60 protein-coding genes and 1 tRNA gene (1 of these 61 cut by a window edge) are annotated in these 57,493 nt (G+C 52.0%); 16 read left to right on the top strand and 45 right to left on the bottom strand.

The window, feature by feature from the left end:
* From ACQ76X_RS29670 to hemE, 6 genes are all read right to left on the bottom strand, one after another.
* Nucleotides 1-290 carry the beginning of a fumarylacetoacetate hydrolase family protein gene (locus tag ACQ76X_RS29670; protein ID WP_438497363.1) on the bottom strand. The gene continues 334 nt to the left of window position 1, outside the view, so the window shows 290 of its 624 coding nt (coding positions 1-290); the start codon lies at nt 288-290; the stop codon falls past the left edge of the window.
* 37 nt (nt 291-327) lie between these two features.
* Nucleotides 328-1,059, bottom strand: coding sequence for a glycerophosphodiester phosphodiesterase (locus tag ACQ76X_RS29665; RefSeq protein ID WP_341097624.1), 732 nt, complete (start codon nt 1,057-1,059; stop codon nt 328-330).
* 102 nt (nt 1,060-1,161) lie between these two features.
* Complete coding sequence (locus tag ACQ76X_RS29660) at nt 1,162-2,556, bottom strand: CapA family protein (protein ID WP_438497362.1); 1,395 nt, start codon at nt 2,554-2,556, stop codon at nt 1,162-1,164.
* 136 nt (nt 2,557-2,692) lie between these two features.
* Nucleotides 2,693-4,153 carry a protoporphyrinogen oxidase gene (gene hemG / locus ACQ76X_RS29655; RefSeq protein WP_438497361.1) on the bottom strand — a complete coding sequence of 487 codons (1,461 nt, stop codon included), beginning with the start codon at nt 4,151-4,153 and terminating at the stop codon, nt 2,693-2,695.
* Nucleotides 4,150-5,106 (bottom strand): ferrochelatase, encoded by a 957-nt coding sequence (hemH, locus tag ACQ76X_RS29650; RefSeq protein ID WP_438497359.1) that lies wholly within the window; start codon nt 5,104-5,106, stop codon nt 4,150-4,152. The genes hemG and hemH overlap by 4 nt, the downstream gene beginning before the upstream one ends.
* Nucleotides 5,107-5,160: 54 nt before the next feature.
* Nucleotides 5,161-6,222, bottom strand: a complete 1,062-nt coding sequence (hemE, locus tag ACQ76X_RS29645) for a uroporphyrinogen decarboxylase (RefSeq protein ID WP_438497357.1) — start codon at nt 6,220-6,222, stop codon at nt 5,161-5,163.
* Nucleotides 6,223-6,449: 227 nt separating this feature from the next.
* On the opposite strand from hemE, the gene ACQ76X_RS29640 reads away from it, so the two are divergent.
* On the top strand, nt 6,450-7,670 hold the full coding sequence (locus tag ACQ76X_RS29640; RefSeq protein ID WP_038589591.1) for an MFS transporter: 1,221 nt from the start codon (nt 6,450-6,452) through the stop codon (nt 7,668-7,670).
* Between the two features lie 45 nt (nt 7,671-7,715).
* Here ACQ76X_RS29640 and ACQ76X_RS29635 read toward each other — a convergent pair whose 3' ends face one another.
* Nucleotides 7,716-8,345, bottom strand: coding sequence for an O-methyltransferase (locus tag ACQ76X_RS29635; RefSeq protein ID WP_438497355.1), 630 nt, complete (start codon nt 8,343-8,345; stop codon nt 7,716-7,718).
* Nucleotides 8,346-8,532: 187 nt separating this feature from the next.
* Here ACQ76X_RS29635 and ACQ76X_RS29630 point away from each other — a divergent pair, with 187 nt between their 5' ends.
* The gene (locus ACQ76X_RS29630) at nt 8,533-9,675 is read left to right on the top strand and encodes a THUMP domain-containing class I SAM-dependent RNA methyltransferase (RefSeq protein WP_076112288.1); all 1,143 of its coding nucleotides are present in this window, start codon (nt 8,533-8,535) and stop codon (nt 9,673-9,675) included.
* Nucleotides 9,676-9,846: 171 nt separating this feature from the next.
* Here ACQ76X_RS29630 and ACQ76X_RS29625 read toward each other — a convergent pair whose 3' ends face one another.
* The 10 genes from ACQ76X_RS29625 to ACQ76X_RS29580 all read right to left on the bottom strand — a co-directional run bounded on the left by ACQ76X_RS29625 (nt 9,847) and on the right by ACQ76X_RS29580 (nt 17,072).
* Nucleotides 9,847-10,671 (bottom strand): aldo/keto reductase, encoded by an 825-nt coding sequence (locus ACQ76X_RS29625; RefSeq protein ID WP_038589582.1) that lies wholly within the window; start codon nt 10,669-10,671, stop codon nt 9,847-9,849.
* Between the two features lie 259 nt (nt 10,672-10,930).
* Nucleotides 10,931-11,170: a DUF1450 domain-containing protein gene (locus tag ACQ76X_RS29620; RefSeq protein ID WP_038589579.1), complete on the bottom strand. Its 240-nt coding sequence runs from the start codon at nt 11,168-11,170 to the stop codon at nt 10,931-10,933.
* 41 nt (nt 11,171-11,211) lie between these two features.
* Nucleotides 11,212-11,514, bottom strand: coding sequence for a HesB/IscA family protein (locus ACQ76X_RS29615; protein WP_038589576.1), 303 nt, complete (start codon nt 11,512-11,514; stop codon nt 11,212-11,214).
* Nucleotides 11,515-11,640: 126 nt separating this feature from the next.
* Nucleotides 11,641-11,892 (bottom strand): hypothetical protein, encoded by a 252-nt coding sequence (locus ACQ76X_RS29610; RefSeq protein ID WP_038589573.1) that lies wholly within the window; start codon nt 11,890-11,892, stop codon nt 11,641-11,643.
* A gap of 179 nt (nt 11,893-12,071) precedes the next feature.
* Entirely contained in the window at nt 12,072-13,280 is a 1,209-nt protein-coding gene (locus tag ACQ76X_RS29605) for a M14 family zinc carboxypeptidase (protein WP_438497374.1), read from the bottom strand.
* Between the two features lie 496 nt (nt 13,281-13,776).
* On the bottom strand, nt 13,777-14,583 hold the full coding sequence (racE, locus tag ACQ76X_RS29600) for a glutamate racemase (protein ID WP_438497354.1): 807 nt from the start codon (nt 14,581-14,583) through the stop codon (nt 13,777-13,779).
* A 263-nt stretch (nt 14,584-14,846) separates the two neighbouring features.
* Nucleotides 14,847-15,293 carry a YtxH domain-containing protein gene (locus ACQ76X_RS29595; RefSeq protein WP_438497352.1) on the bottom strand — a complete coding sequence of 149 codons (447 nt, stop codon included), beginning with the start codon at nt 15,291-15,293 and terminating at the stop codon, nt 14,847-14,849.
* A gap of 99 nt (nt 15,294-15,392) precedes the next feature.
* Nucleotides 15,393-16,055 (bottom strand): helix-turn-helix transcriptional regulator, encoded by a 663-nt coding sequence (locus ACQ76X_RS29590; RefSeq protein WP_038589567.1) that lies wholly within the window; start codon nt 16,053-16,055, stop codon nt 15,393-15,395.
* A gap of 81 nt (nt 16,056-16,136) precedes the next feature.
* A complete protein-coding gene (locus tag ACQ76X_RS29585; protein WP_342439538.1) occupies nt 16,137-16,571 on the bottom strand; it encodes a DUF86 domain-containing protein in 435 nt (144 codons plus the stop codon).
* A gap of 213 nt (nt 16,572-16,784) precedes the next feature.
* Nucleotides 16,785-17,072, bottom strand: coding sequence for a Dabb family protein (locus tag ACQ76X_RS29580; protein WP_341118542.1), 288 nt, complete (start codon nt 17,070-17,072; stop codon nt 16,785-16,787).
* Nucleotides 17,073-17,236: 164 nt separating this feature from the next.
* Between ACQ76X_RS29580 and ACQ76X_RS29575 the strand changes: the two genes are divergently transcribed.
* Both ACQ76X_RS29575 and ACQ76X_RS29570 read left to right on the top strand, forming a co-directional pair.
* Nucleotides 17,237-17,821: a helix-turn-helix domain-containing protein gene (locus ACQ76X_RS29575; RefSeq protein WP_038589560.1), complete on the top strand. Its 585-nt coding sequence runs from the start codon at nt 17,237-17,239 to the stop codon at nt 17,819-17,821.
* A gap of 224 nt (nt 17,822-18,045) precedes the next feature.
* Nucleotides 18,046-18,852 carry an MBL fold metallo-hydrolase gene (locus ACQ76X_RS29570; RefSeq protein ID WP_438497349.1) on the top strand — a complete coding sequence of 269 codons (807 nt, stop codon included), beginning with the start codon at nt 18,046-18,048 and terminating at the stop codon, nt 18,850-18,852.
* A gap of 73 nt (nt 18,853-18,925) precedes the next feature.
* Here the strand turns inward: ACQ76X_RS29570 and ACQ76X_RS29565 are convergent, their stop codons facing one another.
* The 9 genes from ACQ76X_RS29565 to rpmG form a co-directional block, all read right to left on the bottom strand.
* A complete protein-coding gene (locus ACQ76X_RS29565) occupies nt 18,926-19,552 on the bottom strand; it encodes a class I SAM-dependent methyltransferase (RefSeq protein ID WP_438497347.1) in 627 nt (208 codons plus the stop codon).
* Between the two features lie 14 nt (nt 19,553-19,566).
* Nucleotides 19,567-20,325, bottom strand: a complete 759-nt coding sequence (locus tag ACQ76X_RS29560; protein WP_438497346.1) for a GNAT family N-acetyltransferase — start codon at nt 20,323-20,325, stop codon at nt 19,567-19,569.
* A gap of 16 nt (nt 20,326-20,341) precedes the next feature.
* On the bottom strand, nt 20,342-20,530 hold the full coding sequence (locus ACQ76X_RS29555) for a DUF6157 family protein (protein WP_438497345.1): 189 nt from the start codon (nt 20,528-20,530) through the stop codon (nt 20,342-20,344).
* 210 nt (nt 20,531-20,740) lie between these two features.
* Nucleotides 20,741-21,010, bottom strand: coding sequence for a 30S ribosomal protein S14 (gene rpsN / locus ACQ76X_RS29550; protein WP_076112279.1), 270 nt, complete (start codon nt 21,008-21,010; stop codon nt 20,741-20,743).
* Between the two features lie 53 nt (nt 21,011-21,063).
* Entirely contained in the window at nt 21,064-22,182 is a 1,119-nt protein-coding gene (locus ACQ76X_RS29545) for a metal ABC transporter substrate-binding protein (protein WP_438497343.1), read from the bottom strand.
* Between the two features lie 18 nt (nt 22,183-22,200).
* On the bottom strand, nt 22,201-23,055 hold the full coding sequence (locus ACQ76X_RS29540; RefSeq protein WP_438497373.1) for a metal ABC transporter permease: 855 nt from the start codon (nt 23,053-23,055) through the stop codon (nt 22,201-22,203).
* Entirely contained in the window at nt 23,001-23,708 is a 708-nt protein-coding gene (locus ACQ76X_RS29535; protein WP_340899203.1) for a metal ABC transporter ATP-binding protein, read from the bottom strand. The genes ACQ76X_RS29540 and ACQ76X_RS29535 overlap by 55 nt, the downstream gene beginning before the upstream one ends.
* A gap of 347 nt (nt 23,709-24,055) precedes the next feature.
* A complete protein-coding gene (locus ACQ76X_RS29530) occupies nt 24,056-25,264 on the bottom strand; it encodes a GTP-binding protein (protein ID WP_438497341.1) in 1,209 nt (402 codons plus the stop codon).
* Nucleotides 25,265-25,356: 92 nt separating this feature from the next.
* The gene (gene rpmG / locus ACQ76X_RS29525) at nt 25,357-25,506 is read right to left on the bottom strand and encodes a 50S ribosomal protein L33 (protein WP_438497340.1); all 150 of its coding nucleotides are present in this window, start codon (nt 25,504-25,506) and stop codon (nt 25,357-25,359) included.
* A 199-nt stretch (nt 25,507-25,705) separates the two neighbouring features.
* Between rpmG and ACQ76X_RS29520 the strand changes: the two genes are divergently transcribed.
* The 3 genes from ACQ76X_RS29520 to ACQ76X_RS29510 are packed head-to-tail and all read left to right on the top strand — an operon-like array spanning nt 25,706 to nt 28,666.
* Nucleotides 25,706-26,737, top strand: coding sequence for a CobW family GTP-binding protein (locus ACQ76X_RS29520; protein ID WP_438497338.1), 1,032 nt, complete (start codon nt 25,706-25,708; stop codon nt 26,735-26,737).
* A gap of 31 nt (nt 26,738-26,768) precedes the next feature.
* Entirely contained in the window at nt 26,769-27,758 is a 990-nt protein-coding gene (locus ACQ76X_RS29515) for a permease (RefSeq protein WP_438497337.1), read from the top strand.
* Nucleotides 27,759-27,793: 35 nt separating this feature from the next.
* Nucleotides 27,794-28,666 (top strand): TIGR03943 family putative permease subunit, encoded by an 873-nt coding sequence (locus ACQ76X_RS29510; protein ID WP_438497336.1) that lies wholly within the window; start codon nt 27,794-27,796, stop codon nt 28,664-28,666.
* On the opposite strand, the gene ACQ76X_RS29505 is transcribed toward ACQ76X_RS29510, so the two are convergent.
* From ACQ76X_RS29505 to ACQ76X_RS29440, 14 genes are all read right to left on the bottom strand, one after another.
* On the bottom strand, nt 28,659-29,054 hold the full coding sequence (locus tag ACQ76X_RS29505; protein WP_438497371.1) for a NusG domain II-containing protein: 396 nt from the start codon (nt 29,052-29,054) through the stop codon (nt 28,659-28,661). The two genes, ACQ76X_RS29510 and ACQ76X_RS29505, sit on opposite strands and share 8 nt — an antisense overlap.
* Nucleotides 29,055-29,141: 87 nt before the next feature.
* Nucleotides 29,142-29,330, bottom strand: coding sequence for a DUF6954 family protein (locus ACQ76X_RS29500; protein WP_438497335.1), 189 nt, complete (start codon nt 29,328-29,330; stop codon nt 29,142-29,144).
* 94 nt (nt 29,331-29,424) lie between these two features.
* Complete coding sequence (locus ACQ76X_RS29495) at nt 29,425-32,892, bottom strand: PAS domain S-box protein (protein ID WP_438497334.1); 3,468 nt, start codon at nt 32,890-32,892, stop codon at nt 29,425-29,427.
* Between the two features lie 496 nt (nt 32,893-33,388).
* A complete protein-coding gene (locus ACQ76X_RS29490) occupies nt 33,389-34,021 on the bottom strand; it encodes a hypothetical protein (protein WP_438497333.1) in 633 nt (210 codons plus the stop codon).
* Nucleotides 34,018-35,244 (bottom strand): ABC transporter permease, encoded by a 1,227-nt coding sequence (locus tag ACQ76X_RS29485; protein WP_438497332.1) that lies wholly within the window; start codon nt 35,242-35,244, stop codon nt 34,018-34,020. The genes ACQ76X_RS29490 and ACQ76X_RS29485 overlap by 4 nt, the downstream gene beginning before the upstream one ends.
* Nucleotides 35,241-36,116, bottom strand: a complete 876-nt coding sequence (locus ACQ76X_RS29480) for an ABC transporter ATP-binding protein (protein ID WP_438497331.1) — start codon at nt 36,114-36,116, stop codon at nt 35,241-35,243. Before ACQ76X_RS29480 ends, ACQ76X_RS29485 begins: the two co-directional genes overlap by 4 nt.
* A 38-nt stretch (nt 36,117-36,154) precedes the next feature.
* Entirely contained in the window at nt 36,155-36,445 is a 291-nt protein-coding gene (locus ACQ76X_RS29475; RefSeq protein WP_438497329.1) for a hypothetical protein, read from the bottom strand.
* Nucleotides 36,375-37,037 (bottom strand): RNA polymerase sigma factor, encoded by a 663-nt coding sequence (locus ACQ76X_RS29470; RefSeq protein ID WP_438497328.1) that lies wholly within the window; start codon nt 37,035-37,037, stop codon nt 36,375-36,377. The genes ACQ76X_RS29475 and ACQ76X_RS29470 overlap by 71 nt, the downstream gene beginning before the upstream one ends.
* A 261-nt stretch (nt 37,038-37,298) precedes the next feature.
* A complete protein-coding gene (locus ACQ76X_RS29465; RefSeq protein WP_438497327.1) occupies nt 37,299-38,537 on the bottom strand; it encodes a hypothetical protein in 1,239 nt (412 codons plus the stop codon).
* Nucleotides 38,538-38,549: 12 nt separating this feature from the next.
* Nucleotides 38,550-39,443, bottom strand: a complete 894-nt coding sequence (locus tag ACQ76X_RS29460) for an ABC transporter ATP-binding protein (RefSeq protein WP_438497326.1) — start codon at nt 39,441-39,443, stop codon at nt 38,550-38,552.
* Nucleotides 39,444-39,502: 59 nt separating this feature from the next.
* Nucleotides 39,503-40,285: a hypothetical protein gene (locus ACQ76X_RS29455; RefSeq protein ID WP_438497325.1), complete on the bottom strand. Its 783-nt coding sequence runs from the start codon at nt 40,283-40,285 to the stop codon at nt 39,503-39,505.
* On the bottom strand, nt 40,221-40,820 hold the full coding sequence (locus ACQ76X_RS29450) for an RNA polymerase sigma factor (protein ID WP_438497324.1): 600 nt from the start codon (nt 40,818-40,820) through the stop codon (nt 40,221-40,223). Before ACQ76X_RS29450 ends, ACQ76X_RS29455 begins: the two co-directional genes overlap by 65 nt.
* 483 nt (nt 40,821-41,303) lie before the next feature.
* Entirely contained in the window at nt 41,304-43,010 is a 1,707-nt protein-coding gene (locus ACQ76X_RS29445) for a CocE/NonD family hydrolase (protein ID WP_438497323.1), read from the bottom strand.
* A 36-nt stretch (nt 43,011-43,046) separates the two neighbouring features.
* Nucleotides 43,047-43,184: a hypothetical protein gene (locus ACQ76X_RS29440; RefSeq protein WP_438497322.1), complete on the bottom strand. Its 138-nt coding sequence runs from the start codon at nt 43,182-43,184 to the stop codon at nt 43,047-43,049.
* A 257-nt stretch (nt 43,185-43,441) separates the two neighbouring features.
* On the opposite strand from ACQ76X_RS29440, the gene ACQ76X_RS29435 reads away from it, so the two are divergent.
* Nucleotides 43,442-44,104 carry a TetR/AcrR family transcriptional regulator gene (locus ACQ76X_RS29435; RefSeq protein WP_438497321.1) on the top strand — a complete coding sequence of 221 codons (663 nt, stop codon included), beginning with the start codon at nt 43,442-43,444 and terminating at the stop codon, nt 44,102-44,104.
* 326 nt (nt 44,105-44,430) lie between these two features.
* Here the strand turns inward: ACQ76X_RS29435 and ACQ76X_RS29430 are convergent.
* Nucleotides 44,431-44,514: transfer RNA gene (locus tag ACQ76X_RS29430), tRNA-Leu, on the bottom strand.
* Between the two features lie 205 nt (nt 44,515-44,719).
* Here ACQ76X_RS29430 and ACQ76X_RS29425 point away from each other — a divergent pair.
* The 7 genes from ACQ76X_RS29425 (at nt 44,720) to ACQ76X_RS29395 (ending at nt 51,709) form a co-directional block, all read left to right on the top strand.
* The gene (locus ACQ76X_RS29425; protein WP_038589500.1) at nt 44,720-45,187 is read left to right on the top strand and encodes an Lrp/AsnC family transcriptional regulator; all 468 of its coding nucleotides are present in this window, start codon (nt 44,720-44,722) and stop codon (nt 45,185-45,187) included.
* Nucleotides 45,184-45,813: a LysE family translocator gene (locus tag ACQ76X_RS29420; RefSeq protein WP_438497320.1), complete on the top strand. Its 630-nt coding sequence runs from the start codon at nt 45,184-45,186 to the stop codon at nt 45,811-45,813. Before ACQ76X_RS29425 ends, ACQ76X_RS29420 begins: the two co-directional genes overlap by 4 nt.
* Nucleotides 45,810-47,099, top strand: a complete 1,290-nt coding sequence (locus ACQ76X_RS29415; RefSeq protein ID WP_438497319.1) for an MFS transporter — start codon at nt 45,810-45,812, stop codon at nt 47,097-47,099. Before ACQ76X_RS29420 ends, ACQ76X_RS29415 begins: the two co-directional genes overlap by 4 nt.
* Before the next feature lie 54 nt (nt 47,100-47,153).
* Nucleotides 47,154-47,912, top strand: a complete 759-nt coding sequence (locus tag ACQ76X_RS29410) for a class I SAM-dependent methyltransferase (protein ID WP_438497318.1) — start codon at nt 47,154-47,156, stop codon at nt 47,910-47,912.
* 198 nt (nt 47,913-48,110) lie between these two features.
* Nucleotides 48,111-48,806: a response regulator transcription factor gene (locus tag ACQ76X_RS29405; RefSeq protein WP_340899235.1), complete on the top strand. Its 696-nt coding sequence runs from the start codon at nt 48,111-48,113 to the stop codon at nt 48,804-48,806.
* A 32-nt stretch (nt 48,807-48,838) separates the two neighbouring features.
* On the top strand, nt 48,839-50,215 hold the full coding sequence (locus ACQ76X_RS29400) for a sensor histidine kinase (protein WP_438497317.1): 1,377 nt from the start codon (nt 48,839-48,841) through the stop codon (nt 50,213-50,215).
* Between the two features lie 150 nt (nt 50,216-50,365).
* Entirely contained in the window at nt 50,366-51,709 is a 1,344-nt protein-coding gene (locus tag ACQ76X_RS29395) for a glycosyl hydrolase family 8 (RefSeq protein WP_438497315.1), read from the top strand.
* Between the two features lie 41 nt (nt 51,710-51,750).
* On the opposite strand, the gene ACQ76X_RS29390 is transcribed toward ACQ76X_RS29395, so the two are convergent.
* Nucleotides 51,751-52,998, bottom strand: a complete 1,248-nt coding sequence (locus ACQ76X_RS29390; RefSeq protein WP_438497314.1) for a CynX/NimT family MFS transporter — start codon at nt 52,996-52,998, stop codon at nt 51,751-51,753.
* 218 nt (nt 52,999-53,216) lie between these two features.
* Nucleotides 53,217-53,321: a YjcZ family sporulation protein gene (locus ACQ76X_RS29385; protein WP_218642530.1), complete on the bottom strand. Its 105-nt coding sequence runs from the start codon at nt 53,319-53,321 to the stop codon at nt 53,217-53,219.
* A 216-nt stretch (nt 53,322-53,537) separates the two neighbouring features.
* On the opposite strand from ACQ76X_RS29385, the gene ACQ76X_RS29380 reads away from it, so the two are divergent.
* Nucleotides 53,538-55,253: an ABC transporter ATP-binding protein gene (locus ACQ76X_RS29380; RefSeq protein WP_438497313.1), complete on the top strand. Its 1,716-nt coding sequence runs from the start codon at nt 53,538-53,540 to the stop codon at nt 55,251-55,253.
* Nucleotides 55,254-55,428: 175 nt separating this feature from the next.
* Here ACQ76X_RS29380 and ACQ76X_RS29375 read toward each other — a convergent pair whose 3' ends face one another.
* The gene (locus tag ACQ76X_RS29375) at nt 55,429-56,310 is read right to left on the bottom strand and encodes a carbohydrate ABC transporter permease (protein ID WP_438497312.1); all 882 of its coding nucleotides are present in this window, start codon (nt 56,308-56,310) and stop codon (nt 55,429-55,431) included.
* A gap of 58 nt (nt 56,311-56,368) precedes the next feature.
* On the bottom strand, nt 56,369-57,250 hold the full coding sequence (locus ACQ76X_RS29370; protein ID WP_438497311.1) for a carbohydrate ABC transporter permease: 882 nt from the start codon (nt 57,248-57,250) through the stop codon (nt 56,369-56,371).
* Nucleotides 57,251-57,493 lie beyond the last annotated feature (243 nt).

The raw sequence follows: 57,493 nt of genomic DNA, 5'->3' as shown, positions 1-57,493 counted from the left end.
TTATGCACGTCACGCAGGGTGAAATCCAGGCCGAGCGCCATGACATCCACCAGTTCCTCCACGCTCATGCCCGGTACATAATCACGCGCGATGCGCAGTACCAGTTCACCTTCATAGTGAATAAGTCCGGCATCCTGCGGGAGATGAATAATGGCCTTATCGAGAGATACCGCTGCATGGGAGGGCTTCAGGAAGATCAGCGGCTCCACCGGAACCTGGTTTCCCAGCTCCTCGGCATGTAATTTATAATTGCGTCCAACGCAGTATATGTTATTAATATCTGCACACATTATAATCAGCTCCTTTTCCCGTCAATTGGTAATGTCTTTAAGCTTTCAGAAAAGTTTCGCCCCAGATATCCGGACGGTTCGTACAGATCATAATATCGGAATGCATTTCAGCCAGGCGGCGCATCTCCTTCGCCTTGTTCACCGTCCAGGCCATCGTTTTGACGCCGCGTTCGGCAAGCAGCTTCGCCAGCCCCGGATTCAGCCTTGCAAAGCTGATGGACAGAAAGGAGCAGTCCAGCTCCTTCAGCTTACGGGCCGGATCACCGGTTCTGGAATCATAAATCAGACCGGTGCGAAACCGCGGATCCAGCTCCTTGATCCGCTGCAATGCCCCGGCATCAAATGAGGTCAGCACAACATCATCCCGCATCCCTTTGGAAGAGACAAGGTCAATGACTGCCTTTTCCAGACCCGGATACATATCACCGCTGGTCTTCAGTTCAATATTCAGGCGCAGCCGTCCGGAAGCAAGCTCAAGCACCTCTTCCAGCGAAGGGACCCGTTCTCCCCGGAAGGCACGCCCTTTCCAGCTTCCCGCATCCAAGCGCCGGAGATGCTCATAATCCATGTTCTTAATCTTGCCGTGTCCGTTCGTCGTCCGGTCCAGCGTAAAATCATGGATGACAACTGGCACCCCGTCCCTGGTGAGCTGAACATCAATTTCCATCCAGCGTACATAAGGCAGAGCAAGCGCCATGCGAACGGCTGCGAGCGTATTCTCCGGTGCTTTTCCGGAGAATCCACGGTGGGCTACACACATGTTTTTCATCATAAGTACCTCCAGCAGAAGTATGGTCTGTCTCCGGATTCCCCCGTTGAATTCTGCAGGGTACCGGTGCGAGCTGCTTACGACTATCTTGTTGGTTTAGCCCTATTTGCCGGCTTGTACGACGGTTCCGTCGTTTCTGATTGTTACGAGTCCTGAAGATAAGGATTGAACTTTATTCAGCAAAAGTTGTCCATTCACATCATTCATAGGCACCGGCTGGCCTAATTCGGCGTCCATCGGGCTCAGTTTCAGCGAACACTCGCCTTTGACAGTGCATTGTGCCTGAAAAACAGCGGTCTCCCAGGTAGCGGGAACCTTGGACCGTGTGAAAATAAAATTGCCTGTGCTGTAAGCGATCCATTTGCCCTTGTACGGCTCTATCCCCTGCAGCACATGCGGGTGGCCACCCATCACCAGGTCCGCTCCGGCATCAATAAAGCTGCGTCCCAGCTCCTGCTGGGTAGCATCATATTGTTCAACCCGTTCCTTCCCCCAGTGGACAACTACAACTACCAAGTCAGCCTTCTTCTTCGCTGCGGCGATGGCCTTCAGCCCTTCTCTGCTGTCATAGACAGAAGCAACACCGGGCTTCTTCGCTCCGGCGATCCAGTCCGTATGAGGAATAACACGCGTGAAGCCAAGCAAGGCTACCCGGATTCCCTGGCGCTCAAAATATTGGGTCGTATAAGCTTCCTTGCTGTCAGCGCCTGCTCCTACATAAGGAATCCCCCGCTTGCTGAGGTTGCTCAGAGTATCCAGCAGACCTTGCTCCCCTTGATCCAGCGTATGGTTATTGGCAAGATTTACCGCATCCACACCGGCTGACTTCAGCGCATCCAAGGCCTCTGGCGCTCCCTTGAACACAAACTGCTTGTTCTCGGCGCTCACACCACCCGTAGTAATCGGTGTTTCCAGATTCACTACGGTGAGATCATCCTTCTTAAACATTCCATTCAGGGCAGAATAGGAATAATCATACCCTTTCTTCTGGAGCAGTTCCCCGACCTTGCCGGCAAAAATGACGTCCCCGGCAAAATTCAGCGTAACTGTGTCCCCGGCATTCTCCGGCAACCCGGAAACCGCATCGCCGGTATTCTTGCCGCCATCTCCGCCATCTCCATCGTCTCCGGAACCTATTGCAGTCTCTGGAGCTCTGCTAGCCTCGGGGGACGGCGTTGCCTCTGCTATATTCTCCTGTGTCGGTGAAGCCTCTGGAGAGGGTTCTGGAGTAGGTTCAGCACTAGCTGTGACCTCAGGAGTTACGGTCGCCGTAGCTTCAGGCTCAGGTGTCACTGCGTCCGGTGAGGGCGAAACTACCGCCTCTGACGGCGGTGGCGGGGCAGCATTCTCTTTGTCGTGATCTCCAATAAAATAATAGGTTAGCATAGCGGTCATCAACAAAAGCAAACTTACGTTGGTCCACGCCCAAACCCTTCTGCGCCGGCGTTTAGGGCTGCGCTTATTGTTCTGTCGTGTGCGTGATCTCGGCGGATACATGGGTACAAACAATCCCCTTTGCCTTTAAATTGGTTCTATTATAACATAACTCATGCTGCTCCCTCCAAAATAGCCGGGCGGGAATTCCATAAAAAAAAACGGTGAAGCGCCACCACCTCCGCTTCACCGTTTGGTTCTAACCTATGGATGCGCCCACAGGTGTGGGCTGCTTGTTCAAGCTTCCGGCTGCGGCTTCAGCCGTCTCCTTGGCCTGTTTGATGCAATCAGGCATCCCGATGCCATCATAGCCGGCGCCAAAAGCGTAGACGCCCGGGAGCTTCTGCGATAGCTCACTGCGCAGCCCTGCGATACGGCCGGGATGGCCGACCGGATACTGCGGCATGGAATGCTTCAGCCGGGTAATCTCCGTGAAGAGCGGCTGTGCGCCCACTCCCATAATTTCCCGCAGATCCTTGCGCACCAGCTCAGCAAGCGCCTCATCCGGCAGCTCAACATTCTGTTCATCGCCTGAACGGCCGACATAACAGCGCAGCAGCACCTTGTCCTCAGGGCTTGTATGCAGCCATTTGGTAGAAGTCCAGGTGCAGGCAGTAATATTGCGCCCTTCCTTACGGGGAACAAGGAACCCCGAGCCGTCATATTCCGTAACGATATCCTTCTTGGCAAAGGCCATTACCACATTGGCTACCGATACATAGTTGACGTTATCCAGTGCGGACACATCCACATGGGGGCGGAGCAGCTCAGCGGCAGCAAAATTCTGCACGGTGACGTATATATCGTCAGCCAGCAGCGTTTCGCCGTTATCCAACTCTACCGCGTAGCGCGGACCGGATTCAGCTGCAGAAGAGCAGACGGTAATACGGGCGGCGCCTGTTCCGGTACGCTGCTCCACATCATGCAGTTCATGAATCAGGGCATGAACCATACTTTGCAGTCCTTTGCGAAAGGTCAGGAAGGCGCTTTTTTTGGTGCCGGTATGCGTCTCGACAGGCTTGCGGCCCGTAGTCATCCCGCGGATAAGACTGCCGTATTGGCGTTCCACCTCACCAAACTGGGGGAAGGTTGCCTGTAGGCTGATCTTGCGCATATCTCCGGCATATATACCGGCAAGCAGAGGTTCGGTCATATTCTCCAGCACCTCAGTGCCAAGACGGCGCTCAATCAGCTGGCCGAGCGATTCATCTTCGCTGCTCCGGCGCGGCGGAAGAACGAAGTCCAGCATCGCCCGCATTTTGCCGCTGAACGACACAAGCCCGCTCTTCAGGAACGGCTTCAGCTCTGTAGGAATGCCTAGAACGAGCCCCGCCGGCATCGGGTGGAGTTTGCCGCGCTGCAGTATGTACGTCTTTTTGGCATTCGGATTGGTGGTGACCAGCTCATGATCAAGCTTCAGTTCCTTGGCCAGATCGCTCATGGCCGTTTTGCGGGCCAGAAAAGAATCCGGCCCTTTCTCAACGACGAAGCCGTCACGTTGCAATGTTTCGATCTTGCCTCCCAGCACCTTATCCTTCTCGATCAGCACAATATCCGGCTGTACGCCGGCTTCCCGGTAGTGTTTGCGAACGTAAAAAGCGGCGCTGAGGCCGCTGAGGCCTCCGCCGATGATGACTACCTTACGGGGTGAACCCGTCATGACTGGTTCACCTTCAGTTGACTGGCTTTTGTGCGCACCACATCGCTTAGGACCGACATATAGGCCGGGTCACTGTTCAGCGAATCGGTGCGCATCAGCCGCAGATCCAGTTCCGAAGCCAGTGCCTGCGCCTCAATGTCGAGGTCATACAGCACTTCCAAATGGTCGGAAACAAAACCGATCGGGGCCGACAGCACGTATTTCACCTGAGCTTCGCCAAGCTCACGCAGCGTATCCAGAATGTCCGGGCCCAGCCAAGGCTCAGACGTTCTGCCCGCGCTTTGCCAGGTAAACTGCCAGGAGGTTACACCGGCCTGCTCAGCGATGGCTTTTGACGTTTCCAGCAGCTGATCCCGGTACGGGTCGCCCATGGCCAGAATCCGTTCAGGCAAGCTATGGGCGCTGAACAATACACGAACTTCATCCCGGGCGGCGCCGGTCTCTTCAAAGAGGTCAAGCTTGGCTGACACTCTGCGGCTGAGCACATCAATCAGCTCGGGATGCAGATGATAGCTCTCCACAAATTCCATGTTGACTCCGCTGGCTTCAGCTTTTTCCTTGGCACGTTTAATGTAGGTTCCTACACTCATTACCGAATAATGGGGGGCAAGTACAATCCCGACCGCCTGGGTGATGCCATCCCGCGCCATAGCTTCAACACCGTCTTCGATAAACGGATGCGCATGCTTAAGCCCCTGATAACACATATATTGAACATCCTCACCGCCGTGGCCGCTGTTGAGCGCCTCCTGCAAAGCCTCCACCTGCCGGTCCGTGTTCTCTCTAAGCGGGAAGACCCCGCCGACAATGGCTTCATAGCGGTCCTTCAGTTCTTTCAGCTGCTCGGCTGAAGGTGCATTGCCGCGCCGGATGTGGGTGTAATAAGCCTCTACGCCCTCCAAACTTTCAGGCGTGCCGTATGACATCACGAGAACTCCGATTTTTGCTGTCACAGATTCCATCCCCTTTTACGAATAATGTCCATACTCTGCAATCTGCTGTTCATCCTAAGCTCTTGGCTGTGCAGCTTCCTTCAGCGCCTGCTCCGAGTACTCGTGCACATACTCAGTCAACTCCCTTAGCGTGTCCAGAGAAGCCTCGGGAAATAAGCCGTGACCCAGGTTGAAAATATACCCCGGCTCCCGGATGCCTTCATCAACCAGTTCCTTGGCCCGCTCCTTCAGTACCTCCATCGGTGCTGTAAGCAGATAAGGGTCCAGATTACCCTGAATGGCAAATCTTCCGCCTGTTCTTCGTCTGCCTTCACTCAGGCTCACACGCCAGTCGACTCCGATGACATCGGCCTTAAGATTCGTTAGGGTTGGCAGCAGTTCGCCGGAGCTTACGCCGGGAAAATAGATCTTAGGTACATCGAGATCCGAAAGTTCGGCAAAAATACGCGTAATGGTTGGCAGGACATATTGTTCAAAATCACGGGGAGCTAGAGCCCCTACCCAGCTGTCGAACAGCTGGAACGCTTTGCCGCCGCTGCGGACATGGGCACGCAGATAGGCGATCACCATATCTCCCAGCTTCTCCATCAGCTTCTCCCAGACCCGGGGCTGGCTGAACATCATCTCTTTCGTGCGGTGATAGCTCTTGGAAGGCTTGCCTTCGATCAGATAGCTGGCAATGGTAAACGGCGCGCCTGCAAAGGTAATCAGCGGCACCTCCAGCTCCTTGTCCAATATGGCAATGGTCTTGAGAATGTGGCTGAGATCCCCTTCTACATCAATCGGCTTCAGTCTGTCCACATCGGCTGCGGAGGCAATCGGATTCTCGATTACCGGTCCGATATTCTTGACGATGTCGAATTTCACGCCAAGCGATGCCACCGGATTCATAATGTCGGAATAGAGGATCGCCGCATCCACGCCCAGCTTGCGTACAGGCATCAGAGTTACTTCCGCTGCAAGCTCAGGCTGGCTGCAGATTTCCAGCAGCGAGTATTTCTCCTTGATTTTACGGTACTCTGGATCATAACGTCCGGCCTGGCGCATGTACCATACGGGAACATGGTCCGTCTCTTGCTTCTTACAGGCACGGATAAAAGTGTCGTTGTAGGTCATGATAAGATCTCCATTAGATTTGATAGGTTATTTGTAAACACATATAACTTATTATGCCCTTTTTAAAAGTAGGTAACAACCATTCCACCCTTCATGGAATGACAATCCCATGACATTACTATGACAAGTGTTGCACCGTCCAGCCAAAAAACTATGATATACTGATAGAATGTCAATTTTTCGTGAATATTTTCTCTTTGAATCCTCTGAAAGGAAGTGAAAGCACTTTGAAGAATTGGGAGACATGGAAAGTCAACCTCATGGTGCTTTGGTTTGGCCAATTCCTGGTAAATGCCGGGATGACCATGATTACCCCGTTCCTGTCCCTTTATCTTGCCAAAGATCTGGGAGTGCAGGGTGATCATGCAATCGGAATGTGGGCCGGGCTTATTTTTGCCGCAAACTTTCTGACCTCATTTCTGTTCCAGCCGTTGTGGGGCAAGCTGGCCGACAAATACGGCCGCAAAATTATGCTGCTGCGCTCCAGCTTCGGCATGGCTATCGTCATTGTACTGATGGGATTTGCGCAGTCTCCAATGCAGCTGCTGCTGCTCCGTTTGCTGAACGGAACCATCTCCGGCTTCAACCCGGCCTCCATCGCGCTCGTCTCGGGAACGACACCTAAACCCCGGATGGGCTTCGCCATGGGGCTGATGCAGTCCGGGTCGGTTGCCGGTACTATTCTGGGACCGCTGATCGGCGGGGCGCTGGCTGACTGGATCGGGTTCCGCCCGATCTTCTATGTCGTCGGGGCGCTGCTGTTCGTCGCCTCGCTGCTGGCCTTGTTCCTGGTCAAAGAGAAATTTGACCGGGTCGAGGCTGCGCAGGTTCCGCAGGTTTCCGTAATGGAAGGCTTCAAGGAGCTGGCCAAGGTTCCGCAGCTTCCGGCCTTGTTCGGCGTTACCTTTCTGCTGCAGTTTGCAATGATCAGCCCGATGTCGCTGCTGCCCTTGTATGTGGAGAAGCTGCACGGCTCCGCTGTGAACATCGCCTTCTGGGCAGGAATGGTCAGCGCGGTTACCGGCATCTCTAATATGCTGGCCTCACCGGTACTGGGCAAGCTGAGCGACAAAATCGGCGCCCACCGGATCTTAACCTTCGCACTGATCGGAGCTTCGCTGTTCCTGATCCCGCAGGCTTTTGTAACCAGCGTCTGGCAGCTGATTATTGTCCGTTTCCTGATGGGCGTCTTCATGGGGGGGCTGCTCCCGAGCGTCAATGCACTTATCCGTTCCTATACGCCTGACGGCAAGGAGAGCCGGGCTTTCGGCTTCAACAGCAGTACCTTGGCCCTTGGCAATATGCTGGGAGCGGTGATCGGCGGATTTCTGTCGGGCTATATCGGCATTGAGGGCCTGTTCATCATCTCCGGCTGCTTCCTGCTGATCAATACCGTCTGGGTACGGCTCAAGCTGTATAAGAATACGGAGCCGCGGCTATTCCGCTAGCGCAGGAAACAATCCCGTCAGGTACCCTAAGCGCAAATCCGGTGTTTACTTTACTACCGCCAAAGCCAGTCCGTCATAGGCGGGGAGCAGTGTACTATTCAGGCGTGGATCAGATGCTATCATTTCGTTGAAACGGCGCATCGCCTGCACGGCGGGTCCGTTCTTGTCCGTGTTCAAGGTGCGGCCGCGCAGGAAGATATTATCCCCGGCGATGACTGCACCCGGCGAGGCCAGCCTGATCGCATATTCGAGATAATTCGGGTAATTCTCCTTGTCCGCATCAATGAAAAAGAAATCAAAAGTCCGCCCCTCCGCTTCGAGCAGCTTCAGGCTGTCCAGCGCAGGGCCGATTTTATATTCCACCGTATCGCCGAATCCGGCCTGCTGCAGGTGGCGCTCGGCCAGTCCGGCATATTCGGCCTTCAGCTCAAGCGAAGTCAGGCTTCCGCCGTCCGCTAGTCCGCGGCACAGGCAGATGCCGCTGTACCCGCCAAGCGCGCCGATCTCCAGAATGTTCCTTGAACGGGACAGGCCCACCAGCATGGTGAGCAGCCGTCCATAACCCGGAGCGATGGATACCTCAGGCATGTGGTTCCCGGCGATTGCTTTCTTCACTTCAAGCAGCAGCTCATCCTCTGTATAAAGCTGTTCGCTGTATTCTTCTTGGTTAGGCATATGTATTCTCCTTTAGTTCATGTTGTGAAGTCCCGCGCATTCCCCTATACTTAGAAGGATCAGCTGCGCCGTCCTTGACGAGGCGCATATTTAGGATGCCGGCAATACGCTGTATCGCCTTCCGGTAACTTACCTTATTGTACTGGCATTGCGTTACCATCTACAAGTTAAACGGAGTTGAGAGCATTTGGGCAAATTACAATTGATCGCCACCGCCCCCATGGGGCTTGAGGCTGTAGTAGCACGCGAATTAAACGAACTGGGTTATGAGACCACCGTCGAGAACGGACGGGTATTGTTCAGCGGAGATTACATCGACATCTGCCGCTGCAATTTATGGCTGCGCACCTCAGACCGTGTACTCGTTAAAATGGGCCAGTTTCCGGCCAAAACCTTCGATGACCTGTTCGAAGGCGTCAAAGCGATCGACTGGGAGGACTGGATTCCTGAGAATGGGGAATTCCCTGTGGAAGGCCGCTCGCATAAATCCCAGCTTACCAGCGTACCCGCCTGCCAGGGGATTGTCAAGAAAGCCATCGTCGAGAAGCTGAAGCTTTCGTACCGTACGGAATGGTTCCCGGAAAATGGACCGCGTTATGTGGTTGAGATGATTCTGCTGAATGATATCGCCCTGATCACGCTGGACACGACCGGCCCGGCGCTGCACAAACGCGGCTACCGCCGTCAGGCTACAGAAGCGCCGCTGAAGGAAACAATGGCAGCCGCCCTGATCCAGCTCAGCCGCTGGAACGGCCACCGTCCGCTGTACGATCCTTGCTGCGGCTCAGGCACGCTGCTGATTGAAGCGGCGATGATCGCCTGGAACATCGCGCCGGGACTGCGGCGTTCGTTCCCTTCCGAGCATTGGCCGGAAATCCCGAAACGTCTGTGGGAGGAAGCCCGCGAGGAAGCCTTCGACGCCGTTCGCGATGATTATCCGCTGCAATTGACCGGCAGCGACATTGATCCTGCGGCGATTGAAATTGCTGAAGCCGCCGCCAAAAGCGCCGGTCTCGCCGGTGAAATCACCTTCAAGAACATCGCTGCCGCGAAGGCACGGCCGGAAGGCGAATACGGCTGCATCATTACCAATCCGCCTTACGGCGAACGGCTCAGCAACGACAAGGAAGTCGAACGCCTGACCCGCCAGTTCGGCGAAATGATGCTGTACCTCCCGACATGGTCCTTCTTCGCCATCAGCCCGTCGAAAGAATTCGAGCAATTGTACGGCCGCAAGGCGGACAAGCGCCGCAAGCTGTATAACGGGCGGATCGAATGCCAGTATTATCAATACCTTGGGCCGCTCCCACCGCGCAACCCTCAAAGCTGATTACGATACGGTGCAGTCTCACAGACTGTACAAGAAAACCGGGCAGCGCTCCTCCAGTAACGGATGGATTGCTGCCCGGTTTTTTTAGATATTTCTAACAAGGCTATTCCTATAAGCCAGTTCATGGCTTTTGGAACAGCCTCGTTTTTTGTGTTAAAGATGCTGGACTCCCTAGAACAACAGTTTATCCGGATCGGTGCCGATCCGCTCCCCGGCGTCCAATCCGCTGATTGCAGCCAATTCCTCCTGCGACAGCTCGAAATCAAAGATTTCGCTGTTCTCCTTAATTCTGGACGGAGTGACCGACTTCGGAATAATCACGATACGGCTCTGAAGTCCCCAGCGCAGAATAACCTGTGATACGGTCTTGCCATGCTTGTCCGCGATGTTCTTCAGCAGCTCGTTCTCCTGCAGTCTGCCTTTCATCAGCGGGGCCCACGCTTCGATCTGAATGTGATGCTGCGCGCAGAAATCATGCAGCTCCTTCTGGATAAACCGCGGATGCAGCTCCACCTGATTGATAACAGGCACTGTGTCACTGTCCTTCAGCAATTCCTGCAGATGATGGATCTGGAAATTGCTGACTCCGATCGCCCGGACGCGGCCTTCCTGATTAAGGCGCTCCAGTGCACGCCAAGTCTCTTTATATTTATCCTTGCCCGGCCAATGGATCAAATAAAGGTCGATCACATCCAGTCCCAGCTTCTTGCTGCTGGTCTCAAAAGCCCGCAGGGTCGTATCATAGCCCTGATCACTGTTCCATACCTTTGTGGTCACGAACAGGCTGTCCCGGTCTACGCCGCTGGCGGCTATCGACCGGCCCACTTCCTCTTCATTGCCGTATACCGCTGCGGTGTCTATGCTCCGGTAACCCAGCTCAAGAGCGGTCGTGACGGCCTTAGCGACCTCCTCGCCCTCTGCTTTGTAAGTGCCGAGACCAAACCAGGGCATGACAACCCCATTATTCAGAATCGTTCCGTCGGTAAGATGCTTCATACAGTATCATTCCCTCCTATGTATAGATCAGTTTAGACAACAGGTTCATTATACCATGTGCCTCCCCGGTACCCAAACCAGGCAGAACCTGAGCGGATCGGCAGAACCGGAAAGGTCCCGCAATAACCGAAGAGGACACCTCTGCAAATTTGCGAAAGTAAAAAGCCCCCGCTTGTCAGCGGAGGCGAATCTTGTTGTGGGTGGCAATGGGTCGGCTAAACAACCGTTCGATTGCCACCCCTCGTGATATATGACGGAGTTATTCCTTAACTGCCGGCTGTTTAACAAAGGCTGCAGCTTTCGCCAGCACCTCATCTTCAGTCGGAGCACTGATGTAACGGCCATTGATATAGATAAAGGCCCGCTTGCCGCAAGGTCCGCAGTAGGACTTGCAGCCAATCTTGATCTCCGCATCGGGAGCCATCTTGCGCAGCTTGGGAAGAATGCTTTTCATTCTCGTGTAATTGCATTGATCGCAAATTTGTATTTCGTTAGCCATAAAGCAACCCTTCTTTATGTCCGTAAGGTACGGGCGAACGTTTAGTGATCGCCATGATTTCCTTTAGACGGATTAGTGATGACAAAACCTTCTTCAGGGAAATACAGGTAATCAATCTTCACGCCATCCAGCAGCGGCTGGTTCGGATCGAGAATAACATCGATCTCCTTGTCCGTGGATACTACCACATCATTCTCTTTAGGCGTGTCCAAATCCAGACCGTAGTGGGCATGGTCACCGTGAGCATGGGTAATGGCTACGCGCAGCTTGAGCTCGCTGTTGCCTTCAAGCTCCATTGTTTTCTTTATCACTTTAGCCGCATTGCGGGTAATTTTGACGTTCATCCTCATCCATCTCCCAGGCATCTTAAATTTAAATACTCAATAATTTATTTTAAGGAAAGTAACCTGTAAAAGCAACCATATCGGCGAAATAGATCAGAATGCGGCGTATAAAGATTCTCTAAAAATTCATCTTCCGCTCTTCAGAGCAGGATATTTGCGGTCCATCCGCGATACAAACCAGCCCATCAGCAGCATCGTCACACCAATGTCGTCAATCGGCAGAAACGGCATAAAATCAGGAAGCACCCAGTAGAGCAGCACCGGTATGGTGAACAGCAGCTTGTCCCCTATCGTTACATTGGGAGAAATGACATACTGCCAGGAATTACGGAAGATATGGGACCATTGTTTAAGCGAAAGCAGTTTTCTGAATTTCATGACGGTCCTCCTAATAATGATGTAGGTAATATATTGAATCCAGACACTGGGATAATGTTGGACAGGGCTTAATCAGTTATCTCCACAAAAAAGGATTCAGCCGCAAAGCACGTATAGGAATGACTGCGGCCGTACCCTTTGCTGTTATATTACGCAAATTTACAGAGTTTGTTTCATTTTTATTTCAAATTTGAGAGTATAGCACCCAAAATAAGCCCGGTTTCCAGCGCCATGTCTTCAAAATCAGCCAGCGGCAGCGGATTTTTGCCGCTGCCCAGCTCCACCGTGAAGCCCGGCTTCCGGAAGCGCTGAATGAACCAGTCCTTATAACCGGCATCGCTGCCGCTCAGCTCAACGGCCCGGTAGCCGCTCGCCGCTGCCAGGCTTGCCGCCCAGCCTTTGCTCTCCGGCGGCTCATATCCCCGGTAGTTCCAGTAGATCTCTCCGCCCTGGCTGTGCAGGGATACGGCTGCATTACCGGGATACTGCTCCGCCAGCGCCGCCAGCGCGGCGGCTTCCGGCTCACTGAGCGGCGCCGGTCCGCTGTAGTCCCGCGGGGCAGGACCCGGCACTCCCCGGCGCGCCTGTTCCTCTTCCCAGTGGGCCGGAAACTGATCGCCCAGGTCTACCCCGCGGATGTTAGCCTTCCAATGCCGGAAGCTCCGCCGCCCGCAATTCCATTGCAGCAGCTCCTCATAGTGGGGCTGGCCGGGCAGTACCCCCTCCTGCACCAGCTCCACCCCATCCGGATTAGCCATAGGTACTGCCCACAAGGTCCAATGCTTATGCCACTCTTCGGGACGGTGGCCGTGCCAATCCCTGCCTGCATCATACGCAGCGGCATATTGTTCGATGAACGACATCAGGCACGGCGAGGTCAGCCACTCGTTGGCATGCAGTGCAGCGTTTACGTGGAGGTGACGGGGCCCACTGCCTATCCGCAGCAGGTGGAGCGGCTTGCCGAGCACACTTGCGCCGATGCTGCCCCTTGTAACAAACGGGTACTTTGCCACCAGCTTGCCGATATCCTGCTCGACATCATCCGGACCATATTCGCTGCGTACAGACACTACTGACCGCGAAGCCGCCGGAGGAATAACCAGCACTTTGCCCGGTATGCAGCAGCGGCCTGAGGTCACTCCGGGATTCAGCATTTCAAGCTCATCTATGCTCACATCAAATAAGGCGGCGATCAACCCGGCGTCATCCCCCTCCTGTACAGAATAACGTCTGCGCGGAGCGGAAGGCAGAAACAGGATTTGGCCCGGATATAAATAAGGCTGCCTGCCGGCCCATGGGTTTCCTTGAATTACATGCTCCGGTGTAAGTCCATGCCTGGCGGCAATTCGGCTAACGGTATCTCCCCTGCGGGCAATATATTGCTGCATATGTCTCATCCTCTCGGCCCTCTAGTTGCCGTCATCCCCTGCCGCCCGGGCGGACAATACCCGCGGAGACAACGGGACACAGCCCTCAACCCTATTGTATGCAGCCCCTACTGCCCTGCATGAAAGAAATGAGCACAGTTCACCCCTTCCGCAAAAATAAATGTAAACGCATACACTGAATCCTGAAGTATCGCAAATATTCACTGTGCAGGACAAAATCACCCTGGCAGGTGAATAAGGTCTTGGAGGTTACGAAGTCCGCATTTTTTTGTATTGTATAATTTCCTATACAGCAAGTGGAAACGGCTTCGCCGTCCTCAAAAGGACGGTATCCGTTTCAGCGAGAAATAGAAGGATAATTTATAGCGTGAAGCCTATAAATTCTTACATTTAAAAAAAAGACCCGGAGTGATACCTCCCGGTCTATCATGAACGCCTTCGATGCTGAAATTTCCGAATCCGAGGGATTGTCCCTATTGTTTCCTCACAGCAAAGCCTATAACGAAGATACCTGCCACACAACGGGAGTGCGCTTGATCTGTTCTCCAAGCCAGTCGCGGGCGATCCGCTGGAACATCTCGGCATCTCCGCTGCAGAAAAATTGATGAATCGGACTTTCATCCCCGCGGGCAAGCTTACCTTTGTCATATAGGATCGTGCTGATCTCCCGCGCAGTTTCATCCGCGGAGCTGATCAGCTTAACACCGGGTCCCATGACCTTGCCAATCGGATCTACCAGGAACGGATAGTGGGTACAGCCCAGAATCAGTGTATCAATGGGTTCATACTTGATCCCGTTGAGCGAATCCGCCACCGCCGCTTCGCTCTCCGCCGTGCGGAACAACCCCTGCTCGACATAAGGGACAAGCGCCGGGCAGGCCTGACTGACTACCTTGACAAACGGAGACAACTCCTGAAGCGCTGCGGTATAGGCTCCGCTCTTAATGGTGCCGATGGTGCCAATTACGCCGACCTGGCCTATTTTGGTTGCGCTGATCGCCGCACGGGCACCGGGATGGATGACTCCGATGACAGGAATGGACACCTTGGCAGAGATATAGTCAAGAGCTGCCGCAGTTGCAGTATTGCAGGCAATAACGATCATTTTAGGATTAAATTGAATTAGATAGTCCACGATTTGCTCGGTGAACAGTTTCACTTCCTCGGTTGAACGGGGTCCGTAAGGGGCGCGGGCAGTATCTCCAAAATAGATGATTTTCTCCCGCGGGAGCTGTCTCATTACTTCTTTGACAACCGTAAGTCCCCCCACACCCGAGTCCAATATTGCTATAGCTTGCTGCACGAACACACCGCTTCCTTTTACTTGTTTTGTGTAGCTTATGTAAGGCTTAAACAAAGTGTACCTGGCCTTCAGCCCCAATTGCAGATAATACTCCTTTTGCCGTTACAGTTCAAGAGAAGCATTGATCATCTCCGGTGTCCAGCCCAATATTCCACTGTTGTTCCAGCCGCCAAGAGCCACCTTCCGCCACGTTGCGAAAAGCGGCTCTTGGCCGGAAGCGCGTATATCATTAGGATTCCCTGAGGATGGCCTATCCCGTGAAGTCAGGCGATCTCACCGTTGCCTTTGTCATCCTTTACTTCATCCTCCAGAACGTCTTCAATCTCCGAAGCGGATTCATCGCTGCCAGCAGCAGCCTCTTCAAGGGCGGCTTCCGCAGCGTCCGATACGGCTTCTGCTTCTTCAACTGCTTTTCCGCTAAGAGTGATAAACTTTTCTTCCTCATCGGTATGGATGTACTGCTTGCTCCATTCCTTGACTTCGGTTACAACAGTTTCTACCGCCTCTTTGGCTTTGCCGTACAGCTCCGCGCCTTTGTCTCCGGCCTGCCCGGCGACATCCTGCACTTTATCAATGGCTCCGGTGGTACCTTCCGCAATATCTTTACGCAGCTCTTTGCCTGGTTTAGGAGCGAACAGCAGCGCTGTCACTGAACCTACCACACTACCGGCCAAAATACCCCACAGCAAACTTTTGGATTCCTTTTTCATCCTCAATCTCTCCTTGGATTCAAGTGCCTCTGCCCGGCCACCCGGGCAATCGCCTAGTTCTGGTATATCATAAGCATGGATGTTTTGTCCTGTGACTGATTAGGAGGTCATTTCAGAAGTTTTGTCTTTTTCTCTCGGCGTAATATCGTACCGGCAGCACTGGCCGCCCTCCGCCATACATTCACTGCGCGTAACTTTGGCGCCAAGGAGTTCCTCGAACAACTGATGCTCACATTGGCAAGCCTTCCGGTATTGGGTCGCTACCTGGCGGATCGGACAATTATATTCGCGCATAATATAGGAGCCGTCCTCTTCCTTATTCCATTCAGCCATATAACCTCCGGCATTCTGGATGGAAGACAGCTCTGCAACCCGCTCCTCCAGATTGCAGTTCTCCATCATCGGAGCGTACTGGGCCAGCATCCGCCGCCGCCGGCCTTCGAACAGCACATTGACGGCCTCCAGGCCGCTTCCGTGATCCAGCTCCCGCAGCAATTCAAGCGCCAGGTTATGATAGCTTTTGGGAAAATGGTCTTCAGCCCGCTCAGTCAGTGAATAGACATGCAGAGGACGGCCCATGGCCTGGCGGACGACCTTGGTCTTGGCCAGCGATTCCTGCTCCAGCTGCAGTACATGACGCCGTACGCCCATTTCGGTAATTCCCAGTTCCTCCGCCAGCGCACCGATCGTCAGCGGGCCTTTCTTCTTCAGGAGTGTCATAATCAAACGTCGTGTAGATCCGCTTTCCTGCCCCTTTTTCATCCGCAAGGACCTCCTCTCTTTCACGGCTGTCGCCGTGTATAATAGTTGTGCAGCACTGGCTTAGTTCAGGCAATTTCCCAGTTATTGTCCGGTACCCAGTTCCTGGTCCAGATACCTGCGCACTTCCTCCGCGAACTGCTCCAGCACCTGCGGAAGCACATGGGTTAACGGATGCAGCGCGCTGCGCTCCCAGGTATAATAATCCTGCACCAGCGGTTTGCGCAGTGATACGAGCTGGATAAGCACCTCGTAGATTCCGCTGTCACCGAGGACTTTTTCTTCATGGATAATAGAGATAATATCTTCATAGCTGCCGGCATCACGCATGATGAACCCGTCGATCAGGTAGCTGCCGACATCAGTCACAACCTCTATCGCCAAATGCAGGCATCGTTCCTGCACGAGTCCTGTGATGATGCTGCCATCCCATGCAGAAGCCGCATGTTGAAGACCGGCTCTGATATCGGGGATTTGGCCAAGTATCATTTCGATTTGCTTTCGGTTGACATAATACACAGCTGACCCTCCAACTCTGGTGGTTTAAGTAGAACGAAAGTAATGGCTGCTACTTTCCGCGTTTGCCGCGGCGCTTCAGCCAGAACAGCATAATAAAGCAGGCTGCCAAAAATACGATCAGATACGTTAAGGCTTCCATCGGATACTCAAGCTCACGCATTTACGTCACCGCTTTCGGTATTTAATGGGTTTTCCTGCCACAGTCATCCTGCTTTAGATTTCGTAATCTACTGCAATCGAAAGCTCCTTGACCTCATTGATATGGGCAATAACTTCCTTATGGGCCGGGTGAACCTGGTAAGCCTGCAAATCTTCCATGGATGCTACCACCGTTACAAGTGCAATATCAAAGGAACGCTCGGAATGAATCAGATCGGCACCAACCTCGATGGAGAGCAGCTGCGGAATTTTGCCTTCCATGTTCCGTAGGACCTGAACTGTGGCTTCGACTTTCTCCGGGGACCGGTCTTTCAATTTAAAAAACACAATATGCTTAATCATCTATTTCGCTCCCAACAATTAAATTTGTAAAATGATTATTAAAAATATATCATAACACCATCACTTCTGAAAGAAACTTAAGCATGTATGTAAGCAATTACAGCATTAACCATTGCAGCACTTCAGAAAGTATTGTAGTATAACCTTAAAAATTCGGAGGAAGTATGCCTAAGAATCAACCAGAATCTCACAAAATCCAGGCCTGGTCTCTGATCAACCGTAAATATCTTGGACAAGGTGTACGGGTCAAAAGATTTCGCCGGCCTAAACGCAGCCAAATCCGCAACCGTGTGCTGCTTGCCATCCTGATGGCCAAGGACATTAAGCTATCCCGGCTTGCGGAAGAGCTTTCCGTCTCCTCGCGCAGTGTAAGCGCCTGGGTGTACGAGGGCCGCATCCCCTCCAGAACCAATCTGGACAAGGTCTGCCGCCTGCTTGGCTATCCGTCCCACATCCTGTTCAACGAGGCACTTGTACGGCAAAGTCCGATAGTCTGCCAGCCGACACCTTCACGGTTTATGAAAAGAACACTTGCGGGCTCACCCCGCAGCAATGTCATTCTTACGGGTCTGTGCATGGTTTACGATTTCTCCGTCACCGATGTCAGCATCTGGATCGGTGTCCATCCCGGAACCTTCCGCAAATGGCTGCATCAGAGCCATCTCCCAACCCTCGCACTGCAGGAGAAAGCAGAGAATTTCTTCCGTATCCCGCGGCATATCCTGTTCGCCGATTGCGAGCTGCATTAACCACATTAAACCGCAGGTTCATCCAGCAAATACCTGTAGCTGCTTGTCCTAAGTACATCTTCTCAACACACAAACACACAAGGTCCTTCTTCATTGCGAGAAGGGCCATTTGACGTTTCCACCGGCTCGGGACTGCTTTGAGCAGCTATGCTTTTTATTTTGTGAAAAAGGCCATACTACAAGGTGAACTCACCTTGAGCTAGTAACAAACAGGAGGAACGCGGATGGAATGGAACGGTATACTGACTGCCGGTTTTACCGAAACATGGGAAGTGGCAGCCGGAGTGTTGGGTATTCGGACCTTATTTTCGAACACAGCTTTTATTGGCCGGTCTGGATCGGATTGGATTCTGGTCGACACAGGACTTGGAAACTTCGCAGGGAGCATTATGCACACGGCCTGGGAGCAGTTTGGCAAACCGCCGCAGGCGATTGTGCTGACGCACGGGCATTTTGATCATGTCGGCAACCTGAAGGAGCTGCTGGAAGAATGGAAAGGAACTCCGGTGTATGCCCACCCCCAGGAGCTGCCTTATCTCACCGGAAAAGAGGATTATCCTCCGGCTGATCCATCCGTTGGCGGCGGCCTGATGGCCGTAGCAGCCCCGCTTTATCCGCACCGTGGGATTGATCTCGGCGCAGCTGTACATCCGCTGCCGGAAGACGGAAGTGTTCCCGGGGCCAAAGGATGGACATGGGTGCATACGCCGGGGCACAGCCCGGGGCATATCTCTCTTTTCCGTCCCGAAGACAGGGTGCTTATAGCAGGAGACGCTTTAATTACAGTGAAGCAGGAATCAGCATTTGCGGTAATTACACAGCACAAGGAACTGCACGGTCCTCCGGCTTATTTCACGTTAGACTGGGTGGAGGCGGAGAAGTCTGTGCGCAAGCTCGCACTTCTTGATCCGCAAATCTTGCTTGCCGGGCATGGCCTGCCCATGGCTGTTCCAGAGCTGTCGCCTGCATTGGCTCATTTATGCAAGACATTCAAGGAGCTGTCTGTCCCGACTCAAGGGAAATTCGTTTAGGTCTGAACCGCGTGGCCGGCAAGCTGAAATCCGGTTGCGCGGACTACAAAAAAAGCGTCTTACTGCTAGGATTCTATCCTCTTTTGCATGCGAGAATAGTTCTAAGTATGTATTCATGGCTTCCGCCCTGCGGACTGTGCAGCGAATCCGTAAATGTGCCGGTCTCTACAATCTCCGTTCCGGCAAAATGCTCCCGCAAATCGGCATCACTAAAAAAGTGGGCATATTTCCCTTCCTTATACTCGTAGGTCCCCGGCTCCAGCCTTCTCCCGCAGCCATAGTTCGGATCTTCATCAGAGAAGCTGGTGAAGTAGAGCAGGCCACCGGGCTGCAGCTGCGCAAGAGCCGCATCAATCAGGCGGCACCGATCACCGGCAAGAAACAAGTGAAGCACATCGTAACAGTAGACAGCGTCCACCTGGTGCTCCAGCTGAGGCTCCAGTGCCGATCCTTCGATAAACCGTGTGCTGCTGTCCCATTCCACAGCAAGCTTCAGCGCAGCACTGCTCAGCTCTATGCCGTAAGTGTCAAACTGAGACGAGAACACCTTCGTATTGCGGCCATAGCCCGCACCCGGAACCAAGACGGACTTGATCCCCTGCTCAAGGAACCACGCTTTAGCCCGCAGCGCCGATCCGCTGGGCTGTTCTCCCCAAATCATACCTTCTCGGGCAAATCTGTCGCTCCAGTATTGTGACACATGCTTCGCCTCCTCTATTCCCGGATTTTGACCCTGTACCAATATTGATAAATCTCCTTGTAGCCCAGCTTGTCATATAGGGCCGAAGCGCCCTTATTCGCCTGTACCACCTGCAAAAAGGAGGCTGCGGCACCCTGGGCCTTGGCCCAGTGGAGCAGTCCAAGAATCAATTGCTCCGCCATCCCTTGTCTGCGGTGAGCCGGAGCTGTGACGATATCATACAGCCCTATGTACCCATGCTGGATTACCCCAAGCCCGCAGGCAGCCGGAAGACCATCCTTGAGCAAGAGAGCGTAACCTTGCTTCAAACAGGAAGCGGTCAGCATTCGGCGCAGCGTCTCCCGGTTCCCGGAGGACAATCCGGTTAAATCAGCGAAGACCTCCAGCCACTCCTCTGTCAGCTCGCCGCGGATCTGCAGCGTATAGACATTGCGTAATTCAGGCAGGTCCTGCAGGTCAAGAACACGGACGGATGACGGCTCGACGAGGCCATATCCCTGCGACTCCAGTTCCTTATCCAGACCAACAGGCCGGGCATACGGAGTGATTTTGAATACGGGATTCAGTCCGGCGTCCTCATAATATTGTTCTGCAAGCCGGATCTTCCGCAACATTCCAAGTCCGGCATCCTCTTCCTCCGGGCCGTAGAGCGGGTTAACCGAATTCGCCCGTTTCGTATAGCCCGCTGCCGAACGCAGCACCCAGCCCTCCAGCATTACGCTCTGCTCCGCAGGCCAGGTATTCAGCGTAATCTCTTCTATTGACTTGTACAAACTTCTTCCTCCCTTCTCAGCTGCGTTTGCTGCGCATCGCATTCAGCAGCTTTACGCCTGCATCCTCATGTGACGTAAAGTGATCATATTCAGGTGATTCCTTGGCATAGAGGGCAATTTTGCCCTCGGCATTAAAGTGCACGCCCCAGCCGTACCGTTTGGGCAGCATCGAGGCCCGCAGGCAGGGGTGGCTTTTGGAGAACAACTCTCCCCATATTTCGTCCTTTCTGCTGATCCGCTCTTCCTCCGGTAAAGAAGCTCATACTGAATCCCCCCTTCTGGAATCAATCCTGCTTTTCTTCTATAATAATCCACTCCACAAACCCAGGCAAAGATAATGAACACAGCAAAACGGCCAATCCCCTGTAAGTCGAGAATTAGCCGCTTCTTCAAAGTTGAAACACAATACCTAATTTTACCAGCTGGACTTGGTTATGCCGGGGATTTGACCCTTCAGCGCCAGATCCCGGAAGACGATCCGTGAAATCTTAAATTTGCTTAAATACCCTCTGGGCCTGCCGGAAACAGTGCATCTGTTCTTTTGCCGGGTAGCGGAGGAATCGCGCGGCAGCTTCTGCAGGGCCATATAGTCTCCTTTGGCCTTCAGCTCTCTCCGTCTATCTGCGTATTTAGCCACCAATTCCTGCCGTTTTAATTCTTTGACTACTTTTGATTTCTTGGCCATATTGTTTATCCGCCTTCCGTTGTTTGAATGAGTTGCCAATGATGAATCCTGCTCTATTCGTTCAGTGCCGTCTTCAGCGCTTCCAGGTTCTGGCGCATGATGCCGATATAATCAAGGTTATTGCTGCGGTCCTCATCCGTCAGTCCTTCGATCGGATTCAAGACAGCGGCCTTGGCACCAATTTCCTGGGCAATAGTATCAGCAACACTGGAGGAAACCAGCGTCTCAAAAAAGATCGTTTTTACGTCATGGGCCTTGGCGAATTCAACAATTCCGGCCATTTGGGCAGCGGAGGGCTCCTGTTCCGGAGAGAGGCCGGCAATCGGCACCTGTGTCAGGCCGTACGCCTCAGCCAAATAGCCAAAGGCGGCATGCTGGGTAATAAAATCTTTGCGTTTTGTATCCTTGAGTCCATCCTGAAACTCTTGGTGCAGCGCCTCCAGTTTGGCAATATAGGCATCGGCGTTGGCTTTGAAGGCAGCAGAGTTCGCTGGGGAAGCAGCAGACAACGCGGCTTCGATAGTACGCACTTCCTTGATTGCAAGTTCAGGAGCTAGCCAGACATGGGGGTCCAGACCGCCGTGATCATGAGCATGGCCTTCCTCCGCATGTTCACCTTCTTCGTGATCATGAGCTTCTTCAGCATGTCCGGCTTCCTCATGTTCGTGATCATGGGCTTCCTCGCCATGTCCGGCTTCCTCATGTTCATGACTGTGAGCATCCGCTTCTTCCTCTGAGCCTTCCTTAATTTCAAGCCCTTTGCTGGCTTCCACGGTGACCATTTTGCTGCCCGAAGCACTGTCCAGTACTTGCTCGACCCAGCCCTCCATGCCGGCTCCGTTATAGACGAGCACATCGGCATCCGTAATCTTGGCCATATCCTGTGCCGTCGGCTCCCAGTCATGCGACTCCATGCCGGCCGGAACCAAGACTTCAACATCGGCAAGCTCGCCTGCAACATTCTTGGTGAATTCATACATCGGATAGAAGCTGACCTTAATGTCCAGCTTGTCTGCTGCCGGAACGGCAGTTGTCTCGGCTGCTGGCGTATTAGAAGCAGTAGCAGCAGTAGCGGCAGGATCTGTGTTATTGTTTTTACCGCAACCGGCGGCAATCAGCAGGGTTGATAGGGACAAGACGGTAAGATAGCGGATATTGAATTTAGACTTCATAAATGTTAACTCCTGTTCTTATATGGGTTTATGGAATTTGCTTAAGGATTTATGTGTGTTACGGCGGTTCCGCCGCCTGCTCAGCTTCTGCACAGCGATGGCGATAAGCAGAAACAACAGCAGAATGAGGGCAATCGTGCCTCCGGGAGGCGTATTGATATAATAGGATGTTGCCAGGCCGCTAAAAACACCGGTGAGGCCCACGCCGATGGAAATCAGAACCGCAGCGGTGAAGCCGGAAGCGATACGCAGCGCAAGCGAGGCTGGCAGCACAATAAGTGCGGACACCAGCAGTACCCCTACCACCGGCATCGCCGCCGCAACGGTCATCCCGGTGAGCACAGCGAACGAAAAGGATAACAGGCCCGTATGCACGCCGCCGATGCTCGCCGTCTCTTCATCAAAGGTCAGGCTGTAGAGCGGCCGCCGCAGCAGGACGAAGTACAGCAGGCCTGCCGCTGTGACGATAGCAATCAGTCTAAGCTGGGTATCACTCACAGCTACGATAGAGCCGAACAGATACGAGCTGAAGCTCTTGCTCAGATTCTGCTGCAGGCTCATCAGCACAACTGCCAGCGCTAGACCTGAGGTCATAATAATGGCAACCGGGAGCTCGCTGTATGTACGGTAAGAACGGCGTAGCTGCTCGATGACGATACCGCCGATGACAGCCACCGCGAAGCCGCTGAGTGCGGGATTCAGCTGCAGCACTGAGCCCAGCGCCACACCCGCGAGCGACACATGGGAGAGGGTATCGGCCATCAGCACCTGACGGCGGAGCATCAGATATACGCCGAGCAGCGGCCCGATGATCCCGATCAGGCCCCCGGCCCAAAATGCACGCTGCATGAATTCGTAACCAAGCATTGCCAGCCCTCCTGTTCCTTCCGTTCCAGGCTGATCACTGTATCTAGATAAGCGCTTGTCTCCTCCAGGCCGTGCGTGACCATAATGACGGTGCGCCCGTGCTGACTGACATAATGTCGCATCAGCTTGTAGAACCCGGTACGGCTGGCGATGTCCATGCCTGTGGCCGGTTCGTCCAGCACCAGTACCTGAGGCTGTCCCGCGAGCGCACGGGCGATGCAGACCCGCTGCTTCTGCCCGCCGGACAACTCCCCGATCCGGCGGTCACGGTAGTCCCACATCTCCACCTGTCTCAGGCTGCGCTCGACAATTTCCTCCTCACTTTTCGTAAACCTGCCGAACAAGCCAAGCCGGGCGTAGCAGCCGGAACGGACCAGTTCAATAACCTTGCTGGGAAATCCGGCATTGAAGGAAGCCACCTGCTGCGGAACATAGCCGACAGCAAGCTTGCCCCCTCCTGTGATCTCCCGGTTCAGTGTGACTGTTCCGCTCCACGGACGCAGCAGCCCCAGCAACAGCTTCAGCAGCGTGGTCTTTGCCGCACCGTTCGGGCCGGTAATCCCGATGAACTGCCCGGCTTCAATATCAAGCGACAGGGAGTCAATCACAGGCTCATTCCCGTAACCAAACACCACATCCCGCATGGATGATAAAATCATGGCACATATCCTTTCTTTCCTAATCCGCTTGGATTAATCGTAAACATTACGTATTGACTCCAAACATATTATCGTAATGATTACGATTTGTAAACCCATTACGGCAAATTAATCGTAATTCATGGAATCCAAACAAGTGGAAACGGCTTCGCCGTCTTCAAAAGGACGGTATCCGTTTCAGCGAGAAATAGAAGGATAATTTATAGCCTGAAGCATATAAATTCTTATCTTTTTAATAAAAAAGGACCCATTCTCCACTCTCATGTGGAAACAGGTCCTTCTAAATGCAAACTGGCTGGAGGCACCCTCTATGAGATCTGCTCTCTACTTGTGCTCGCTTACAACCCCTACTCCTGAGCGGCTGCCAGCAGCTCCTCGGCAGGCCAAGGAAGCGGATTATTGAACTGGCTCCAGTCCTGCTGCAATTCTTCTCCGGTCAGCAGACAGCGGTCCAGTCTGGCTTCAATCGCCGCACGGTCCATGGCCACTCCGATGAACACAATCTCATTCATCCGGTCGCCCCACTGCTCGTCCCATCTGGCCTTCACGTCAGGCTCGGACGCCAGCACTTCAAGCTGCTGTTCCTTCGGCAGAGTCGCCAGCCAGTAACCGGTCGGACCAAATTGGATAGAAGGCCCGGCCTGGCTTAAGCTCGCGGCGAGATCGCCCTTCGCGGCCAGCCAGACCAGCCCCTTCGCCCGCACAACTTCTTCCGGCCAATTGCTGAAGAAGAAGCTTAATCTCTGCGGGTGGAAAGGTATTCTGCGCCGGTAGACGAAGGAACCAATGCCATATTCTTCGGTCTCTGGTGTATGCTCCTCCTTATTCAGCTCCGCAATCCAGCCGGAGGACATACTTGTCTTCTCAAAATCAAACAAGTGCGTATTGAGAATCTCTTTGGGATCAACGACACCGTTAACCGTACGGATGATCTTGGCGCCCGGCTGAAGTCTGCGCAGCACAGCCTCAAGCTTGTTCAGCTCCTGCTCTTCAACGAGGTCGCATTTATTGAGCAGCAATACGTCGCAGGTCTCAATCTGATCAATAAGCAGCTCTACAATATCGCGGAAATCCCCTTCGCCTGCCGTCATATTACGGTCGATCAGACTGTCTCCGGAAGCGAAATCATGCCAGAAACGGTTGGCATCCACAACGGTGACCATCGTGTCCAGTCTGGCAAGCTCCGTCAGGTCAATATCCAGATCAGGATTGGCATACGTAAAGGTCTGCGCGACCGGAACCGGCTCGCTGATCCCGGAGGATTCGATCAGGATATAATCAAACCGGCCTTCCGCGGCCAGATTGCTCACTTCACGCAGCAGGTCGTCGCGGAGTGTGCAGCAGATGCACCCATTGGACATTTCCACCAGCTTTTCCTCGGTCCTGGAGAGAGTGTTGCCGGATTTTACCAGACTAGCATCGACGTTGACCTCACTCATGTCATTGACAATGACAGCGACCTTCAGGCCGTCTCTGTTGTGCAGAATGTGATTGAGCAATGTAGTTTTACCGGAGCCCAGATATCCGCTGAGCACGGTAACAGGAATTTTATTCATAGATTTACTCCTTAGACTTTTAGATGGGATAGGGATGACAGATGAAAAGTTATGTGCAGCGCAATGCGGCTTCAGAACCCAGACTGCATAACTTAGCGTGTCTCCCGGTGCAGCGTAACCCGTTTCAGACGCGGACAATATTTCTTCATTTCGATCCGTCCCGGCTGGGTTTTCTTATTCTTGGTAGTGGTATAGTTGCGGTCGCCGGTTTCTGTGCAGGCCAAAATCACAATTACTCTCACAGTGTTCATCTCCTTTTGTTTAATCGTAATGTTTACGATTTACACATTCTACATGTTTGAGTCCCCTGCTGTCAACAAGGGCATGCAGAAAATCACTACTCTCTCAAATATGTGGTCTTTCCTTAGATCAAATTACGTATATATGGAAATATGAAAATATGATTCTTGCAATTGCAAGATTCAAACGGGAGTGTGGACGATGAAGATACCGGTGATTATATTAAGCGGATTTCTGGGGAGCGGGAAGACGACCCTCCTGCTCACTCTGCTGAAAGAGAGCAAGGCACGGGGACTGAATCCCGGTGTAGTGATGAATGAGCTGGGCAAACGCGATGTTGACGGCTACATTCTGCAGGAGCATACGGGGACAAGTGTGGAAAAGCTGCTGGACGGCTGTGTCTGCTGCAGCCGCAAGGACGAACTGCCGGGAAGCCTGAATGCACTGCTCGCCCGGCGGCCGGATATGATCTTTATCGAGCTTACCGGCGTCGCCGATCCCGAAGAGATCGCAAAGTCGCTGCAGGAGCCTTCCTTCAGCGAGCGGCTGGCGCTGCACTATACAGTCACCCTTCTCGATGCCGAAAACATGCTTGAGTACAACAGCCGGTTTTCTGCCGACAAGCAGCTTGTCCGGACACTGCGCAAGCAAATCAGCGGGGCCGATCTGATTATCGTCAATAAAAGTGATCTTGTAGAGCCGGAAACCTTATGGAAAATTGAAAAGGCCGTCCGCAAGTATAATGCAGAATCCGAGATTGTGTTTACCCACTACAGTGAAATCAACGTGGCTCCGCTGCTGGCCGGCATCACTGCCCGGACATCCCGTACCGCAGCTGCCCAGCGCAGCTCCCGCAGCATCAACGGGTCCGTGCTTAAGCGGATGAACGCCGGTCAGCCCCATGGTGCAACCGCTGTGCAGGAACCGGGGCTTGAAGCCGAACCCTCGTACTCGCAGGTGGCTGCTGTGACACTGACATTCCCGCAAGCGGAAGATAGCGGAATCTACAGGGAACAGCTGGAGGGCTTCTTCCGCGAATGGGGCGGCAGCCTGCTGCGGGCCAAAGGACATGTACGGCTGAGGGGTCAGGCTGAAGTCCAGCTGGTGCAATTTGCCGGAAACCGCGCAAGCTGGGAACCGTCGCGTTATCCCGGACTGCCTTATGTCGTCTTCATAGGGTTGCATTTGGATGAACAGCAGCTGACGGAGCGCTGGTCTGCACTGTTCGGTTAATACCGCATGCCGGGAAGGAGCCTAAGATGCCTTGACAACCTTTTCTCCGTTTAAAATACTGCCGCTGCTCATTCCCGCCGTCTTCCTGATTATTTCGGGCATCGTGTGGCTGCCGGAGCACCCGGAGCTGCTGGACAATGCCTATGTGGATACGTTCAAAACAGCTTTTATCGGCATTCTGCTGGAAGCCCTGCCGTTTGTGCTGCTGGGTGCGCTGCTGTCTTCCCTGCTCCGCGTATTCGTTCCGGACGAGATCATCTCACGCTGGATTCCGCGGAGACCCGTTCCGGCGATCCTGTTCGGCTGCCTGCTCGGCATCCTGTTTCCCGTATGCGAATGCGGCATGATCCCGCTGGTCCGCCGCCTGATGCATAAAGGAATGCCGCTGTATGTTGCCGTCGTATTCATTCTCTCCGGACCCGTGGTCAATCCCGTCGTTTATGGGGCGACACTGACGGCCTTCCGCTCCCATCCCGGACTCGCTTATGCCCGTATGGGTCTTGCGTTTGCCGTTGCCGCGCTGATCGGCCTTATCATTTACATCACGGTAAAAAAGTCGCCGCTGCGGCTTTCTATTCAGCGTGAAACCGGGGAACGCCATGAACAAGGCACACGCGGAGGCAAACTGGTTGCCGTCTTCGTACACACATCGGACGAGTTTTTTGAGATGGGCAAATATTTGATTATCGGCTGCCTGCTGACCTCCGGCATTCAGAGCTTTATGAATCAGGGCAGTCTGGCCGCTATTGGGGAGAAGCCGCTGGGATCCTATCTGTTCATGATGGGGCTGGCCTTTGTCCTCTCCTTATGTTCAACCTCCGATGCCTTTGTCGCTTCCACCTTTCTGCACAGCTTCCCGGCGGGATCACTGCTGGCATTCATGGTGCTTGGACCGATGCTGGATTTCAAAAATTCACTGATGCTGCTCTCGCTGTTCAAGACGAAGTTCGCGCTTTACTTATTTTTTCTTATCTTCTCCGCCGTCTTTATCGGATCAGTGCTGGTTTCATTAGGGTTATGACGCTATTTCTCACAAAACTTTCAGGAGGGCCAGAGATGAACGATTCCGGCAGCATCCGGTTCCACTATCTGCTCAGGGCGGTTATTCTGCTTCTCTTCGCGCTGTACATTGGGCATCTGGTCCAGCAGGACGCGCTGCATTATTATGTCGCCCCGAAGCTCGCGCGCTGGATTAAGCTCTGTCCCATCCCCCTTGCGCTCATGGCACTCAGCCTGGGGATTCAGGCCTTGTTCGGCAAAAGCAGTGTCTTGTGCGACTGCGAGCACCGCCTGCCCCGCACCGGGCTCAGAAGCAGCGCGCTTTACGGATTGTTCCTGCTTCCGCTGCTGCTCGGCTTCCTGCTTCCCGACCGCGCTCTGGGCAGCGCGGCTGCAGCCAAAAAAGGCATCGCCTTATCCTATTCCACGGTGGAACCGCGGGAAAAAGAGTCATTCGCTGCAGCCAATCCTTATCAGGCGGAATTCGCGGAGCTTGCGGCCAACCTTCACGCACAGGATGTCATTACGGTCTATCCGGAAATTTTCTCCGAAACGTTCGGAGCAATCGACCTGTATAAAGGCCAATTTGCTGGTAAAGAGATCATTGTCTCAGGTTTCCTGTACCGCGAACCGGCAGTATCAGGCAAAAGTTCGTATGCGGTCAGCCGTTTTCTCGTCCAATGCTGTACTGCCGATGCCACACCTTTCGGAATCCTGCTGGATCCGCAAACACAAATAAGCCTGCCCGCCGATACCTGGATTGAGGTTCGGGGCAAGCTTCAGGTTGTGAAATACGGCGGCAAGGAAATCATGCGGATTACTCCAGACAGCATTACAGCGATTCCCCAGCCCTCCACTCCTTACGTGTATACCAATGCCGACTCGGTGGCCGCATGGGAGCAGATTCAAGGTTTACCGGCAGCTAAATAACTGCGTCCAGCTCATCATCATCATCAATGGATCTATCGGGGTTCACGACTTCAACCATCAGCCGGGCCGGAATGCAAATAATCTGCTGCCTCGGTCTGGAAATAAAGCCCATCTCCAGGGCAATCGGCAGCGGCGCATCAGAATACGTCATCTGAATTCCGTAATCATACAGTTTTAGTATATTGTGGCCGAATTTGGTCTTCATCTCAATAATCTGCTCTTCTTTGGTCAAAGAAACAGTCTTATACTCTTTGCCGTTCACTGTAATAACGGCTTTCAAATCACCTTGTGCATAATGCTCATTCCGGTTATTCATCCATTTAACTCCGTAGATGGAGCCGGCTACAAGTAAAACCAATACAATAATGACAAAATCGCCGCGTTTCATCTTTTGCAATCGCGTTACCCTCTCGTTGGCTATATTTATACGTAAAAATTACGAATAATCTAAATATAGTCAGCGCAGCAGACTTTGTCAATGCTTGCCCAGCCGCTTCAGCAGACTCCGCATCCATACGGTGATCGCCGTATAAATCAGCAACACGACAATCAGCGTAAAAATACGTTCCTTGGCAGATCCGTCAGCGAACAGTACGGGACCCAGGCCGAAGAACGTGGTCAGCAGATAAAGGATCGCGAACAGCATATACAACAACACTCTCACTAGCGGCCCTCCCTCCTTTCTTTTCAACCTTCATTCTTTCAGAATAACCTCAATTGAGGCCAATCATTCCTGACTCCCGTATTGCTGCTTCTGCCTATCTGCGGGAATAAGCCGACCATTCCCTCAGCACCCTGTCCAGCTCCTCCGGCCGGATCGGCTTGGAGATGAAATCCTGCATGCCCGCCCTCAGGCACATCTCCTTGTCTTCTTTGCGGGCAAAAGCTGTAGTGGCGATAATGACCGGGGACAATCCGAGCTCCTCGCGGATTTTGGCTGTCGCTTCAATCCCATCCATGAGCGGCATCTGAATGTCCATAAATACCAGATCATACTGCCCGGTGAGCACGGCCTCGACCGCCATTTCCCCGTTGGACGCCACATCGGAATCATATCCCCGCTTCTTGAGATACGCCTGCAGCAATCTCAGGTTCACAGGATGATCCTCGGCAACTAGAATCGACAGCGGACCGTACACCCCGCTGGAGGAGCCTTTGTACTTGCTGCGGTTCTCCCGCCGTTCCGTAGCAGGGAACGCAGCAGCACCGCCTGCAGTGGTCATTTCTCTTGGAAGAGTGGCATGGAGGGTGAAATAGAACTCCGAGCCTTCATCTTCACGGCTCTCTACGCCTATCGCTCCACCCAGCAGCTCCACCAGCTTTTTGCTGATGGCCAGTCCCAGACCTGTTCCGCCATATTTGCGGTTGATCGATGGATGCAGTTGGGAGAAGGATTGGAACAGCAGGCCTTGGCTGTCCAGCGGAATACCAATCCCAGTATCCGTCACGGTAAATTTAAGAACACACTCGCCGGAATCTCTGGATGCCACCAGCTTCACTTGAATCCCGATTTCCCCTTCTTCGGTGAATTTCACCGCGTTGCCGACCAGGTTTACAAGAATCTGGCGCAGTCTAGTCTCATCCGTTAACACCAGCGGTGGCAGCGCGTCATCCACCTCGCAGTTTAGCGAGAGCCCCTTCTCTTTGATACGGGGATAAAAGATATCTGTGACGTTCGATACAACCTGGCGGAGATCCACAGCTTGCAGCTCAATCGTCATCATGCCCGCTTCAATTTTACTGAAATCGAGCACCTCATTGAGAATATGCAGCAGCGTCCCACCGCTCTTGGTAATAATCTGCGTATAATACTGCTGTTCTTCATCAAGCTCGGTGCCTTCAAGCAAATCAGCCATGCCGATAATCCCGTTCATTGGTGTGCGCAGCTCATGGCTCATAATGGCCAGAAATTCCGATTTGGCCCGGTCCGCCTGCTCGGCAGACTCCTTAGCCCGTACAATTGCCTTCTCTTCGGTAATGTCGCGGAACACAACCACAACACCCTTCCGTACACCGTTATCGAACAGAGGGGTCATCCGGTATTTGACGAGAAAGCTTGAACCGTCCTGTCTCCAGAATACGCCCTCTTTCTCATCATAGGTGAGATGATCTTCCAGCCATTCCCGCAGGGGCTTCCGCCCTCCAGGATACGGTTCTCCGTCGAGCCAGGTCTGCTCGATCGTAGGCAACTTGATCTCTCCCGCCAGCTCTCCGGCTTCGTAGCCAAGCATTGCGGACGCCGCCGGATTGATAAATACCGTCGCACCCTCAAGATTCATGCCAAAAATACCTTCTGAAACGGAATTCAGAATCAGCGCATGCTCATAGCTGAGCTTCTCAATCTGCTCCAGATGCCGTTTGCGCTCCGTAATATCGCTCGTAATGGCAAATACGCCCACGACCCGGCTGTCTACCATTATCGGCACATAAATCATGCTGACCTCGACAACATGCCCATCCCGGTGAAGCAGTCTGCTCTCGAAGGTTTGAGCTACACCGCTTGCAGCAACAAGAAAGCGTTCTGCCACAAAATCCAGCTCTTCCGGATCAAAGATATCGCAGTAGTTTGACAACAACAGGCTTTCACAGGAATAACCCGTCAAATGCTGCAGGCTGGCATTCAGCGATTGGATCCGTCCCTGCAAATCCATCGCGCTGATAGCCGAAGGGTTATATTCAAACAAAGACTTATAGCGGTTCTCGCTCTCCAGCATCTTGAGCTCATATTGCTTCCGCTCCGAGATGTCGCGGGTGATGCCGACAATCTCCGTATCTCCTCCAGCACCGGTATCAATGTGGCGCAGGGTCGTTTCTGTCCAGATATAAGAGCCGTCTTTACACAGAAACTGGAAGACGATAGGCTCAAGCCTTTCCCCTTTGATGCTGCTGCGCAGATAGGCCTGGACACGGGCTGCATCCTCGGGATGAATATATTCCATTCCCTCGGTGCCTACCATCTCTTCAGGAGTATATCCGAACATCTGCAGACAGACCGGAGAGGCATACAGATAGGTTGCTTTCTCATCGGTTGCATTGCGGGAAATGAAATCCTGGGAATTCTCCGAAATAAGCCGGTAGTTCTGTTCGCTTTCCCGAAGCTGCTGCTCCATTTCCCGATGAGCTGTAATGTCCTGAACCACTCCGCTAATCTGCCTTATGTTACCTGATGCATCCTGAGCCACTTCCCAATGGGCATCAATAAATTTCTTCGTACCGTCGGCCGCCGTAATTCCGAAGACCGCTCCGCCCTTCGTTCCATGTGTCACCGAATCAAGCAGCGCCTCCGTAACCCTGGGCAGATCTTCAGGCTCCACACATTCCTTAATGAGCAGCGGATCATAGACGGTATGATTGCTGAAATCATCGGTATGGCCAAAGATACAGCGCATTTCCTTGGAAGCAATCAACTGCTGGCTGGAGGCCTCCCATTCCCACGAGCCCATCCGGGCCAGAAACTGGGCGTTCGCCAGCATGTCCTCATATTTCTTCCGGACCGTTATATCCCGGGCAACCGTCAAGACCTGCTGGACCCCACCCTTATCGTCGCGCATGACCTGGAAAGAACTTTCAATCCAAAGATAGTGCCCGTCTTTATGGCGCACCCTGCGGGTAAACACATCGTTGTCCGAATAGAGCAGTCCCTGCTCGGTCATCTCCAATGCGTCTTCCTCATGATAGTAATCCGGCCTTTTTTTACCGATCATTTCATGGGTGGAGTATCCCAGCACTCGTTCAATGGAGGGCGAAACATAATGGATCGTACCCTCAGGATCAGCGAGAGATATCAAATCGGGCGTATTCTGCGAAATCAGATTATAGAGATAATGCTCCTCCAGAATCTTCTTCTCAGCCAGCTTGCGGTCCGTAATATCCTTCATTTCCGCAATCATATATAAAGGGGGACCCGCAGCTTCATCAAAAGTCAGAAACAAATGCAGTGCCACCCAGAAGACTTCACCATTTTTGCGTGTAAATTGATTTTCACTGTCTACAGCTGTACCCGGGCTCTGCAGCAATAGGTTTATAATCTGCTCATGATCTGCTGTGTCTTTCTCTTCCGTACAGGAAATATCCAAATACCGAAGATTCATAAACTCCGCTTCCGTATACCCGAACATACTGCACAGTGCAGGGTTGGCCAGCTGTATCGTCCCATCCTTCATGGACACGACTGCAAATCCTGTAGAAGACCGCAAATACAGATATTTAAAAAGATTGTCGGACAATGATAGAGCCTCCTCTGTGAAAGTGGCGGACAGAAATTAAATGTAAATGTAAGTATATCTTTTTTTCGGTCAATAAGCTTCTAATATGAAGTCTACCATAGAGACAATGGAAACGAATGAGGCAATTTGCTGGAGATTAGACATGCGAAAAAGGGCCTTTTTGCCCAAGAGGAATGAACATGGAGGCGGGAAAACTGCTCGATGTAGTCTGCAGCTCCGGACGTAATGTCAGCAGTTTTGCCCGGCAAAAAACCGCCTCTCAGTCACTACAATGACTTTAAGGCGGTCAGTTATATGTTATGCCGTTTGTTTAGTTTTTCGGCTCCGGTGCAGGTCCCGCCGTCCTTGCCGGTGCAGCGTGCTGGACTTTCTGCTTCGCTTTATCAATCTCAGGTTGTGAGGGAGTCTCGCCGGTTAAGCGAAGATGCTGAAGAGTTAAGTTCGTTCTATTTCAAACAGATTGCCGCGCTAGCCACTCCGCCCACCTGGGCTGCCTTCAGTCCAGTCTCCGGGCCGGAAGCAGGAAGGCACAGAACACAGCAAGTGCGCATGACAGTCCGGCGAGCAGCCATTTGTCAGGATCCCATCCGCCCTTCACGAGCCCAAACAGATAAAAATGTCCGGTCAGACGGCCCATTGTCATAAAGTCGAGCAGATACCAGGCAAAGCCGACAATGTATCCGCCCGATAGGTTGCGGATCAGTAGAGCAGCCGTCATACCTGCGGATCCGATCGCCATTGCGGTAATGGCAACTCCGCCGATCATCGGCCATAGGTCAAAGACCGCGCCGCGCAAATGCAGGCTGGTGAAAAAAACGGCAATGATCAAGAAAACAAACAAAGTAGTGGACAGCCAGCGAAACAGAAAGATAGGGTGATGCCGCACCTTCTTGGCGTAGAGCACCTCACCGATTCCACCCTCCTCCAGCATCGCCAGATGAGGGTATACGATCAGGCCCAAGAAGCTGATCAATAGCTCTCCCAGCTTGGCGACATCTCCCCATTCCATGAGCTGAGGATCCATGAAGAAATGCACGCTGCACAGCAGGGCGATGGACAGCAGCCACGAATAATGGGCCGTCAGCTTCAGGTTGTACCAACCAAGCACGCGGAGAGATTGACCTGTCATGAGGCTTCCCCCGCGACCGTTTTAGCTTTTCTTGTAGAGGATTTGTTCCCCCGTACCCATCCGGAATCCGCCTGGCTGCGGTTTCTTTCCCAGAGCAGCGCGGTTCCGGCTGCCAACAGCACCGCAAGAAGAATGTAAAAGCTGCGGTTAATTGCGATCTCATCCACCCAACCTTTATATAAATCAGCGTCCCTTGGCGTGTTAAAGCGGATGATCAACTTGTACAGCCCATAGGAGCCCATAAGCGGCAGCACAGAAATAAACCACCAGACGATCTGCAGGGCGATCGGCACAATCCCCCGGCGGAACAGCATAGAGCCGAACATTCCGAAGGCAATCGAAGCCCAGACTGTAGGCAGCAGCCACCAAGCTGTGTATCCAAGGAAGAGGAAAATCGCCTCCGCCGTCTGTCCCTTCAGTTCCAGGGCATTTACGGTCTGCCAACCGCCGGCAACTGCAAGCACAAGATAAATCAGGGAGAGCATGATCCCAAGCGCGATAAACTTTGAACCGACGTAGGTCCATGACGAAACCCGGCGGCTGTATATCAGCTCGCTCATTCGGCTGGAGCGGTCACGGAGCAGCAGAAAGGCCGAAAGGAATACCGGAAAGATACCAGCCGGGAGTGCGAGATAATCGCAGAAATACCTTGCGGCTCCGGGCAGCAGTTCTCCGGCCTCTACAACTTCGTTATAGCGTACAAGCGTTTGTTCCTGCGCTTTCACCGCTTCCTCGTAGTTATCGATACCAAAGCCGAATTCATCCATCCCTCTTTTGTACATACTGCTCCCACCCAGTTGCTTGTTCAAACCATCAGAAACCTTGTAAACGTCTTCCATCGTGTACTTATCCGAATCTTTAAGAATGATGTCCAGCTTGGATGCAGCCTCGGTGAGGGCAGCTTTTTCTTGCTTATCCAGCTTGCTCTCGAGCGGAAAGCCGATTCTCAGCTTGGTTGTTGAACCGGCATCCAGGTCCCAGCCAATCTCTTTCCTCATTTGCGTAGCAAGTTCGGAGGTGTTCCCGGGCAGCTTCCAGCCGTAAAAAGGATGTTCCGGGGGACCCACATTTTGCGGCTCAGTCATAACGGGAGGCCGAAGCTCGCTCCAGGTCTGCTCTGCGGCATATTCGGTGAAATAGAAGAAGCAGGCCACTAGTATAAATACATAAAAAACGAGACTGCGCAGAATCATGCGAATCTCTTTACCAATGAGCCCTATCATACGAACGACTCCTCCTTGCGCATCAGGTAAAGATAGGCATCCTCAATAGACGGTATGGCCTGCTGCGCTCCCGGATAAGGCTGCTGATCGGCGAGAACACGGATGCGCATTCCTGTGCCTTCCGGCACAGCGGACAGCACGGGAAAGCGGTCACGGTCCCGCTCCCACTGCGCCCTGTCAAGCTCCACCGTCCAGACGCGTCCGGCGGCAGCCCCCGTCAGGTCACCGATTCTGCCGTGATAGCGCAGACTTCCCTTATGCAGCACGGTCATTTGCTCGCAGGTGGATTCCACATCCTCCACAACGTGGGTGGACAGCAGGACGATTCTCCCTTCAGAGAACCGGCTGAGGAGCCGGCGAAAGCGGATCCGCTCTTCCGGATCAAGCCCTGCCGTCGGCTCATCAACGATCAGCAGCTTCGGTTCATGCACCATTGCCTGGGCCACACCGAGCCGGCGCTTCATTCCGCCGGACAGTGCTTTCACTTTGGTCCGGCGCTGCTCCGTCAGGTTGACCTGCTCCAGCAAATCGTCGATTCTCCGCTTCCGCTCCGAATGCCCCTTCACCCCGGACAAAAGTGCGAGATAATCCATCGCTTCAAGCACCGACATCCCTGGATAAAACGCAAATTCCTGCGGCAGATACCCGACTAGCTGGCGGATCTGCGCTTTGTCCGTCAACGGCACACCACCGATCGTTGCTTTGCCGGACGTGGGTGTAAGTAAAGTTGCAAGCAGCCGCATCAGTGTTGTTTTACCTGCCCCGTTGGGACCAAGCAGCCCATGTATCCCTTCGCCAACTTTGAAGCTGACACCGTTTAAAGCCTGCTTTCCCCCATAGGTTTTGGTCAGTTGTTCAATTACAAGTTCCATTCTAATCCTCTCCCTCACATGCTTTTGACTCCCCATTGCTAATCGCTTCCCTGGTCCCAGGTAAACTCCGTGTTCTCCACCATCAGTCCTATTCCGATCAGGAGGAGTGACAGCAAGACGAGCAACACTTGATCAATGACTTCGAACTTGATCATCACAAAAACAACAACCGCAGTAAGCACGATACCCGCCAGCTTAGTATTTCTTTGCCTGTCGAGCTGCCGGCTGTTTCTTCGCACCTTCTCCGCTTCACGTTTGTCAAACTCCAGCAGACGGGCTTTCCGGTACACTTCCTCTAGAAACGCTTGTTCCTCTTCGGCTGGCTTCACAATCCCACTCCTCCTTTTCGTAAATCTGCCTCAGCTTCTTGCGGGCCCGGTGCAGCAGCACCTTGAAGCTCACCGTTGTACGGCCCATAATAGCTGCCGCTTCTGTATAAGACATCTCACCTACATCAACGAGATACACGGCCATCCGGTAATCCGGCTTGAGCGTAAGCAACCGCCGTTGCCACTCCCGGTCCTCCTCGTGCACAATCGCCATCCGCTCGGGATCATCCAAACCGGGAGGCGGCATGCGGTTTCCTTCAGGCAGGTTATCTCCTGTGTAATCCCCTGAAAAGGAGGAATCGGGACGCCTGCGCATCCCTGTTTCAACCGGCAGGTTCCCCTGCCGCTGCCGCTTCCGCAAGGAATCTATGCTTTTGTTGCGGAGGATCGTGAACAGATAGGTTTTAAAAGACGCGCGGGCATCGAATCTCTCCGGATACACCAGCAGATAGGCAAAAGAGTCCTGTGCCAAATCCTCGGCGGTATGATAATCCCCGGTCAGATGATAGGCAAACCCTACCGCAGGCTGCCGGTATTGCCGGACCAGCCATTCAAAGGCATCCCGTTCTCCCTGCCGGAACCGGAGCAGCACGGCTGCTTCATCATCCGGGTGACCCGCGGCCTCATCCTCCGTAATGGAGCGCTGTCTGTTTCCTCTCTGGATATCGTTCGTCCGAATCCCCTCCTCTCCCGCAGCCTTCTACTACTTATTCGTCCAAGCCTCCGAAATAGTTACAGTGCTTCCAAAAAAAACAAAACGGGTCCGCAAACTGCTGCATCAGCAATCTGCGAATCCGTACTTTTTTGACAACTTCCGCTTGGGACTTCAGTGCCGCCCCTTGAGTCTTTCCTATCAAACCACCTGATGGTTTTTGAAGGCGCGATAAGTAAAGGGCAGGAGCAGGGCTATAACGATGACCGCAAAGCCTGTAGCAAACTTATAGCTGGGAATCAGCTGTCCAAACACAGAATACACCTCGTATTCGGTTACTCTTGTAATGCCATCAACCATTTTTCCAGGAAATAGGTTCATAATATGATTATACAAGCGGCTGCTCTTGCTAGCCGGAAAAAACAGCGGGCCGATCAGCAAAATGACAATCACAATAATAACGGGAAATGGTGTGCTCATCCGGCTGGACAGCCAGAGCGTCACCGCCCCCACGATCAGACAGGCCAGGCCGCCAAGGAGAATTGCCCACAAATAGGTCTGAAACACCGTGAAAGGAACCGGGGCAAAAAGTTTGATCATCTGCACGCTGGCGTTTCCCCCATCAAATCCAAAAATTCCAAGCATCAAGAGAGTGTAGGTGCCTAATCCCACAGCAAGCAAGCCAAGGGAGACAATCAAGCTGGCTTTCAATTTGGCGGCAATGACCTTATTGCGGCCATAACGGGAGGACAGGATTATAGCATCCGCCCCGCTCTGGTATTCACCGGCAAAGACAGGAGCAAGCCAAATCGCAATCACAAACGCGCTGATCAATAAAACAAACTGCAGGTTCTCGAACACATTCTCCCAGCCGGTTACATAGTCCATTTGGAAGGGGACTGGAATGGACTTATTCATCCGCATAAAAAAAGCAGTCTCTTTGGCAGAAGCATTGCCCGGAGTATAATCCCTGTCTATGTACTCTTTCACCTTATCGAGACGTTCCTGATAGAAGGTCTTTGCTGTAATTGGTGTCATGCTGTCGATAATATAATGATCGTATTCACGGGAATGGGAAAAAGCAAACCGGATCAACGAATCGATCTGATAACTCTGCTCTTTGTAGGTTACATAAGCCTCATTTGTGAGTTCCCCCTTCTCGTTAAGGTTTTTCGGATCATGCATGACTTTTTGATGATCTTGGACTGCAGCCGCTATTCTCTCTATCGTCAGCGGTCCGGCAAGCTGGCGGTTGTATTCCTTTCGGAGCGGGATGGCTTCCAGTCCTTTTAGATCATTGCCGTCCTTGTCCGTTATGTACGCACCCGAAACGAGCGCCCATACCCCTAATAAGGCCACGACGGTTACAAGTGCTATGCCTATAAAAAATGATTTCCGTCTCATGATCTTTCTGAGCTCAAACCGGGTCAGAATATCCATAAACTATACCTCCTATTTGACTTCGCCAGCCGCTGCAGCCGATTCATCTTGAAAATGGTATAGAAACAAGTCTTCAAGCGTCGGTGGAACCGAAACTGCATGAGCTGCGGGTTGGACCTTAGAGACAATACGCAGCTCAACCCGGTCCCGCTCATGCCGCAGATTGCTCACACAGTACCGTTCATTCCACGCCTCCGCTTCCCTCGCCGGAACATGGCATAACCAGACATTGCCCTCCATCGTAGCTGTCAGCTGTTCTACCGTCCCGCTCATTAGCAGAGCACCCTGTTTCATCACCAGAATCTGATCGGCGATATATTCCACATCGGACACAATATGTGTCGACAGGAGGATGATCTTATCGCGGGCCAGATCGGCTATAAGGTTGCGGAAGCGTACCCGCTCCTTGGGATCCAGTCCCGCCGTTGGCTCGTCCAGCACCAGCAGGCGGGGATCATTCAGCAGTGCCTGGGCGATGCCGAGCCTTTGCTTCATCCCCCCGGAAAAGGTGCGGATTTTCTTGCGTGCCGCCTCCTCCAGAGCTACCATGCGCAGCAGTTCACGGGCTTTTCCCTTCGAAGCCTTCAGGGTCAGCCCTTTCAACGATCCGACGTACCACAGAAACTCTTCCGCACTGAAATCGGGATAATACCCGAAGTCCTGAGGCATATAGCCCAGCAGATCGCGGTATTGTTCCCCCATGCGGCCAATCTCCTGGCCGTTCATCTGAATCATCCCCGAGGTCGGACTGAGAATGCCGCAGATCATCCGCATCAGCGTTGTTTTACCTGCTCCGTTAGCTCCGAGCAAACCATACACACCGCTGGTCAGCCGGGCCGAAATGCCGTTCACCGCCTGTTTCGCGGCAAAGCGCTTGCTTAGCTCATTTATAGTCAGTTCCAACACGTTATGAACCCTCCTTATTCAATGCTCCCTGTAACCAAGCGGCCTGCGCTGCGGTAATTTCACATCAGGCTGGAAGCGGTCTCCAAACTCCGGCAAGTCTTGCGCAAACCGCATACCTGCAGCGCTATTCCTGCGGTTGTCACCAGCAGCATCATCTGCCATACTCCCACTGCTGCTGGTTCAAACACCCACAGGTTGGGGGTAAAGGCAAGTATCATCTGAACCAAAGCCACCATGCCGGCGAAGGTCAGGCAGTAATATCCGCAGCTTGGGGTGCGAACCCGATTGAGCAGCCACAGGCAGCCGAGGCAAGTTAAATTAAAAGGCACCAGCAGATAGATCAGCATGGTTGCAACATCACTATGTATCCAAACGCTTAATGTCGCAGCCAGCAGGGTCAGACCCAGCAAATCCGCCATCCCCAGCAGACTCATGCGGACCATCGTCAGCTTCTCCAGGAGATGGCGGGTGCTGAGTTCTATCTCCAGCATATGACAGCTAAGTGAACGGGTCAGCGTATGGATTCCAGCCATTACCAGCAGAGGTGCAGCGATAGAGACCATCATGACGATTTGCACACTCTCACCCATTTCCTGAAGGGCGTTTCGTAGTAACAGCACCATTCCCAGGACGATTAGCAATTGCACGGCCCATACCTTCCAGCTGATGAAGCGAAGCTGGGCCAGATAGAACTCTCCGAACGACGTTCTCCGTCCGGCTTGTCTCAGGCGCAGCACCTCCACCGCCCCTCTGGCGGTATCTTCAAGATGCTGCCGTTCAATGGGGGGCGTGGGGTAGTTCTTTAGGGCGTTGACGATGGCCTGCTCTGATCTCTTGTTCAACGGGTTCACTCCTTTCCAAGTGGCTTCTTAGTACAGCCAGCCCGCGCTTCACCCGGTACTGCACCATACACATGTTCACTCCTGTTACGCGGGCAATGTCACGGTAGGTCAGATCCAGGCAAAAGCGCATAAACACCAGTTCCCGCTGCGATTCAGGCAGCAGCTCAAACAGCTCATGCACCAGCTGCTCCCTTTCCACCTGTTCTTCTATAGAACTGCTTTGCTGTGCAGCCCTCCAGTCTGCTGCATCCTCCTCGTCCTCCAGGGATAGCGGCTGCCCCTTCCTTAAATGATCGTTGCATAGATGGCGGGCGATAGTGTATAAGTACGCACGGCATTTTCCGGCGTCAGTATAGCGCTCAATATGGCGGCAAAAGCGGTAAAAGGTCTCTTGAGTTAAATCCTTCGCCTCTTCCGCGTTCCGTACCCGCCAGCAGCAATACTTCTGGATGCCAGCGTAGTGCCGCTCAATCAGCGGTGTCAGATACTCGGTTTCCCCCTCCTGGATCCGCCGAATCCATTCCCTTTCATCCACCTCGTCCCCTCCTCTCTAATAGGTATAACTGTTTTTCTGCCGGAAAAAATGAACAGATATTATGTCATTATTGTGACGTTGTTCAATATTCACAAACCCGATCACGCAAGACCCGGAGGAACGGACAGGCAAAAAAAGAAGCAGCGGCTAGAAAGCTCACTGCATCTCAAGATTGCTCAAGGACTGAGGTTAGTATATATTTCTGGTCTCTATACGCGCCAAATTGGTAATTCGCTTCATGAACATCAGGTGAGGTGATGTAACCGATCGTTTGTATATCTGCAAATTCACCGCAATAAACCGAGTGTACCATGTAAAATCCCCCACTACAGTTCGATGTCTCACATTTCAGCTTCACAATACGCAAAAAGGATGATCTGCTCACCTTTGAACAACTGGGCAGCGGCTACCGATGAAATCGCGCTTTGCCAAATTCCACAACCTGCCCGAGCTGATGAAATGGTAGGGAAGAGTTAAATCCAGTTAGGGTATGATCGGCAGCAATAAATAAGAATCAAATTCATCCCCTGTATATAGAGTAACGTCTGCTTCCCAAACCCTGTCATCCGCCGTCTGAGTCAGCAGTGCGCAGCCGCTCTGATTCTGGCTGCCAATTTCCAGGAGCAACCGATTTCCTTTAGCTACAACAATCGCGCTATCCCATATCTCTATATCCAAGGGGTAGACTTCCCCGGGAATCAGCTTCTGAATCTCATCGAAGCTGTAGTAGGGCTTATATTCCGCCGATATTTGATCATCCGTTTTACGTAAGGAAGCGCGTAGCCAGCCTTGGCTAATGGGGAATTGGTCCGTTAGTGCTCCTGAATTAACTACCTCATTGCCAAGAGGGTCAATGTTGCGCAAAGATACAAAAATGTCCATATCATCTGTAGTTGACGATGCCCACAAGCGGAGCTTGATAGGCCCCAGAATCTCTGTTTCGTTCTCGAACGGAGCAGTTTCAAACAGAATACGCTTGGAGTTGTTTTCCTCTCTCGAGAATGCTTTCACCATAAAGGGCTCGGCCCAGTGCCTGGACTCGCGCTCCTTATCGCCATCATAGCAAAGCTGGCTCTTGGCTTGCGGAAGTTCCACTGAAAGCAGCTTTGAGCTTGCATCAAGGTAAAATCGTGTCCATTGGGTACGCTTAAGCGGATACTCATTCTCGTAGCGCCATGTGTAGCTATTACCTCCGCGGGGAATGGCAAGCTTCACCTTCGGCTCCCTCGTTATGCCGGTATCGATTCCCTTGAGCCAATAATCGAGGAATTTTTTCTGCAGCTCACGACCCTGAGCGGTATAGAATTCACCAACATGGCTGCCGATATGCACTTCAAGCCACTTGTGCTCCGATGCTGCATTCTGAAATCCCAGAAAGTTCCCCCGGGTATGCATTCCGGCGCTAAACCAGTTGCTTGCGGATAATAAAGGTACCTCTACTTTGCTTAGATCAGAGAACCGATTCGTCCACGATTGATCACGTAATGGATTGTTTTTGACCATCTCTGGGAAATCAATGCGATTGTCCTGCAGTTGTTCCTCGGAGAGGCTTCCACCGGGATTGTATTGATGTGTCAAAACTCCGTTTTCCCACCAGAATGAAAGAAAGCCGTTTGTCTGAATTCCACCCGGATAACAGAAATCCGCATAATAATCTACTGTACCTTCCCAAGGTATGATGCACGCTAAATGAGGAGGTTGTTCGGATGCCACAGCCCATTGGCTCATTGCCAAGTAGGAGATGCCCAGCAGTCCTATCCGTCCATTGCTCCAGGCTTGCGTTCCAGCCCATTCGATTGCATCATAATAATCCTTCTTTAAAGCACTTGATAATATATCAAGCTTCCCTGGAGAATTACCGATACCACGTTCATCTACTCGCAATACAGCATACCCTTGTGGCACCCAATATTCAGGATTTGGTGTTTCCCAGCTAAGTAACGGTCCTTTATCCTGCGAATGGGTATATTCTATTGCAACCGTCGGGTTAGCAGGAGCAAATTGTGAGAAATGCGTATCCTTTCCATACGGACACATCGTCATGATTACTGGAAAATCCCCGTCCGCATTAGGCTGATAAAGATTTGCGGCGAGATAATTCCCATCTCTCATCGGAATCTTTACTTCCTTCCAGGTAAGCTCATAAAAGTGATTACTTCTTTCGTTAGTGTCGATAGGTAGAGGATTCATAGCTTGCCTCCATTTGATAGTTTTTCTTGAAACCAGTCAATCAATAAGCTGTGTTGCATATGCCGTATACATTTCTTCTTTAAATCCAGTCCAGCCTGGAATAATTAGAACAACGGGAACATCCTTAGGTGCAGCATTTCCATACCAATGGATACCCCCCCCTTCTTCCAGCAATTGGATTCACTCCTTCTATCATTTTTATAAAAGAAATATTAGTACACATGTACTAAAGTAAGTGTATTCCTACGAGTACACTAATTCAACTCTGATCTTTTTCGAGAAAATCATTCTTAGCTGAGGATTCTCGGCAAACATCTCTGGAATCCTTCCATATCCTTAATCAAGCTACTTATTTCGGCTTAAAGGGCCAATTTATGATATAATGCTTTTGATTTCAAGTGCATATCACAAACGCTATAAAGGAGATAGGCATGGATAATAATTTAAGAGATAAGATCCTTGAGACTTCAATTGAATTATTTAATAAAAAAGGATATGCATATGTAACATTGAGGGATATTTCCGATGCGCTAAATATTAGTCCTGGTAATTTGACATACCATTTCAAAAAAAAACAAGACCTCATGATTGGTGTTATGGCAAGGCAGTATGAAGAATATCAAAACTTAAATTTCTCAGCGGACGTTTCTATCCAAGGGCTGAATCAGCAGTTTTTAAACCTTAGTGCATTCCGCGAAAAATATTTCTTTTATTTCTCCAGTTTTACAGAATTGCCTAAGCTGTATCCTGAGATAGCTAATATGCAAATTAAGGTTGTTAATGATTTCTATACACTTTTTACCGATACATTTACCATATTTGTTAATAATGGAATTATGAAAGAAGAATTATATGCCGGACAATATGATGATTTGTCTATTTCTTTATTATCGATCAATATGTATGGGACACAGGAAATAATTCTTCTCCAAAAATTTCTTCCAAAGCAGAAAAGTATCTTTTCCATCCTATGGAGCCTTATATTGCCTCATTTAACAAGAGAAGGGATGGAGATGTATAGTCGGATGACACAGGTCGATAAAACTCCTCCCCACAACTATGCTGCAAGCAAGATAAACCGAACGGAGGCTTGAAAGGGTCAATATGTGACCCCCAAGGTACGTAAGATCTGACTAAGACGGCGGAACAGTATCCCTCCCAATAGATGGTGACGTAACCCAACAGTCCTGCCGCTATCACCTTCTCCATGATGGGCAGCAGCTATACCGTTACTGGCATCGTCGTCCCTGAAGGCAACAGTCAGGCTTCCCTCACTAATTTGAGAACTTGCTCCTCAAATTGTTTCATTTCCATTCATCCCGCTTGCCAGCCATTTTCATTATTCGAACGACACAACCATACTCAGTAAAACGCAAAATAAAAAACCCTTCCGAAGAAGGGTTTGGTTTGTAAACTATGATGCGGTCAAGAGGACTCGAACCTCCACGATATTGCTATCACTGGCACCTGAAGCCAGCGCGTCTGCCAATTCCGCCATGACCGCATATTATGAATACAGCGATTTAATCACCGTAATTAAGAATATACTCCCTTTTGATGTAAAGTGCAAGTTTTATTTCCGAAGCAGTACATTAATCACTCGTCTGGACAGGACAATTCCTATTTTCACACTGAAACATTAATCACTGACTAACTTACGTATTAAAAGTAAATTACATATAACACTTCATAAAGGAAGGTTTGATAATATGGATTCTTTGGATCACAAAATCATCAATGCACTTATGGCGAATGGAAGAATGACCTGGGCCGAGCTTGCCGGACTGCTTGGCCTCTCTTCTCCTGCGGCTGCTGACCGGGTTCGGAGACTGGAGGAGCAAGGAATGATCAAAGGCTATACGGCGTTGATTGACGCCGAATCTGCCGGTTTTGGGTTGGCGGCGCTCATTGCGGTTTCGCTGGAGCGGCCAACGCACCGGCAGGCTTTTCTGGAATTGGTGCTGAAGCTGCCGGAAATTCAGGAATGCCATCATACGGCTGGAGATGACGACTACATTCTGAAGATCCGCTGCCGGGGAACCCGCGATCTTGACCGGATCATCAGTGAGGAGCTGAAAAGCCTGCCGGGTATTGTGCGGACCCGCACAACGATTATCCTCGGAACGGTTAAAGAAACACCGAATGTCCCGCTGTCGCCTGAAGACACTGCACCATGATCAGCTGGCCCGCCCTCTTCAGCGGCTTCGGTTTCGGGTTTATTATTGCCGCTCCTGTCGGTCCCATGTCTCTGCTGTGCATTAACCGGACACTGAAGCATGGCTTCTGGGCAGGCCTGGCGACCGGTGCGGGAATTGCGTTTGCCGATGTACTGTATGCTCTGGCTACCGTCACCAGCTTCCGAATTGTGAATGAGTTTACTTCTGCCTATGATCTGCCGCTCCGGCTCATCGGCAGCCTCTTCCTCGGGGTTCTTGGAGTAAAAGCTCTGTGGCCGGGCAAATCCGGTGCCAAACCGGAAGCCGTCCGCAGCGGAATAGCCTACAGCATGTTCTCCTCCTTTCTTCTGACTTTGGCTAATCCGGCCACCATTCTAAGCTTCATGGCGCTCGCAGCTTCTCTTGGAAATACTGTCGGGTCTTCCCTGTTCCTCCCGGCTGGAATTGCGCTCGGCTCCTGCTGCTGGTGGCTGCTGTTATCTGCTATTATCTGCTGGATCAGCGGCAAACTGCCTGAAGCCTTCATCTACTCGCTGAATCTGATCTCCTCGATCATACTGATCCTGTTCAGCTTATACGGCATCAGCTTGGCCTTATTGGGGGCAGGGGGGGTGAATCCGGCTTGAAACACGCCACATTATATTCTGCATCCAGGAAACCAACACGTCCCTTGTCGCTGGCCCGCTTCCTCAGCGGTTACTTTATCTCCAGAGTCGGAGATGCGCTGTACACCTTCTGCTTACCGCTGCTGTCCTACAGGCTCACTGGCTCAGTGTTGGTAATGAGTTCCATGTTCGCCGTCAGCATACTGCCTGTCATTATCTTCGCTCCCTTCACAGGGGCCATTCTCGACCGTTTCAACCGCAAGCGGCTGATGCTGTGCACCGATGCCGCAAGAATGGGACTGATTGCCCTAATCCCTGTCCTCGAGCATTATGGCCTGCTCACCGTCTGGTTCCTGTATGTCGTTACCCTGCTGTTGTCCTTGTTGTCTACAGCTTATGACATTGCAGTTGTAACCCTCATTCCAGCCTTATCAGGGAAGGAATTGACCCGCGGCAACGCCGGAGTGCAGACCGCCGGACAACTGGCCGAGATGATCGGACCGGCGATAGCCGGGGGGCTGGCGTCATTTCTTAGTCTTTCATCTATTCTCTGGCTCGATGTCGTTTCCTTCGTGGTCATTCTCTCTATATTGTTCCGGCTTCCCAAGGAGCCCAAACGCCCCAGGAACCAGCAGCATATTCTCATAGATATGGCGCAGGGCTTCAGCTGGCTGATCCGCAATCCGGTGCAATTGTCCTTGTCGCTCCAGGCAGCCATCGGCAATTTCGGCTACAGCGCTGCTTATGCTACGCTTACCTACTATTTAATTACGACGCTTCAACTGCGGCCCGGACAAATCGGCATGACTTATACCCTGCTCGCTGCAGGCGGTGTAGCCGGGAGCCTCGCGGTCATGTATCTGGACCGGTACTTCAAGCGCGGCCGTCTGATCCCTTTTCTGCTGCTGGCCGGGACCTGCGGCTTCCTGCTGGCAGCATGGAGCCGTTCCTGGCTCGCACCGGGCATCGGATTTGCCCTGGTAACCGCCTGCAATACAGCTTGGTCCGTCTTATCGGCCTCCGTCCGCCAGGAGAATGTCCCGCCGGAACTGCTCGGCAGGGTTCTCAGCTTCTCCAGAGTGCTGACCCGCACCGCCATGCCTGCCGGCGCCTTGCTCGGAGGCTGGATGACCGGTGCGCTGACTCCGGGTGCGGTCTTCCTGCTGGCCGCCGGTGCAAAACTGCTTGAGGTTGGCATTGCTCTAGCCTCTCCTATCCGCAGGCTGGGAATGGAGAATGTCCATGGGCAGGGTGGGATGATAGGCTTAACCAATAAACTCTATTCGATTTATATATTTCACTTATAAGATAACGCATGATACAACAGAAGTATTCCTGTTTGACCTGAAAGGAGACTTCCGATGAATCAGCAATGGAATACCGGTACCTATGATACGGATATGGCCTTTGTTTCCCGCTTCGGAGAATCTTTGATTCATCTGCTGCAGCCGCAGCCGGGTGAACGAATTATCGATTGGGGCTGCGGCACTGGAGATTTGGCCGCTGCCATCGCTGATCATGGGGCAGCTGTTACAGGGATCGATGCATCCCCTGAGATGATAAACGCTGCCCGCAGCAAACATCCGCAGCTGGAATTTGTGCTGGCGGATGGCCAATCCTATTGCGCAGATGTTCCCGCCGATGCCGTCTTCAGCAACGCTGCTCTGCATTGGCTGCAGGATGCGCAAGGGGCCGCTGCAAGCATTGCCGCCAGCCTGCGGACCGGAGGGCGGTTCATTGCCGAATTCGGCGGGCAAGGCAACATCGCCTCGGTCGTAGACGGGCTGCCGCGTGCTTTTGCCGCCATCGGGTGCAGCGGCAAGCTAAAGCTGCCCTGGTATTTCCCCAGCATCGGGGAATACGCGTCACTCCTGGAACGGAACGGGATGACCGTTGAACTTGCCCTATGCTTCGGGCGGCCAACACCGCTTGCTGGCGGAGAGCAGGGTTTCAGCCGCTGGCTGAACACCTTTGCGGATGGAATTCTGAGCGTGCTCAGCGGCCCGCAGCGTGAGGATGTGCTGGCTTTCATGGAAAAGGAGCTGAAGCCCGTTCTGTTCCAAGAAGACGGCTGGATCATGGATTACCGCAGAATCCGGATTGCCGCCAAGAAACAGTAAGAAACAAAGAGCGTACCGGAGGTTATTTTCCGGTACGCTCTTTGTTTCTTCATACTTGCTGACCGTTGCTTCTTTGCTGTTGCTCCCCATTCTCGTCTTGGGATTGGGGGGACATTATATCCCTTTCCACGATTATTAGCTACAATGAAGACGCAACTAAGCTTTGCTGATAGGTTACGTAAGAGAGGTGGATTTCCGATGAGTCAAACAATACTGATAGTAGACGATGAAAGAGAGGTCGTCGATTTATTGAAATTGTATATAGAGAACGAAGGATACCATGTGCTTGAAGCTTTTGACGGGAAGGAAGCTCTGGAAATCGTACAAAATCATACCATTCATTTAATTGTGCTGGATATCATGATGCCTGAATGTGACGGATTTCAGGTCGTGAAGGAATTGCGCCAGTCCTTGTCGGTACCGGTTATTCTGCTGTCTGCGCGTGTGCAGGATCATGATAAAATTCTGGGACTCAAAATTGGTGCTGACGATTATATCACAAAGCCCTTCAATCCATTGGAGGTTGTGGCGCGAATAGAAGCCCAGTTAAGAAGATATCAATATGTCCAAACGGAGACTACTGCAGCTTCCGAGCTGGTGGAGATTGGCGGACTGGTCCTGGATAAGGCCGGTTGCCAATTGTACAAGAACGGACAACTGACAACGCTGACTTCCATTGAGTATAAATTGCTGCTTCATTTTATGGAGAATCCGGGGCGGGTATTTACGAAGCGGCAGCTCCTTGACAGTGTCTGGCAGCAGTGGTTTGGCGACGACAACACCCTGTTGGTGTACATAAGCAAGCTGCGCGATAAAATCGAAGATGAGCCAAGGAAACCGGTCTATTTAACAACGATCCGGGGGCTTGGCTACAGATTTGAAAAGAGATGCTGAGGATGTGCCGGAGAAACACAGGCGTCCGGACTATGCTGCGTATTCACTACTTCCTCTTGGTCATCGTCATCAGTGTCATTGGAATCCTTAGTATATTATATGCATCCAAAGGAGCTGACCAGAGCTACGCAGAGACAGAGATGGATGTGGTGACGGCACAGAATTTGGTGGATGCAAATAATGATGCCGAGAGATTGAACTCCTTGCTTGATGATATCAGGAAAGTCAACGGGTGGATCGAAGTTCTGGATTCCCGGAAACTGATTACGCAATATATCGGGACGCCCCTGGACAAGTCCACACCGGAGTTGATGCTGCTGGACAAAGACCCGGAGTATGCCCCTTATATCAGCTCGATTGCTTCTTTTTTGCGAAAAGGAGTTTTGTATACCTATGTGGTGAAGATCCCTGTTGATCAGTTGGAAGTGAGCATCTGGAGCAAACAGAGCGGCACCCTACGGGATAAGCACATTCAACGTTATAACGCCCAAGCTGTACTTGGATTTATCCTCCTCTCCACCATTGTTATTTTTGTATACAGTAGATGGACAGCAAGAAAAATAAGTTATCCGCTGGCAAAGATTGCCGGAGGGATTGACCGCTTAAAAGCGGGTGATTATACAGTTCGCCTTGATTTTAAGCTGGAAAGCGAATTTCTGCAAATCCGTGATACCTTGAATGGTATGGCCGAGAAGCTCGAATGGGCCGGCGAACAAAAAAAGCGGATGGAACTGGACAGGCAGAGAATGCTGGCTGATATTGCCCATGACCTGAAAACGCCCATATCCACCTTATACGGTTATGCAAAAGCGCTGCATGAAGGAATGGTGAAAGATCCAGACAATCAAAAAAGCTATCTGCTGTCCATCTATAATAAAGCCAAACGGGTGAATGCCCTGCTGGATACATTGTTTGAGATGACACAGCTTGACCATCCTGAATTTATTTTGGACAAAAAAGAACAGGACATCGGGGAATGTATGCGTGAAACCATACTGGACCATTTCCCGGAAATCGAGGAAAAGGGGATTGAACTGGAGGTGGGAATACCTGAAGCAGTGGTGCTCTATCCTTTCGACCGAAAGCAAATGGGACGTGTATTCAGCAACCTGATCGCAAATGCGGTGCGGTACAATCCGGCAGGCACCCGCTTGCGGATCACTTTGGAGGTTCAGCCTGGCGGCCTTTACCTGGAGTTCGCAGACAACGGGAACGGGATTCCCGCGCACACGCAATCCATTATTTTCGAACCCTTCGTCAGAGGGGACAAGGCCCGGTCCAATGACGGAGGTACAGGCCTGGGGCTGGCGATCGCCCAAAAAATTGTCCATCTGCATCAAGGTTCAATTCAGCTCCTTGGTACAACAGAAGAAACTACGATCTTCCACATCTTTTTTCCCCAAATTTAAGGTTACATTAAGTTTCGTTTTAGAATCGCGAAAGTCTGGTCTGTTATGTTTAGGCTGTGAATCATACAACCATTAGCCTACCAGCCCTTATCACTGTTCAAAAGGAGGGATGATGGCATCACCTATTTTGAATAAGAGGAGTTGATGTTATTGTTCAAGCGAATTCTTTCAACTGTAACCGTTCTATCGTGTCTGGCCTTTACATTGCAGGCTGAAGCGGCAGAAGCACCTCAGCCTCTATTTTCCGGGGAAGTCTCGTCCTCTGCCGTACAAGCCATGCACCCCTTTCCGGAACATGAGCAATACCAGGCGGGTACCATCAAGCCCAACTATGTTTCCCAGAACCAGTTGGATGACGAGGTGCGCAAAAAATATAATGAATGGAAAACGAAATATTTAAAAAAACATCCCAAAAAATCGGATCAATACTACGTTTTCTACAACCTGGAAAAGGAAGCTGCCCCGGATAATGCCGTATCCTGCTCGGAGGGTCACGGTTATGGCATGTTAATCTCCGCCTTGATGGCCGGTTACGACCCGCTGGCAAAAGATTATTTTGACGGTCTCTATCGGTTCTATAAAGCGCATCCAAGCGTAAATAATCCGGCCTTAATGGCCTGGCAGCAGATTAAGACCGGTGCGGGAGATATTATTGACACACCGCCTAGCAACAGCGATGATGGAAGCCGTTCAGCTACAGATGGAGACATGGATATCGCCTATGCATTGCTGCTCGCGGACAAGCAGTGGGGAAGCAGCGGCCCAATTGATTACTTGAGCGAGGGCAAGGCAGCCATAGCTGCGATCATGAAAGAAGATGTGAATCAGCAGAAATTGAGCTTGAAATTCGGCGATTGGGTAGAAAACAACGATCCCGATTACGGCCTTGCCACCCGTCCCTCCGACTTTATGTTGAGCCATCTTCGGGCATTCGGGAATGCTGCTGGTGATCCCAACTGGGCTAAAGTCGCTGATAACACTTACGGAATTATCCAAACGATCTCCACTAAATACAGCCCTACCACCGGCTTACTCCCGGACTTTGTGGTGTGGAGCAACGGGGGTTACGCCCCTTCGCCTCCAAACCTTCTGGAAACAGACAGGGACGGGTACTTTAGCTGGAATGCCGCACGGGTTCCATGGAGAGTTCCTGTCGATTATTTACTTTCAGGCGATACGCGGGCATTGAACCAGACAAAGCTAACGAATGCATGGATATCCAAAAAAACAAATGGCAATCCAAGCAAGATTGTAGCGGGATACAAATTGAACGGTGATCCGCTTGACGACAACGATCCCGCAATTGCTTATTCCGCACCGTTTGCAGTTAGCGCCATGGTGGACTCCAGCAATCAAAATTGGCTGAATTCACTATGGAAAAGTATTATCAATGCGCCGACATCGTCCAATTCCTACTATGGCAACAGCATTAGATTGCTCTGCATGATTACGATTTCCGGAAATTGGTGGGACCCCACTGACGCAAGTAATTAAGCCACATAAGACAGTTTGTCACAGCACAACAGAACCCGCCGTTATTTGGCGGGTTCTGTTGCGTCTCCTACATACCGGTTGCTTCCGGCTCCCAGCCCCGCCACGAGCAGCAGAACACTTGCCGCTACGAGCAGTGCCAACGGACCGTTCCAGCTGTGCGTAGCGTCATGAAGCAGCCCGAACAATGCCGGTCCCATGGCTGCCAGCAGGTAGCCGATCGACTGGGCCATTCCCGACAGCTCGCTTGCCTCCTGTGTGCTGCGGGTGCGCAAGCTGAAGAACATCATTGCCAGTCCAAAGGCAAAACCTCCGGCAATGCCGATACAGATCGCCCATACCGGCATCCATGCGCTGCTGCCGAACCAAACGCCGGAGATTCCGGCCACGAACAAAACAGCCGTAATAACAACCAGCCCCCGCTGGTTCTTCAGTTTGCCTGCCCATAAAGGAACAAAAAAAGTAAACGGAAGCTGGGCCAGCTGCAGCAGTGAAAGGATCCAGCCCGCATGGCTGGAGGACATGCCCCGCTCACCGAGAATGACCGAGAACCAGGCAATCAGAACGTAATAAAGCAGAGACTGCAGGCCCATGAATAAGGTAACCTGCCAGGCGAGTGGTGAACGCCACATTTTCCCGGCTGAGCCGGGCGTGCTTGTTCCGCTGCCTTGGCCCAGGCTCTTCATCTGCGGAATCCAGAATAGAGTAGCCAGTGCAGCGACAATGAACCATAGGGCAAGCGTGCCCCGCCAACCGAACCCTGCCTGGTCCGCTATCGGAACACTAATGCCGGAAGCCACCGCTGCGCATAAATTCATCGAAACCGTATAAATCCCGGTCAGAAGACCGATACGCCCGGGAAACTTGCCCTTGATCAGTCCCGGCAGCAGCACATTGCATACCGCAATCGACAGCCCGATGATTGCGGTGCCTGCGAACAATGTGAGGGTTCCCGAGGCGGAACGGATCAGGATTCCCATCGACAATGCCAGCAGCGCCAGCATCAGCACGTTGGCAAGGCCAAAACGGCGGGCGAGCTGCGGAGCAAATGGGGACAGCAGCGCAAAAGCGAGCAGCGGCAGTGTAGTTATTGCTCCGGCAAGTGTATTGGATAATCCCAGATCATCGCGGATCATCTCCAGCAACGGTCCGACAGAGGTGAACGGGGCCCGCAGCGCCGCTGCGACAAAAATAATGCCGACCACGAGCAGAATACGTTTAGATCCTGCGTTTCCTTGGGATAAGGTGGATAATGAAGTCTGAATCTTGCGGTCTTCTTGCCTTGCTTTCATGAGGCTCCTCCTGATTGCAGCGAAAAAATCCGTCAAGCACCGGGCTTGTACGGAAATGAAGCTGTTCTATGTATCACGCTTTGTTACATTATACCCCCTTATGTATGCCGGTGCACAGATTCTTGGATTCTCAGGATAGCTTAACTATACGGCCTTCCATCTGAAAAAGCCGTCGGTCCAAAAGGACCGGCGGCTTTGGAGAAGATTAAATCAGCTGATTATACCCAGAGAGACTTAGTGATGATTACAAGCAGGATGAACAACACCAGAATCGCTCCAGTGGAAGTGAAAGCACCGCCGTATCCTCCAACATTTTCGCTCATGTTAACTCCTCCTTTATACTTGAATACTTTTAAAATATGTGGAAATATCCAGTCTGGTCTGGGTGATACGGCAAGAAATAACGCACTTCCCCTGCAATTTAAATTATTCTTGCGGTTGACAAATCGGACAACCCTCTTTAGTATCCTAAGAATAAAGGTGGTTGAGAATCACTCTCAACTAGAATACATAACATTACAGAAAAGAGTGAACAAGAGATGCTGCGTCGTTTTTTTTCCTATTATCGTCCTTATAAGAAGCTGTTTGTTCTCGACTTCACCTGTGCGGTGGGTGCGGGGCTTTTGGAGCTGGCCTTTCCGGTGGCCGTGAATAAATTTATTGATGATCTGCTCCCCGGGCAAGACTGGTCGCTAATTCTGATCGCCAGCGTTGCCCTGCTTGCCATCTACGCTCTTAATACCGCAATGAATTATGTTGTCACCTATTGGGGGCACATGCTGGGAATAAATATTGAAACAGATATGCGCAAAAAAATGTTCGATCATATCCAGAAGCTCTCCTTCCGCTTCTTCGATAACAATAAAACCGGGCATTTGCTCGGTAGGATTACCAATGATTTGAACGATATCGGCGAGGTGGCGCATCACGGTCCGGAGGATGTGTTCATTGCCATAATGACGCTGATCGGAGCCTTTATCCTGATGGCCGATATCAATCTGAAGCTGGCCGTGATCACTTTCATTATCGTGCCGATTATGGCGTGGGTCATCATCCATTTTGGACGCAGCATGACCTCTACCTACCACCGGTTATTCGGCAACGTAGGCAATTTCAATGCCCGGATCGAGGACAATGTCGGGGGAATCCGCGTCGTGCAGTCCTTTGCCAATGAAGAATATGAAAAAGAACTGTTCGCTGTTGACAACCAAATGTTCCGCCAGACCAAATTGATGGCCTACAAGCTGATGGCCAAGAGCTCATCAGTCAGTTATATGATGACACGCCTGATTACCATTGTGGTCATGGTCTGCGGCGCTTGGTTCTTTATTAAGGGAGAGCTGGAGATCGGGGAGTTTGTTGCTTTCATCCTGCTGTCCAATGTCTTTTTCCGGCCGATTGAGAAGATCAATGCCGTTATCGAGAGCTATCCGAAAGGCATTGCCGGGTTCAAGCGTTATCTTGAGGTGATTGATACAGAGCCGGATATCGCCGATAAGCCGGGTGCGGTGGAAGTCGGTTCGCTGCGTGGAGATATTATCTTCGGAAACGTCAGCTTCGGCTATGACGACAATCGTTCGGTACTGCAGGGGATCAGCCTGAAGGTCAACGCCGGGGATACGATTGCTTTTGTCGGCCCTTCCGGCGCGGGCAAAACCACAATCTGCAGCCTGCTGCCCCGCTTCTACGACGTCACCGGCGGCAGCATCTCCATCGACGGAATAGACATCCGTGACATGAAGCTGAATTCGCTGCGCAAGCAAATCGGGATTGTGCAGCAGGACGTCTTCCTGTTCTCCGGCACAATCCGTGAGAATATCGCCTACGGCAAGCTGGATGCGGAGCTTCCGGAAATCTGGGAAGCTGCCAAACGCGCCCATCTGGAAGAGCTGATTAGCAGCCTGCCGGATGGCATGGATACAGTGATCGGGGAACGCGGCGTGAAACTGTCCGGGGGACAAAAACAGCGCCTGGCCATCGCCAGAATGTTCCTCAAGAACCCTCCGATCCTGATTCTGGATGAAGCCACCTCGGCGCTGGATACGGAAACGGAAGCAGCCATCCAGCAGTCGCTGGCTGACCTGTCGGTGGGCCGTACCACCCTTGTGATTGCCCACCGTCTCACAACGATCAAAAATGCTGAACGGATTATTGTTGTAAACGAAGACGGCATCTCCGAGGAAGGCCGCCACGAAGAGCTGGTCAACGCCGGAGGCACCTACAGCCGCCTGTACCAGGCGCAGTATAATGCGTAAAACGCAGAGAATGAAATAAATGGTCAAGGAAACAATAGCGCAACGTAAGGTCGAGAATTGTCCTATGCAGGAATGATAGAACATAGGACATCATGCAGAAATAAGAACAACCTTCCGCTCTACAGCCCTATGGGCTGATTGCGGAAGGTTGTTCTGCGTTTACCTGCCTCTTTCCCTACCCCTTCACTGCACTGCCGGCCACTCCTTGAATAATGTACCTCTGTCCCAGCAGAAAAACGATAATCATCGGAATAATGCCTGCTGTCGCTGCCGCCATCATGCCGTTGTAGTCTACGTTGTTCTCAAGAATGAAATTTTGCAGGCCAAGCGGAACGGTATATAAATCCTTATCTAGCAGGAAAACCAGCGCATTCTCGTAATCATTCCAGTGCCAGGAAAAATCGATGACTGCAAGAGTAGCCAGGGCGGGCTTGGCCAGCGGCAGCACCAGCCGGAAAAAGATCCGAAAATGCCCTGCCCCGTCGATAAATGCCGCTTCGGAAATTTCCGCAGGTACGGACAGAAAGAACTGGCGCAGCATAAACACTCCAAAGATCGTGAACATGCCGGGCAGAATCAGCGCCCAATGTGTATTATAGATGCCCGCCCAATCAAACATCAGAAACTTCGGCACGAACAGCACCTGCGGCGGAACCATCATCATCGACAGGTAGACCAGGAACAGCGGCTCCCGCCCCTTGAACTGAATCCGGGCAAACCCGTAGGCGGCAAAAGCAGAGAAGAACACTGCACCGGCCATGCTGATCAGCGATATTTTCAGCGAGTTCAGGTAGTAGGTAATAAAGCTGTCATTTCCGCTCCACACCTTGATATGATGCTCCCAATTCAGGCTGGAAGGAATCCACTGAACCGGATATTTGAACACATCCGCAGGCGACTTGAACGAAGTGCTGATCATCCAGATAAAAGGCACAATCATCAGCAGCGCGAAACCGGACATCACAAGGGTTGTGATGATTTTGCGGATATTGAGGGAAGAATCAGCCTTAATCTCCTGCAGGTAAGGAGCTGCCGGTCTAATCGTTGTTTTTTGCATAGGAAATCCTCCTGGAAATTTGGTGGCGAAGCCATCACCCGGACGCTGAACCGTCCACTCAGTAATGGACCCAGCGTTTTTGGCCGACCCACTGGAACACGGTGAAGATCATGATAATTGCGAAGAGCGCCCAGCTTATGGCGGCGGCATAACCCATCTCGTAATAGCGGAAGGCATTCTGATAAATGAACAGCGACAGCACCGTTGTGCTATTTCCCGGCCCTCCCTGGGTGATCGCCTGAATGATGCCGAAGTTCTTGATCGTCATGATCAGTCCGGTGATCAGCAGCAGAAAGGTTGTAGGACTCACCAGCGGCCAGACTATTCGGCGGATGCTCTGCCAAGGACGGGCTCCGTCAATTTTGGCGGCTTCCATCAGCTCTTCGGGGATTTCCTGCAGGGCAGCCAGAAAAATAATCATATTGTAGCCCAGCATGAACCAGATCCAGATGATGTCAATCGCATACATCGAGGTTTCCGTCGTAGAGAGCCACCCTGGCGGATGGGCAATGCCGATGCCGCGCAGGAACCCGTTAATCGGACCCGAGGTCGGCTGGAACAGCAGCATCCAGACAAATGCGATGGCTACGCCGCTGGTAATGTAAGGCATGAAATAAAGCGCCCGCAGCGTTTTTTGAAAATAAACAGATTTGTTCAGAATAACCGCCACTATAAAAGCCAGCAGAATCGACACCGGAACGGCCAGCAGAAAGATAAGCGTATTCTTCAATGCTACATAAAAAAGCTCGTCTCCCAGCATCCTCGAAATGTTGTCCAGACCGACAAAATGAATCTCCGGGTCCATAAATTTGTAATCGGTGAACATCAGATAAAACGAATAGGCGGCTGGTATAATAAAAAACAACAGGACCCCGAGCATATTCGGTCCGATAAACAGATAGCCGAGCCTGCTCTGCCGCTTCATCCATGATTTGTTCATTGTTCCCCCACTCCTTAGCTGTATGATCTCGACCTAAGCATAACAAGCCTGGCGGCGGCTTTTAAGGAACATAACCACCGAATGAATATCACAGAATTACTTAATTTGCAGCTTGTCCGCTTACGGGCATGTGGATGGAAATGTTCTATTAGTGGATAAGTGGAAACGGATACCGTCCTCAAAAGGACGGTATCCGTTTCAGCGAGAAATAGAAGGATAATTTATAGCGTGAAGCATAAAAAT

Origin of the sequence: Paenibacillus sp. IHBB 3054 (assembly GCF_051594305.1) — a bacterium.
Classification (GTDB): domain Bacteria; phylum Bacillota; class Bacilli; order Paenibacillales; family Paenibacillaceae; genus Paenibacillus_AQ.
This window is presented reverse-complemented; position numbering and strand designations above follow the sequence as displayed.

Coding starts and splice junctions, on each gene's coding strand:
- ACQ76X_RS29665 (WP_341097624.1), bottom strand. CDS start 1,059: ATGAAAAACATGTGTGTAGCCCACCGTGGATTCTCCGGAAAAGCACCG.
- ACQ76X_RS29660 (WP_438497362.1), bottom strand. CDS start 2,556: ATGTATCCGCCGAGATCACGCACACGACAGAACAATAAGCGCAGCCCT.
- hemG (WP_438497361.1), bottom strand. CDS start 4,153: ATGACGGGTTCACCCCGTAAGGTAGTCATCATCGGCGGAGGCCTCAGC.
- hemE (WP_438497357.1), bottom strand. CDS start 6,222: ATGACCTACAACGACACTTTTATCCGTGCCTGTAAGAAGCAAGAGACG.
- ACQ76X_RS29635 (WP_438497355.1), bottom strand. CDS start 8,345: ATGCCTAACCAAGAAGAATACAGCGAACAGCTTTATACAGAGGATGAG.
- ACQ76X_RS29625 (WP_038589582.1), bottom strand. CDS start 10,671: ATGAAGCATCTTACCGACGGAACGATTCTGAATAATGGGGTTGTCATG.
- ACQ76X_RS29620 (WP_038589579.1), bottom strand. CDS start 11,170: ATGGCTAACGAAATACAAATTTGCGATCAATGCAATTACACGAGAATG.
- ACQ76X_RS29615 (WP_038589576.1), bottom strand. CDS start 11,514: ATGAACGTCAAAATTACCCGCAATGCGGCTAAAGTGATAAAGAAAACA.
- ACQ76X_RS29610 (WP_038589573.1), bottom strand. CDS start 11,892: ATGAAATTCAGAAAACTGCTTTCGCTTAAACAATGGTCCCATATCTTC.
- ACQ76X_RS29605 (WP_438497374.1), bottom strand. CDS start 13,280: ATGCAGCAATATATTGCCCGCAGGGGAGATACCGTTAGCCGAATTGCC.
- ACQ76X_RS29595 (WP_438497352.1), bottom strand. CDS start 15,293: ATGAAAAAGGAATCCAAAAGTTTGCTGTGGGGTATTTTGGCCGGTAGT.
- ACQ76X_RS29590 (WP_038589567.1), bottom strand. CDS start 16,055: ATGAAAAAGGGGCAGGAAAGCGGATCTACACGACGTTTGATTATGACA.
- ACQ76X_RS29580 (WP_341118542.1), bottom strand. CDS start 17,072: ATGATTAAGCATATTGTGTTTTTTAAATTGAAAGACCGGTCCCCGGAG.
- ACQ76X_RS29575 (WP_038589560.1), top strand. CDS start 17,237: ATGCCTAAGAATCAACCAGAATCTCACAAAATCCAGGCCTGGTCTCTG.
- ACQ76X_RS29570 (WP_438497349.1), top strand. CDS start 18,046: ATGGAATGGAACGGTATACTGACTGCCGGTTTTACCGAAACATGGGAA.
- rpsN (WP_076112279.1), bottom strand. CDS start 21,010: ATGGCCAAGAAATCAAAAGTAGTCAAAGAATTAAAACGGCAGGAATTG.
- ACQ76X_RS29545 (WP_438497343.1), bottom strand. CDS start 22,182: ATGAAGTCTAAATTCAATATCCGCTATCTTACCGTCTTGTCCCTATCA.
- ACQ76X_RS29535 (WP_340899203.1), bottom strand. CDS start 23,708: ATGATTTTATCATCCATGCGGGATGTGGTGTTTGGTTACGGGAATGAG.
- ACQ76X_RS29530 (WP_438497341.1), bottom strand. CDS start 25,264: ATGAATAAAATTCCTGTTACCGTGCTCAGCGGATATCTGGGCTCCGGT.
- ACQ76X_RS29520 (WP_438497338.1), top strand. CDS start 25,706: ATGAAGATACCGGTGATTATATTAAGCGGATTTCTGGGGAGCGGGAAG.
- ACQ76X_RS29510 (WP_438497336.1), top strand. CDS start 27,794: ATGAACGATTCCGGCAGCATCCGGTTCCACTATCTGCTCAGGGCGGTT.
- ACQ76X_RS29505 (WP_438497371.1), bottom strand. CDS start 29,054: ATGAAACGCGGCGATTTTGTCATTATTGTATTGGTTTTACTTGTAGCC.
- ACQ76X_RS29490 (WP_438497333.1), bottom strand. CDS start 34,021: ATGACAGGTCAATCTCTCCGCGTGCTTGGTTGGTACAACCTGAAGCTG.
- ACQ76X_RS29485 (WP_438497332.1), bottom strand. CDS start 35,244: ATGATAGGGCTCATTGGTAAAGAGATTCGCATGATTCTGCGCAGTCTC.
- ACQ76X_RS29480 (WP_438497331.1), bottom strand. CDS start 36,116: ATGGAACTTGTAATTGAACAACTGACCAAAACCTATGGGGGAAAGCAG.
- ACQ76X_RS29465 (WP_438497327.1), bottom strand. CDS start 38,537: ATGGATATTCTGACCCGGTTTGAGCTCAGAAAGATCATGAGACGGAAA.
- ACQ76X_RS29445 (WP_438497323.1), bottom strand. CDS start 43,010: ATGAATCCTCTACCTATCGACACTAACGAAAGAAGTAATCACTTTTAT.
- ACQ76X_RS29435 (WP_438497321.1), top strand. CDS start 43,442: ATGGATAATAATTTAAGAGATAAGATCCTTGAGACTTCAATTGAATTA.
- ACQ76X_RS29425 (WP_038589500.1), top strand. CDS start 44,720: ATGGATTCTTTGGATCACAAAATCATCAATGCACTTATGGCGAATGGA.
- ACQ76X_RS29420 (WP_438497320.1), top strand. CDS start 45,184: ATGATCAGCTGGCCCGCCCTCTTCAGCGGCTTCGGTTTCGGGTTTATT.
- ACQ76X_RS29410 (WP_438497318.1), top strand. CDS start 47,154: ATGAATCAGCAATGGAATACCGGTACCTATGATACGGATATGGCCTTT.
- ACQ76X_RS29405 (WP_340899235.1), top strand. CDS start 48,111: ATGAGTCAAACAATACTGATAGTAGACGATGAAAGAGAGGTCGTCGAT.
- ACQ76X_RS29400 (WP_438497317.1), top strand. CDS start 48,839: ATGCTGCGTATTCACTACTTCCTCTTGGTCATCGTCATCAGTGTCATT.
- ACQ76X_RS29390 (WP_438497314.1), bottom strand. CDS start 52,998: ATGAAAGCAAGGCAAGAAGACCGCAAGATTCAGACTTCATTATCCACC.
- ACQ76X_RS29385 (WP_218642530.1), bottom strand. CDS start 53,321: ATGAGCGAAAATGTTGGAGGATACGGCGGTGCTTTCACTTCCACTGGA.
- ACQ76X_RS29380 (WP_438497313.1), top strand. CDS start 53,538: ATGCTGCGTCGTTTTTTTTCCTATTATCGTCCTTATAAGAAGCTGTTT.
- ACQ76X_RS29375 (WP_438497312.1), bottom strand. CDS start 56,310: ATGCAAAAAACAACGATTAGACCGGCAGCTCCTTACCTGCAGGAGATT.
- ACQ76X_RS29370 (WP_438497311.1), bottom strand. CDS start 57,250: ATGAACAAATCATGGATGAAGCGGCAGAGCAGGCTCGGCTATCTGTTT.